The organism is Caulobacter sp. AVps16, assembly GCF_058681455.1.
In genome coordinates this window covers 3622998-3676285 of record NZ_CM178739.1, presented here as the reverse complement: position 1 = coordinate 3676285, position 53288 = coordinate 3622998, and the positions used below count along the sequence as shown (strand labels likewise).

The 53288-nt window shown below is 67.1% G+C and carries 60 protein-coding genes and 1 pseudogene (2 of these 61 cut by a window edge); 30 read left to right on the top strand and 31 right to left on the bottom strand.

Translation table 11 applies throughout. From position 1 onward, the window contains the following. Window positions 1–308: the start of a cisplatin damage response ATP-dependent DNA ligase gene (locus ACW17U_RS17705; protein ID WP_492054166.1), read on the bottom strand. The gene continues 1303 nt to the left of window position 1, outside the view; the window shows 308 of its 1611 coding nt (coding positions 1–308); it begins with the start codon at window positions 306–308; its stop codon lies beyond the left edge, outside the window. Window positions 309–336: 28 nt separating this feature from the next. Then, window positions 337–1059, bottom strand: a complete 723-nt coding sequence (locus ACW17U_RS17700; protein ID WP_492054164.1) for a hypothetical protein — start codon at window positions 1057–1059, stop codon at window positions 337–339. A gap of 93 nt (window positions 1060–1152) precedes the next feature. Between ACW17U_RS17700 and ACW17U_RS17695 the strand changes: the two genes are divergently transcribed. Next, window positions 1153–1575, top strand: coding sequence for a PaaI family thioesterase (locus tag ACW17U_RS17695; RefSeq protein WP_492054162.1), 423 nt, complete (start codon window positions 1153–1155; stop codon window positions 1573–1575). 176 nt (window positions 1576–1751) lie between these two features. Here the strand turns inward: ACW17U_RS17695 and ACW17U_RS17690 are convergent. Beyond that, window positions 1752–2779: pseudogene (locus ACW17U_RS17690) on the bottom strand (ligase-associated DNA damage response exonuclease). A gap of 25 nt (window positions 2780–2804) precedes the next feature. Here ACW17U_RS17690 and ACW17U_RS17685 point away from each other — a divergent pair. The 3 genes from ACW17U_RS17685 to ACW17U_RS17675 are packed head-to-tail and all read left to right on the top strand — an operon-like array spanning window position 2805 to window position 3929. Then, window positions 2805–3314, top strand: a complete 510-nt coding sequence (locus tag ACW17U_RS17685; protein ID WP_492054160.1) for a PaaI family thioesterase — start codon at window positions 2805–2807, stop codon at window positions 3312–3314. Continuing rightward, window positions 3311–3730, top strand: a complete 420-nt coding sequence (locus ACW17U_RS17680) for a PaaI family thioesterase (RefSeq protein WP_062150690.1) — start codon at window positions 3311–3313, stop codon at window positions 3728–3730. The genes ACW17U_RS17685 and ACW17U_RS17680 overlap by 4 nt, the downstream gene beginning before the upstream one ends. Beyond that, complete coding sequence (locus ACW17U_RS17675; protein WP_378109227.1) at window positions 3642–3929, top strand: DUF2256 domain-containing protein; 288 nt, start codon at window positions 3642–3644, stop codon at window positions 3927–3929. Before ACW17U_RS17680 ends, ACW17U_RS17675 begins: the two co-directional genes overlap by 89 nt. Window positions 3930–4172: 243 nt before the next feature. Here the strand turns inward: ACW17U_RS17675 and ACW17U_RS17670 are convergent, their stop codons facing one another. After that, complete coding sequence (locus ACW17U_RS17670; RefSeq protein ID WP_492054157.1) at window positions 4173–5105, bottom strand: histone deacetylase family protein; 933 nt, start codon at window positions 5103–5105, stop codon at window positions 4173–4175. Window positions 5106–5184: 79 nt separating this feature from the next. On the opposite strand from ACW17U_RS17670, the gene ACW17U_RS17665 reads away from it, so the two are divergent. After that, window positions 5185–6039: an acyl-CoA thioesterase gene (locus ACW17U_RS17665; RefSeq protein WP_062150696.1), complete on the top strand. Its 855-nt coding sequence runs from the start codon at window positions 5185–5187 to the stop codon at window positions 6037–6039. Between the two features lie 5 nt (window positions 6040–6044). Here ACW17U_RS17665 and ACW17U_RS17660 read toward each other — a convergent pair whose 3' ends face one another. From ACW17U_RS17660 to ffh, 5 genes are all read right to left on the bottom strand, one after another. Further along, complete coding sequence (locus tag ACW17U_RS17660) at window positions 6045–6809, bottom strand: ORF6N domain-containing protein (protein ID WP_492054155.1); 765 nt, start codon at window positions 6807–6809, stop codon at window positions 6045–6047. Between the two features lie 115 nt (window positions 6810–6924). Continuing rightward, window positions 6925–7506, bottom strand: a complete 582-nt coding sequence (locus ACW17U_RS17655) for an NUDIX hydrolase (RefSeq protein ID WP_492054153.1) — start codon at window positions 7504–7506, stop codon at window positions 6925–6927. A gap of 29 nt (window positions 7507–7535) precedes the next feature. Then, window positions 7536–8114 (bottom strand): ribosome maturation factor RimM, encoded by a 579-nt coding sequence (rimM, locus tag ACW17U_RS17650; protein ID WP_492054151.1) that lies wholly within the window; start codon window positions 8112–8114, stop codon window positions 7536–7538. Window positions 8115–8168: 54 nt separating this feature from the next. Further along, window positions 8169–8687 (bottom strand): 30S ribosomal protein S16, encoded by a 519-nt coding sequence (gene rpsP, locus ACW17U_RS17645; protein ID WP_062150708.1) that lies wholly within the window; start codon window positions 8685–8687, stop codon window positions 8169–8171. Between the two features lie 24 nt (window positions 8688–8711). After that, a complete protein-coding gene (gene ffh / locus ACW17U_RS17640) occupies window positions 8712–10229 on the bottom strand; it encodes a signal recognition particle protein (protein ID WP_492054149.1) in 1518 nt (505 codons plus the stop codon). A 275-nt stretch (window positions 10230–10504) separates the two neighbouring features. Here ffh and ACW17U_RS17635 point away from each other — a divergent pair, with 275 nt between their 5' ends. Then, window positions 10505–11272, top strand: a complete 768-nt coding sequence (locus ACW17U_RS17635) for a class I SAM-dependent methyltransferase (RefSeq protein WP_492054148.1) — start codon at window positions 10505–10507, stop codon at window positions 11270–11272. On the opposite strand, the gene ACW17U_RS17630 is transcribed toward ACW17U_RS17635, so the two are convergent. Next, window positions 11269–11775, bottom strand: coding sequence for a DUF1993 domain-containing protein (locus ACW17U_RS17630; RefSeq protein ID WP_492054146.1), 507 nt, complete (start codon window positions 11773–11775; stop codon window positions 11269–11271). The two genes, ACW17U_RS17635 and ACW17U_RS17630, sit on opposite strands and share 4 nt — an antisense overlap. Before the next feature lie 120 nt (window positions 11776–11895). Between ACW17U_RS17630 and ACW17U_RS17625 the strand changes: the two genes are divergently transcribed. After that, window positions 11896–12327 carry a CBS domain-containing protein gene (locus ACW17U_RS17625; RefSeq protein WP_492054145.1) on the top strand — a complete coding sequence of 144 codons (432 nt, stop codon included), beginning with the start codon at window positions 11896–11898 and terminating at the stop codon, window positions 12325–12327. Between the two features lie 68 nt (window positions 12328–12395). Here ACW17U_RS17625 and mdh read toward each other — a convergent pair whose 3' ends face one another. Beyond that, window positions 12396–13358: a malate dehydrogenase gene (mdh, locus tag ACW17U_RS17620; RefSeq protein WP_062150722.1), complete on the bottom strand. Its 963-nt coding sequence runs from the start codon at window positions 13356–13358 to the stop codon at window positions 12396–12398. A gap of 132 nt (window positions 13359–13490) precedes the next feature. Here mdh and ACW17U_RS17615 point away from each other — a divergent pair, with 132 nt between their 5' ends. Both ACW17U_RS17615 and ACW17U_RS17610 read left to right on the top strand, forming a co-directional pair. Next, window positions 13491–14540 (top strand): MaoC family dehydratase, encoded by a 1050-nt coding sequence (locus ACW17U_RS17615; RefSeq protein ID WP_062150725.1) that lies wholly within the window; start codon window positions 13491–13493, stop codon window positions 14538–14540. After that, entirely contained in the window at window positions 14533–14964 is a 432-nt protein-coding gene (locus ACW17U_RS17610) for an HIT domain-containing protein (protein WP_492054142.1), read from the top strand. The genes ACW17U_RS17615 and ACW17U_RS17610 overlap by 8 nt, the downstream gene beginning before the upstream one ends. 28 nt (window positions 14965–14992) lie before the next feature. Here ACW17U_RS17610 and ACW17U_RS17605 read toward each other — a convergent pair whose 3' ends face one another. Together ACW17U_RS17605 and ACW17U_RS17600 are read right to left on the bottom strand one after the other, a co-directional pair. Next, complete coding sequence (locus ACW17U_RS17605; protein ID WP_492054140.1) at window positions 14993–16003, bottom strand: hypothetical protein; 1011 nt, start codon at window positions 16001–16003, stop codon at window positions 14993–14995. 9 nt (window positions 16004–16012) lie between these two features. After that, on the bottom strand, window positions 16013–16888 hold the full coding sequence (locus ACW17U_RS17600) for an HpcH/HpaI aldolase/citrate lyase family protein (RefSeq protein WP_492054139.1): 876 nt from the start codon (window positions 16886–16888) through the stop codon (window positions 16013–16015). 159 nt (window positions 16889–17047) lie between these two features. Here ACW17U_RS17600 and ACW17U_RS17595 point away from each other — a divergent pair, with 159 nt between their 5' ends. Further along, window positions 17048–17428 (top strand): DUF2237 family protein, encoded by a 381-nt coding sequence (locus ACW17U_RS17595; protein WP_492054137.1) that lies wholly within the window; start codon window positions 17048–17050, stop codon window positions 17426–17428. Between the two features lie 144 nt (window positions 17429–17572). Here ACW17U_RS17595 and thpR read toward each other — a convergent pair whose 3' ends face one another. Continuing rightward, window positions 17573–18109, bottom strand: a complete 537-nt coding sequence (gene thpR / locus ACW17U_RS17590; RefSeq protein WP_492054135.1) for an RNA 2',3'-cyclic phosphodiesterase — start codon at window positions 18107–18109, stop codon at window positions 17573–17575. A gap of 4 nt (window positions 18110–18113) precedes the next feature. After that, a complete protein-coding gene (locus ACW17U_RS17585) occupies window positions 18114–19181 on the bottom strand; it encodes an aldo/keto reductase (protein ID WP_062150742.1) in 1068 nt (355 codons plus the stop codon). Window positions 19182–19329: 148 nt separating this feature from the next. Between ACW17U_RS17585 and ACW17U_RS17580 the strand changes: the two genes are divergently transcribed. Then, window positions 19330–20079: a Bax inhibitor-1/YccA family protein gene (locus ACW17U_RS17580; RefSeq protein ID WP_062151827.1), complete on the top strand. Its 750-nt coding sequence runs from the start codon at window positions 19330–19332 to the stop codon at window positions 20077–20079. Between the two features lie 74 nt (window positions 20080–20153). On the opposite strand, the gene ACW17U_RS17575 is transcribed toward ACW17U_RS17580, so the two are convergent. The 3 genes from ACW17U_RS17575 to acnA form a co-directional block, all read right to left on the bottom strand. Further along, on the bottom strand, window positions 20154–20495 hold the full coding sequence (locus tag ACW17U_RS17575) for a DUF2794 domain-containing protein (RefSeq protein ID WP_492054132.1): 342 nt from the start codon (window positions 20493–20495) through the stop codon (window positions 20154–20156). Window positions 20496–21091: 596 nt separating this feature from the next. Then, window positions 21092–21802 (bottom strand): DUF1223 domain-containing protein, encoded by a 711-nt coding sequence (locus tag ACW17U_RS17570; RefSeq protein WP_492054131.1) that lies wholly within the window; start codon window positions 21800–21802, stop codon window positions 21092–21094. 144 nt (window positions 21803–21946) lie between these two features. Continuing rightward, window positions 21947–24634 carry an aconitate hydratase AcnA gene (gene acnA / locus ACW17U_RS17565; protein ID WP_062150749.1) on the bottom strand — a complete coding sequence of 896 codons (2688 nt, stop codon included), beginning with the start codon at window positions 24632–24634 and terminating at the stop codon, window positions 21947–21949. Window positions 24635–24814: 180 nt separating this feature from the next. On the opposite strand from acnA, the gene ccmA reads away from it, so the two are divergent. The 7 genes from ccmA to ACW17U_RS17530 all read left to right on the top strand — a co-directional run bounded on the left by ccmA (window position 24815) and on the right by ACW17U_RS17530 (window position 28766). Further along, entirely contained in the window at window positions 24815–25417 is a 603-nt protein-coding gene (ccmA, locus tag ACW17U_RS17560) for a heme ABC exporter ATP-binding protein CcmA (RefSeq protein WP_492054128.1), read from the top strand. Then, entirely contained in the window at window positions 25414–26079 is a 666-nt protein-coding gene (ccmB, locus tag ACW17U_RS17555; RefSeq protein WP_492054127.1) for a heme exporter protein CcmB, read from the top strand. Before ccmA ends, ccmB begins: the two co-directional genes overlap by 4 nt. A gap of 156 nt (window positions 26080–26235) precedes the next feature. Then, window positions 26236–26859, top strand: a complete 624-nt coding sequence (locus ACW17U_RS17550) for a Spy/CpxP family protein refolding chaperone (protein WP_492054125.1) — start codon at window positions 26236–26238, stop codon at window positions 26857–26859. Between the two features lie 52 nt (window positions 26860–26911). Continuing rightward, window positions 26912–27649, top strand: a complete 738-nt coding sequence (gene ccmC, locus ACW17U_RS17545; protein WP_062150760.1) for a heme ABC transporter permease CcmC — start codon at window positions 26912–26914, stop codon at window positions 27647–27649. A gap of 15 nt (window positions 27650–27664) precedes the next feature. Beyond that, window positions 27665–27838, top strand: coding sequence for a heme exporter protein CcmD (gene ccmD / locus ACW17U_RS17540; RefSeq protein WP_492054123.1), 174 nt, complete (start codon window positions 27665–27667; stop codon window positions 27836–27838). Next, window positions 27835–28350 (top strand): DsbE family thiol:disulfide interchange protein, encoded by a 516-nt coding sequence (locus ACW17U_RS17535; RefSeq protein ID WP_492054121.1) that lies wholly within the window; start codon window positions 27835–27837, stop codon window positions 28348–28350. Before ccmD ends, ACW17U_RS17535 begins: the two co-directional genes overlap by 4 nt. A gap of 140 nt (window positions 28351–28490) precedes the next feature. Continuing rightward, window positions 28491–28766, top strand: a complete 276-nt coding sequence (locus tag ACW17U_RS17530; protein WP_062150768.1) for a hypothetical protein — start codon at window positions 28491–28493, stop codon at window positions 28764–28766. Window positions 28767–28773: 7 nt separating this feature from the next. Here the strand turns inward: ACW17U_RS17530 and ACW17U_RS17525 are convergent, their stop codons facing one another. The 3 genes from ACW17U_RS17525 to ftsY form a co-directional block, all read right to left on the bottom strand. Beyond that, entirely contained in the window at window positions 28774–29325 is a 552-nt protein-coding gene (locus ACW17U_RS17525) for a MarR family winged helix-turn-helix transcriptional regulator (protein ID WP_492054119.1), read from the bottom strand. A gap of 103 nt (window positions 29326–29428) precedes the next feature. Then, entirely contained in the window at window positions 29429–30025 is a 597-nt protein-coding gene (locus ACW17U_RS17520) for an inner membrane-spanning protein YciB (protein ID WP_062150773.1), read from the bottom strand. Between the two features lie 3 nt (window positions 30026–30028). Next, a complete protein-coding gene (gene ftsY / locus ACW17U_RS17515) occupies window positions 30029–30970 on the bottom strand; it encodes a signal recognition particle-docking protein FtsY (RefSeq protein ID WP_062150776.1) in 942 nt (313 codons plus the stop codon). A gap of 91 nt (window positions 30971–31061) precedes the next feature. On the opposite strand from ftsY, the gene ACW17U_RS17510 reads away from it, so the two are divergent. From ACW17U_RS17510 to ACW17U_RS17495, 4 genes are all read left to right on the top strand, one after another. Further along, window positions 31062–31778, top strand: coding sequence for a trimeric intracellular cation channel family protein (locus ACW17U_RS17510; protein ID WP_492054116.1), 717 nt, complete (start codon window positions 31062–31064; stop codon window positions 31776–31778). Window positions 31779–32003: 225 nt separating this feature from the next. Then, entirely contained in the window at window positions 32004–32462 is a 459-nt protein-coding gene (locus tag ACW17U_RS17505; protein ID WP_084746145.1) for a tellurite resistance TerB family protein, read from the top strand. Next, window positions 32459–32644 carry a hypothetical protein gene (locus tag ACW17U_RS17500; protein WP_062150782.1) on the top strand — a complete coding sequence of 62 codons (186 nt, stop codon included), beginning with the start codon at window positions 32459–32461 and terminating at the stop codon, window positions 32642–32644. Before ACW17U_RS17505 ends, ACW17U_RS17500 begins: the two co-directional genes overlap by 4 nt. A 165-nt stretch (window positions 32645–32809) precedes the next feature. Next, window positions 32810–33808 (top strand): TerC family protein, encoded by a 999-nt coding sequence (locus ACW17U_RS17495; protein ID WP_492054113.1) that lies wholly within the window; start codon window positions 32810–32812, stop codon window positions 33806–33808. A 177-nt stretch (window positions 33809–33985) separates the two neighbouring features. Here ACW17U_RS17495 and ACW17U_RS17490 read toward each other — a convergent pair whose 3' ends face one another. From ACW17U_RS17490 to dapF, 4 genes are read right to left on the bottom strand one after another with little or no spacing between them, the layout of a single operon-like run. Then, window positions 33986–34417 (bottom strand): GFA family protein, encoded by a 432-nt coding sequence (locus tag ACW17U_RS17490; protein ID WP_492054111.1) that lies wholly within the window; start codon window positions 34415–34417, stop codon window positions 33986–33988. Next, complete coding sequence (mtaB, locus tag ACW17U_RS17485) at window positions 34414–35745, bottom strand: tRNA (N(6)-L-threonylcarbamoyladenosine(37)-C(2))-methylthiotransferase MtaB (RefSeq protein WP_492054109.1); 1332 nt, start codon at window positions 35743–35745, stop codon at window positions 34414–34416. Before mtaB ends, ACW17U_RS17490 begins: the two co-directional genes overlap by 4 nt. Continuing rightward, the gene (locus tag ACW17U_RS17480) at window positions 35742–36653 is read right to left on the bottom strand and encodes an SDR family NAD(P)-dependent oxidoreductase (RefSeq protein WP_492054107.1); all 912 of its coding nucleotides are present in this window, start codon (window positions 36651–36653) and stop codon (window positions 35742–35744) included. The genes mtaB and ACW17U_RS17480 overlap by 4 nt, the downstream gene beginning before the upstream one ends. Next, window positions 36566–37420 (bottom strand): diaminopimelate epimerase, encoded by an 855-nt coding sequence (gene dapF, locus ACW17U_RS17475; RefSeq protein ID WP_492054105.1) that lies wholly within the window; start codon window positions 37418–37420, stop codon window positions 36566–36568. The genes ACW17U_RS17480 and dapF overlap by 88 nt, the downstream gene beginning before the upstream one ends. Window positions 37421–37515: 95 nt before the next feature. Between dapF and ACW17U_RS17470 the strand changes: the two genes are divergently transcribed. The 4 genes from ACW17U_RS17470 (at window position 37516) to ACW17U_RS17455 (ending at window position 43780) form a co-directional block, all read left to right on the top strand. Then, window positions 37516–38304 (top strand): potassium channel family protein, encoded by a 789-nt coding sequence (locus ACW17U_RS17470; RefSeq protein WP_062150794.1) that lies wholly within the window; start codon window positions 37516–37518, stop codon window positions 38302–38304. Between the two features lie 53 nt (window positions 38305–38357). After that, window positions 38358–40430: a prolyl oligopeptidase family serine peptidase gene (locus ACW17U_RS17465; RefSeq protein ID WP_492054103.1), complete on the top strand. Its 2073-nt coding sequence runs from the start codon at window positions 38358–38360 to the stop codon at window positions 40428–40430. A 4-nt stretch (window positions 40431–40434) separates the two neighbouring features. Continuing rightward, on the top strand, window positions 40435–42573 hold the full coding sequence (locus ACW17U_RS17460; protein ID WP_492054102.1) for a prolyl oligopeptidase family serine peptidase: 2139 nt from the start codon (window positions 40435–40437) through the stop codon (window positions 42571–42573). Between the two features lie 112 nt (window positions 42574–42685). Then, on the top strand, window positions 42686–43780 hold the full coding sequence (locus ACW17U_RS17455) for a GNAT family N-acetyltransferase (RefSeq protein ID WP_492054100.1): 1095 nt from the start codon (window positions 42686–42688) through the stop codon (window positions 43778–43780). 46 nt (window positions 43781–43826) lie between these two features. Here ACW17U_RS17455 and ACW17U_RS17450 read toward each other — a convergent pair whose 3' ends face one another. The 4 genes from ACW17U_RS17450 to ACW17U_RS17435 form a co-directional block, all read right to left on the bottom strand. Beyond that, window positions 43827–44270 (bottom strand): hypothetical protein, encoded by a 444-nt coding sequence (locus tag ACW17U_RS17450; RefSeq protein ID WP_492054098.1) that lies wholly within the window; start codon window positions 44268–44270, stop codon window positions 43827–43829. A 62-nt stretch (window positions 44271–44332) separates the two neighbouring features. Further along, window positions 44333–44683 (bottom strand): DUF2218 domain-containing protein, encoded by a 351-nt coding sequence (locus ACW17U_RS17445; RefSeq protein ID WP_492054096.1) that lies wholly within the window; start codon window positions 44681–44683, stop codon window positions 44333–44335. Further along, window positions 44683–45258 (bottom strand): PadR family transcriptional regulator, encoded by a 576-nt coding sequence (locus ACW17U_RS17440; RefSeq protein ID WP_492054094.1) that lies wholly within the window; start codon window positions 45256–45258, stop codon window positions 44683–44685. The genes ACW17U_RS17445 and ACW17U_RS17440 overlap by 1 nt, the downstream gene beginning before the upstream one ends. Before the next feature lie 104 nt (window positions 45259–45362). Next, window positions 45363–46259 (bottom strand): hydrogen peroxide-inducible genes activator, encoded by an 897-nt coding sequence (locus ACW17U_RS17435; RefSeq protein WP_492054092.1) that lies wholly within the window; start codon window positions 46257–46259, stop codon window positions 45363–45365. A 125-nt stretch (window positions 46260–46384) separates the two neighbouring features. Between ACW17U_RS17435 and ahpC the strand changes: the two genes are divergently transcribed. The 3 genes from ahpC to creS all read left to right on the top strand — a co-directional run bounded on the left by ahpC (window position 46385) and on the right by creS (window position 50279). After that, a complete protein-coding gene (ahpC, locus tag ACW17U_RS17430; RefSeq protein ID WP_062150809.1) occupies window positions 46385–46948 on the top strand; it encodes an alkyl hydroperoxide reductase subunit C in 564 nt (187 codons plus the stop codon). A gap of 160 nt (window positions 46949–47108) precedes the next feature. Further along, window positions 47109–48692 (top strand): alkyl hydroperoxide reductase subunit F, encoded by a 1584-nt coding sequence (gene ahpF / locus ACW17U_RS17425; protein ID WP_492054090.1) that lies wholly within the window; start codon window positions 47109–47111, stop codon window positions 48690–48692. Window positions 48693–48902: 210 nt separating this feature from the next. Then, complete coding sequence (gene creS / locus ACW17U_RS17420) at window positions 48903–50279, top strand: crescentin (protein ID WP_062150821.1); 1377 nt, start codon at window positions 48903–48905, stop codon at window positions 50277–50279. A 75-nt stretch (window positions 50280–50354) separates the two neighbouring features. Here the strand turns inward: creS and ACW17U_RS17415 are convergent, their stop codons facing one another. Continuing rightward, a complete protein-coding gene (locus tag ACW17U_RS17415; protein ID WP_062150823.1) occupies window positions 50355–50882 on the bottom strand; it encodes an SRPBCC family protein in 528 nt (175 codons plus the stop codon). Window positions 50883–51140: 258 nt separating this feature from the next. On the opposite strand from ACW17U_RS17415, the gene ACW17U_RS17410 reads away from it, so the two are divergent. Next, complete coding sequence (locus ACW17U_RS17410; protein ID WP_492054088.1) at window positions 51141–52361, top strand: aminotransferase-like domain-containing protein; 1221 nt, start codon at window positions 51141–51143, stop codon at window positions 52359–52361. On the opposite strand, the gene ACW17U_RS17405 is transcribed toward ACW17U_RS17410, so the two are convergent. Continuing rightward, window positions 52358–53288: the 3' portion of a TraB/GumN family protein gene (locus ACW17U_RS17405; protein ID WP_492054086.1), read on the bottom strand. It continues 44 nt past the right edge of the window; the window shows 931 of its 975 coding nt (coding positions 45–975); its start codon lies beyond the right edge, outside the window; its stop codon occupies window positions 52358–52360. The two genes, ACW17U_RS17410 and ACW17U_RS17405, sit on opposite strands and share 4 nt — an antisense overlap.

The following is a 53288-nucleotide window of genomic DNA, read 5'->3' as shown; positions in this document are numbered from 1 at the left end:
GCGAGTCCCGGCTCGTGATTGGCCCCGGGCCGTGACGGCCAGACCAGGGCCACGGTCTCGGCCAGATCCCCGACAAAATCATAGGACCAGGCGAACAGCTGTGGATCCATCCGCGCCTCGACGGCCTTGCGGATCACGGCGGGCTTGGCGGCCGAGAACGACAGGGCCCCGGTCAGGGCCGCCAGGGCATAGCCCCGGTCGGGATCCGGCTGGGTGCGGAGGAAGTCCTCGATCAGGGTCAGCTTGGCGTTGCGCGCACTGGTCAGGGACAGGCGGTCGAGCAGGTGGGCAAAGGCGCGCATCGACATCGCAGGTCTTGCCCCGGGGCGGTTGAGGTCAGGCGGTGCCGGCTTCGTCCAGCTGGCCCAGGATCATGATCTTCTGCCAGATCTTGCGACCGAGGTCCGAGGTCAAGGTCTCGATGTCGTTGACCGCAGCGACAATGACCGGGTCGTCGCTCTCGCCCGCATAGAGGGCCGCCAGCTTGGCGGTCAGGGCCAGCATCTCGGCGCAATAGTCGAGGTAACGGGCCAGCTGGAAGCGGTTCATCTCGCGCACCGGCGAGGAGGCCGTCCGGGGCCCCAGCACGATGGTCGGGTCCTTGGTCAGCTGGTGCATGTCGATGACGTGGGCGAAGGAACGCAGTTCGTGCAGGGCCTTCTGGACCCGCCCCCGCTTCCAGCGCGCCTCAAGGGACAGCAGGAACCAGGCTGCCGCCCCCGACAGCAGGACAAGGTTGATGGCCGATTCCAGGCCCGAGGCCAGGGTAAGGGCCTCGGCCCGGCCCAGGCTGCCGGCCCAGTCCAGGCGGGTGATCAGACCCACTTCCAGGGTGATGGCCGCCAGGACCACCACCAGCACCAGAAAGCGCAGGCCGAGATAGGGCCGCGACAGGCGCCGGGCCCGGCGGGCGGTGGTCCGCGCCGTCGCGGTCAGCTGGCTGCAGACCTCGGCCAGGCCGGAATTGGGAAACCGCTCTCCGACCCGGACACGCAGGTGGTCGAGGGTATCGACGACCTTGGCCGCATCCAGTTTCCGCGCGTCGTCAATCCTGGCCATCAGCGTCCCCCGTCCGGCCTGGAGGCTAGCATGGCCGCAAGGCTTGCCGTCAATTCAAACACATGTTTGAACTATCTGTCCCGGAGCGCGATCATGACCTTCCAGCCGCCTGAGCCCTTCACCCTGCATCCGCGCAAAAGCCCCCTGACCACGCCCTGGGAGCCGATCTATGCCGACATCCGCGATGATCGCTGGGTGCTGGGCATCGAGATCCGCGAGCCCCACACCAATTCCCGCGGCGGTCTGCACGGCGGCCTGATCGCCGCCCTGGCCGACAATGCCATGGGCCTGTCCTGCGGGGTGGTGCTGGCGGCGCTGCAGATCCCGTCCCGTGGCCTGGTCACGGTCTCCCTGAGCCTCGACTATCTGGGGGCGGCAAACCTTGGCCAATGGCTGACCTTCGACACCGACTTCATCAAGCCGGGCAAGAGCCTCTGTTTCGCCGGGGCCACGGTCCGCGCCGACGACAAGCCCGTGGCCCGGGCCCACGCGACCTTCAAGGTGGCGGGGGTCTAGCGGGGGCGGTGTTACCACCGGCCAGCGCCGCAGGCCCCCGCCTGACCGCTGTCGCGGTCGTCCCCCCCCTGCGGCGGGAAGATGAAGCTTGCCGACCCCCATCTTCCCCCTCCGGGGGAGGACGACCTGCGAAGCCGGTCAGGAGGGGGCGAGTGGTCGTAAAGACCACCAAACGCCTACTCCCCCGCCTCCTCGTCATAGCCCACCAGCCGCAGGGCCCGGGCCAGGAGGCCCTCGAGCTCGCACCAGCGCAGCAGGGCCTCTTCGCGGCCGTGGGTGATCCACACCTCGCCCGGACGAAGTTCCGAGAGGGTCGCAGTCAGCTCGTCCCAGTCGGCATGGTCGGACAGGATCAGCGGCAGCTCGACGCCGCGCTGGCGGGCCCGGGCCCGCACCCGCATCCAGCCCGAGGCAAAACAGTCCACCGGATCGGCAAAGCGCCGCGACCAGCGGTCGGCCAGGGCTGAGGGCGGGGCGATGACGATCTGGCCGGCAAAGGCCGCCTTTGACTGGTCGGTGGTGGCGGGAAGCAGTGGCCCCAGATCAATGCCGTGGTCCTCGTAGAGGGCATTGAGCCGTTCCAGCGCGCCATGCACATAGATCGGCTGATCCCAGCCGCCCTCGCGCAACAGCCGGATCAGCCGCTGGGCCTTGCCCAGGGCATAGGCCCCGACCAGATGGGTGCGCTCGGGAAACTGACCGACACTGGCCAGCAGCCGGGCGATCTCGCCGGCATCGTCGGGATGGCGAAAGACCGGCAGGCCGAAGGTGGCCTCGGTAATGAACACGTCGCAGGGGACGGGCTCGAACCGCGCGCAGGTCGGATCGCGGCGACGCTTGTAGTCGCCCGAGACCACCATGGTCAGGCCCTTCCAGCGGACCACCGCCTGGGCCGAACCCAGGACATGGCCGGCCGGGACCAGGGACACCGAAACGCCGTTGTGGCTGAAGCTGCCGCCATAGGGGATGGCCTCGCGGCGACCGGCGAAGGCCTCGCCATAACGCACCGCCATGATCGCCAGGGTCTCGGGCGTGGCCGCCACCACGCCGTGGCCCGCCCGGGCATGGTCGGCATGGCCATGGGTGATCACCGCCCGGTCCACGGGGCGGACCGGATCGATATAGAAGTCCCCCGGCGGGCAATAGAGGCCGTCCGGTCGGGGACAGAGAAGGTCTTCAGGTCTGATCACGGTGGATATGACAATGCGCGGGCTGCTAATCATAGCCGCATGAGCGAAGACAACGAACAAACCCGGATGATCGCCACGGCGATGAACGAGGGCAGCCCGCAGGCGCGAGCCCTGGGCTTTACCACATTGAAGATCGGCGACGCGGTGGCGATCCTGAAGGTGCCCTATCGTCCCGAGATCGTCGGCGACCCCGAGACCGGCGTCATCGCCGGCGGGGTGATGACCACCCTGCTGGACCATGCCAGCGGCCAGGCCGTGCATGCGGCCTTGGAGACCTGGACCTCGATCGCCACCCTCGACCTGCGCATCGACTATATGCGCCCGGCCGAACCGGGTCGTGACGTGATGGCCCGGGCCCACTGCTACAAGGTGACCCGCTCGGTCGCCTTCGTCCGCGCCGTCGCCTATGAAGACGACCCCGAGGATCCGGTGGCCACCGCCCAGGCGACCTTCATGCTCGACAGCAGCGCCGGCAAGAAGGCCGGGGCCAATCTGAAGCCTTCCCGTTCGCGTCCGCCTGCCGCCAAGCCGAAGGGAGATGCCGCATGACCGATGCCGACAACCGTCTGGTCGCCGTCCTCGGCTCCATACCCTACGCCAAGTTCCTGGGCATCACCGCCGAACTGGCCGGCGACGAGATGACCGCCATCCTGCCGTTCGCCGACCACATCGTCGGCAATCCGATGCTGCCGGCCATCCATGGCGGGGTGCTGGGCGCCTTCATGGAGATGACGGCCCTGGCCCAGCTGTCCGTGGCCGCGCCCCTGAAGCGCCAGCCGCGCACGGTCGATGTCTCGATCGAGTATCTGCGCTCGGGCCGGCCGGTGACCACCTATGCCCGGGCGACGATCAAGAAGCTGGGTCGCCGGGTCGCCAATGTCCATGTCGAGGCCTGGCAGGAAACCCGCGCCGCGCCGATCGCCACCCTGCGCGGCATTTTCCTCGTCGCACCCTCGGAAGAGTGAGACCCGCGCCATGGCCCGGGGCAAGGCGTCGCGTGCCGGACGGGACGGGGGCAAGGCCGTTCGCAAGGGCGACCTGCCCTCGAAACCCTGTCTGGCCTGCGGACGCCCCTTCACCTGGCGCAAGAAGTGGGAGTCGGTCTGGGAAGAAGTGAAATTTTGCTCTGACCGGTGCCGTTCACATAAAATTACACCGCTGTAATGCGAATTGATGGCTGGAAGTTTCTTAAAAAGCCTTCATGACGCAAAGGTAACGGGTGTTTACCATCAGCCTCGCCTATATCCCTTTTCACCGGACGCGAACAACCGCGCCGGACCACAAAGGGATCAAGACCATGACCATCACCACCAACGCTTTCTCCGGCTTCGCCACCCTGGTTCTCGCGGTTCTGCCGCTCGCCGTGATCGTCGGTTCGCTCGCCACGAGCTTCTAAGTGACCGCCGTCTAACCCCACCGGGTTCGCTGCCCCCAGGCCAGACAGGCCTGCTGGGCCGCCCGGTGGAGAATGGCGTGACGCTGCGCCAGCCGATCGAGATCGGGGTCGTAGCCGCCACCGATCACCCCGGCCAGGGGGATGCGTCTGGCCAGACAACAGTCCAGAACATAGGCCTCGCGTCGCGCGAGCCCCTCATCACTCAGAGACAGACGCCCGAGCTTGTCATCCGCGTGCGGATCGACCCCGGCATTGAAAAACACCAGATCGGGCCGCTCCCGATCCAGCAGGGCCGGCAGGATGTCCGCCAGCTTCGCCAGATAGGCCGCATCGCCGGTACCGTCGGCCAGTTCGACATCCAGATCACTGACGGCCTTGCGGGCCGGAAAGTTCTTCTCGGCATGCATCGAGAAGGTGAAGACGGCAGGATCGCCCGCAAAGATGCGGGCTGTGCCGTCGCCCTGGTGAACATCGAGGTCCACGACCAGCGCCTTGCCGATGGCCCCCTCGTGCAGCAGCCGCCGGGCCGCCACCGCCACATCGTTGAAAACGCAGAACCCGGCCCCGCTGTCGGCCGCCGCGTGATGGCTGCCGCCGGCCGTATTGCAGGCCAGGCCGTGCTCCAGGGCCAGGCGGGCCGTCAGCAGGGTGCCGCCGGTCGCGGCCCGCGCCCGGGTGGCCACGGATTCGCTGTTGGGCAGGCCGATCCGTCGAACAATGTCCGCCGGCAGGGTCAGGTCCAGCACGCCGTGCACATAGGCCTCGTCATGAACCAGCAGCAGGCTTTCGAGGTCGATCAGGTCGGGACGGTGAAATCCTTCCGGTCCCGTCAGGGCCTCGGCGACCAGGACGGCGGCCAGACGCGAGAACTTGTCCATCGGAAAGCGATGGCCCTCCGGCATCTCGGCCCGGAAGGCGGGGTGGTGGACTATGGGCGGTGACATGCAAAAACGATGGCGATCGGGACGAGATGACGCAAGGTCGCGTCTTGCTCCTTCGGCGCAGGGGGAATAACCCAGCGCCATGCAGACGCCCGAAAACCTCGCCGACATCCTCGACCTCGAAGCTATCGAGGTGAACCTGTTCCGCGGCATCAGCCCCAATGACGGATTTCCGCGGATTTTCGGCGGGCTGGTCATCGCCCAGGCCCTGATGGCGGCCTACAGAACCGTTCCGGAACGGATCTGCCATTCCCTGCACGCCTATTTCATCCGGCCGGGCGATGTGAACGCTCCGGTCCTCTACGAGGTCGAACGGGCCCGGGACGGCGGCACCTTCACCACCCGGCGGGTGGCGGCCATCCAGCACGGCGAACAGATCTTCAACCTCGCCTGCTCCTTCCAGACGCCGGAAGACGGTTTCGAGCACCAGGCTCCGATGCCGGCCGCGCCCGCGCCCGATGACGTCCGGACGGAGGGCGAGTTCCTGCGCAGCCTGGGCGACCAGATCCATCCCAAGATGCTGGCCTTCCTCGACAAGCCGCGCCCGATCGACATCCGCTGGGTCGATCCCCAGAACCCGGTCAGGCCCGAGAAGAAGTCCGGCACCAAGGAGGTCTGGCTGCGCGCCCGCGCGCCGATCGGCGACGATGTGAAGATGCAGCAGGCGGCCCTGGCCTATGCCTCGGACATGGCCTTCATGGAAAGCGCCCTGCGTCCGCACGGTCTGATCTGGACGACGCCGGGCCTGCAGTCGGCCAGCCTGGACCATGCCATGTGGTTCCACCGCCCGTTCAATTTCAATGACTGGACCCTGTTTGCCCAGGACAGCCCCAGTGCCTCCCAGGGACGCGGCATGGTCCGCGGCCAGATGTTCAGCCAGGATGGAACCCTGGTCGCCTCGGTGGCCCAGGAATGCCTGATGCGGATCAAGAAGTAGGACCTTTAACCGCCCAGCCGTTCCAGGACACCGACGAACCGGTCGATATCTCCCCCGGTCATGGCGCGCTCGGCTTCGATCACCAGCTGGAGCTTGCGCGCCAGCACACGCAATTCGATTTCGCCGGCTTCGGCCTGGGTCTTGGCGGCGGTCGCCCTGCTGGCCTCGGCTTCCGCCAGAAGCTTGGTCGCCCGGGCTGCGAGTTCCTCATTTTCCAGGCCAGCGCGCGACAGCCGATCCTTCAGATGGGCGATGGAGCGGTCCAGCAGGTCCTGGGCCTCCTCGCGGACGGAGGTTCCCTGATGTTGGTTCACCACTGAGTCCAGCACCGCCGCCATCGCCTGGGTCAGTCTGGGGATCAGGCCGTTTCCAACACTCGCGCCGTGGGTGACCTGCCCTGATGCATCCTGTCTTCGACGCGCACTGACGAAGACCTCGACGACCATCTTCATCGCGGCAATGGCGGAATCGGACTTGAGAACGGTCGCGGCCATGACCACACCGTGTTCCGTGAAGGCCCATGGATGCTTGCGCCGGCCGCCCCAGGAACTTGATGTCGCATTTTGCGATATCAAGTTGGCGATCTCCCCCGCCGTCAGCTGGAAGGCATAGCCCTCGAACCTTGAGGCATTGCGGCGGACCTGTTCGTTGAGGCGCCGGGTCTCGACACCGAAAAGAGCAGCGATCGCGCCGTCGAGAACGACACTTTGACCCCGGATCTGATGGATAGGGGCAAACGCCCTGTCAGCGGCGGGGAGATCGACGGGCATGGGGCCAGAATCGCCTTGGGGGAACCTTCCGAACCACTCTCCCCTAGATTGATTTCGGGATCAATTCTCTTGCGTCGGCCCTTCGGTACAGATGGTCCAGGAATCCTGATGCGGATCAGGATGTAGGCGCGTGCACCAGGCCGATTGACGCCACGCCGGCCTGGACCAGGCCGCGCAGCAGCGAGCCGACCTGCATGCCGACGGTCAATTCGCCGGCCAGGGCCATGCGCAGCACCTCGGCGGCCGGAACCCAGAGCCTTTCGATCCGCTCGGTCGGATCGTCCCTGGGCTCGGCGACCTGGGTCACCTGACGGGCCAGGACGATGTGCGTGCGGTTGGAATGGGTGCCGGCGTTCGGACGGGTTTCACCGACAAGGGTCAGAACCCCGACGCATCCGGTCTCTTCAAGCAGTTCCCGCCTGGCGGTGTTAAGCGGATCGGTATCGGTCGGCTCCATGCCGCCGGCGGGCAGTTCGAGCGACATTCCGCCCAGGCCATGCCGGTACTGCCTGACCAGCAAAACATTGTCAGCGGCGTCGAGCGCGATGACCTCGACCCAGTCCGGATAGTCCAGAACGTAATAGGGGGCGATCACCACGCCCTCGTCAGTGACGCAGTCGTCAGCGCGAAGGCTGATCCAGCGATCCCTGTGAACATAGCGCGAGGCGGTGACCCGCCATGTGCCGTCGCTCGCCATGGTCCGGGACCTCCTGCAATGGGCGGCTGTCAGTCGTAGTGACGCTCGGCGCCGTCGTCTTCAGCCTCAGCCGCCGGTCCCTCGGGCTCACCCACCAGGGCGGGGGGATCGGCAAGGATCAGACGCTCGGCGAGCTTCACCTCGGGCACGGCGGCGCGGGTGAAGGGCAGGAACCAGGTCTGGCCGCCCAGGGCGGGCTGGATCTCGAGCAGGTCGCCGGCCCCGAAATTCTGCACGCTCTTGACCGAACCCAGCAGGGCGTTGTCGGAAACATGGCGCACGGGCAGGCCGACCAGATCGGTCAGATAGAACTCGTCCTCGTCGGGTTCGGGCAGGGCCGAGCGGGGGACATAGAGCCTCAGACCGCGCAGGGCGTCAGCGGCTTCCTTGGTCTCGATCCCCGGGCAGCGGGCCACAAGGCCTTCCTTGGCGACGCGGGCTGACGTGATCGTCAGGGCGTGGGAGCCATCCTGGCGCAGCAGGGCCTTGAAGCCGGCGAGGCTTTTCGGATCTTCGGTATAGGTCGTGATCTTGACGTCGCCACGCACGCCGAAGCCGCCGGCAACGCGGCCGACCAGGATCAGGCTGACAGGAGGTTGCGGGCTCATGGGCAGGGGCATGGCCGTCCCGGTGCGGACACCGGGACGGCGACCTCAAAGGCCTTAGCCTTCGGTGGTTTCTTCAGCGGCCGGAGCGGCTTCGGCCGGAGCCTCTTCCGCAGCCGGAGCAGCAGCCGCTTCAGCGGCGGCAGCGGCTTCAGCTTCAGCAGCAGCCTTGGCGTCTTCCTTGGCCTGGGCAGCGGCGGCGGCGGCGTCTTCAGCAGCCTTCACTTCAGCGGCCTTGCGGTCTTCTTCGCGCTGGGCGCGCTCGGTGATGCGCTCCTGGGCCTTCTTGCCCGGGGCACCCTTTTCCGGGTTGTTGCCGTGGGTCCACGAGCCGATGCCCTGGGCGGCGAGGAAGCGCGCCACGCGCTCGGTCGGCTGGGCGCCCTTGGCGATCCAGGCCTGGATCGACTCGATCTTCAGGGTGACGCGAGCGGCATCGTCCTTCTTGAGGAGCGGGTTGTAGGTGCCGACCTTTTCGATGAAACGGCCATCGCGCGGCGAGTGGCTGTCAGCAACGACGATCGAGTAGTACGGGCGCTTCTTGGCGCCGCCACGGGCGAGACGGATCTTCAGCATTTGGGCAGTCCTTGAGTTCGAGTTCTATTTCTTGAACGGGTTGAAACCGGGTGGCAGGCCGCCACCCAGGCCGGAAAGGAGGTTCGGCTTGGCGTCACCGCCGCCGAGACCGGGAAGACCCGGCAGGCCTCCCGCGGAATTCTGTTCGGACTGGGCGACCTTGCCGCCGCCCATGGCCTTGAGACGGGACATGTCGCCGCCGCCCATCATGCCGGCCATGCGGGCCAGGCCCTTGCCGCCGTCCTTGGACATGGCCTTGAACATGTCGGCCATCTGGCGGTGCTGCTTGAGCAGGCGGTTGACCTCGGCGACGTCCACCCCGGCACCGGCCGCGATACGGCGCTTGCGCGAGGCGGCCAGGATGTCGGGCTTCTTGCGCTCCAGCTTGGTCATCGAGCTGATGATCGCCTGCTGGCGGCGGAACACCCGGTCGTCGATGCCGCTTTCGGCGATCTGCTTCTTGACCTTCTGGACCCCCGGCAGGAGGCCCATAATGCCTTCCATGCCGCCCATCTTCTGCATCTGGGCCAGCTGCGACGACAGGTCGTTCAGGTCGAACTGGCCCTTGGCCAGCTTCTTGGCCATGCGCTCGGCTTCGGCCTGGTCGAGGTCCTGGGCGGCGCGCTCGACCAGGGCGACGACGTCACCCTGACCGAGGATCCGGCCCGCAACCCGGCGGGCGTCGAACACGTCGAGGGCATCGATCTTCTCGCCGGCCCCGAGGAACTTGATCGGCAGGCCGGTGACATGGCGCATCGACAGCGCCGCGCCGCCGCGACCGTCGCCGTCGGCGCGGGTCAGGATCAGGCCGGTCAGCGGCAGGCGCTCGTGGAAGGCCTTGGCGGTGCGGACAGCGTCCTGACCGGTCAGGCTGTCGGCGACCAGCAGGGTCTCGGTCGGGGTGGCGATGCGGGCGATTTCCGCCGCCTCGCTCATCATCGCCTCGTCCAGAGTCGTGCGGCCGGCGGTGTCGAGGATCAGGACGTCAAAACCGCCCAGGCGCGCAGCGCTCATGGCGCGCTTGGCGATATCGACGGCGCTCTGGCCGGCGACGATCGGCAGGCTCTCGACCTCGACCTGTTTGGCCAGCAGGGCCAGCTGTTCCATGGCCGCCGGGCGGCGGGTATCGAGCGAGGCGACCAGCACCTTCTTGCGCTCGTTCTTGGAGAGACGCAGGGCCAGCTTGCCCGTGGTGGTCGTCTTGCCCGAGCCCTGCAGGCCGGTCATCAGAATCACCGACGGCGGGTTCAGGGCCAGGTTCAGGCCGGTCGGAACCTCGCCACCCAGCATGTCGACCAGGCCGTCATAGACGATCTTGACCACCTGGTCGGCCGGCTTGACCGAACGGATGACGGACTCGCCCGAGGCCAGCTCCTTGGCCTTGCTGATGAAGTCCTTGACCACCGGCAGGGCGACATCGGCTTCCAGCAGGGCGACGCGGACCTCGCGCAGCGCCTCGTCGATGTCCTTTTCGGACAGCACGCCGCGACCGCCGAGGCGGTCGAATACGCCGGAGAGCCGCTCTGTAAGGCCGTCGAACATGTCGAACCCTGGTTAAGACTACAGACCAAACGCAATCAGCCCCCATGGACGATCACGTCGATGGGGGTCCTCGCCGTCCTCGTCCGGATGGATCCTGCGCTAACAGGCCGGGGTCGTGACGGTAGAGGCGCTGCTGATGAAGCGCCGGAAGGCGCGCCTTATGCACAGAAAAGGCGAGAGAGTCAAAGCGTGACCTCGGGCCATGGGTCTGGACAAGCCGGCGGACCGTCGTTCAGGGTCACGCTACAAGCCCGATCACCGCACAAGGAGCCTGAATGGCCCCGACCACCCGGCCCTACTATTCCAGCAAGGGCCTCTCGGCGGTTCACTATGATCTGCTGACGGCTGCCGACAAGAAGCTGTCGGGTGATCTTGAGGTCTATGCCGGGCTCGCCAGCGGCCCCAGCCAGATTCTCGAGCTCGGGGCCGGAACGGGCCGGATCGCCCTGGACCTCGCCGGGCGCGGCCATTCCGTGCTCGGTCTCGACATTGCGCCTGCCATGCTCGACCAGGCCGAAACCAAGCGAAAAGCCCTGGACCCGGAAACAGCCTCCCGCCTTCGGTTCAAGCTGGGCGACATGGCCTCTTTGGCGCTCGGCGAGACTTTTGATCTCGTGCTCTGCACCTATTTCACCCTGGCCCATGTGCCGGCCGGCGCGGCCTGGAAGAATACCTTCAAGGGTGTGGCCAAGCACCTGAAGCCGGGTGGACTGGCGGCCTTTCACCTGCCGGTGGAAGAGCGGATGCGGGAACCGCCGCCGCCGTCCGACAAACCGGTTTTCCTGCATGCCCTCGAGGGCGGCGGTCACGTCGCGCTCTACATCCTGGAGCATGGCTACAATCCCAGGCTCGGGCGGATGGATCTGGTGCTCGACTTCGTGACCAGAGCCGCCTCCGGGGCTGTGGCGACGCACAGCCACGAGCGGCTAACCTATTATCTGGCCGACCCTGTTCCCTTCGCGGCAGCGGCGGGACTGCAGGTCGCGATGGCCCCGATCGATATCAACGGCGTCGGGGCCATCCACGTCTTTTGTAAGCTCTAGACGGTGCCCAGATAGTCGCGCTTGCCGACCTCGACACCATTGTGGCGCAGGATCGCGTAGGCGGTGGTCAGGTGGAAGAAGAAGTTGGGCTGCGCCTGGCCCTGGAAATAGGCCAGGCCCTTGACCACGCTGGTCTCGCCGCGACGGGTCAGGGTGATGTCGCGATCCTCAGCACCGGCAAAGGCGGCCGGATCCAGACCCTCGACATAGGCCATGGCGCGGTCGATGCGGGCGATCAGTTCGGCAAAGCTGGTCTCCACGTCATCCCAGGCCGGAACCTCCTCACCCGCCAGCCGCGCGCTGCAGCCCTTGGCGAAGTCCGTGGCGATCTGCACCTGGCGCAGCAGCGGGAACATGTCGGGATAGAGCCGGGCCTTCAGCAGGGCTTCGGGATCCCAGCCCCTGGCCTCGACCTGGGCAGCGGTCTTGGTCAGGACGCCCTTCAGACCCTTCAGGCCCTGGATGAAGACGGGAACGCTGGCCTGATGGATGGATATCGACATGGAAACTCCGCTTGAACGTGTGGCGCAGAGATAGGGCGGGCGATGCCCGAGGGGAAGCGGGGAACGCGCGACGGTCACCGGGGGTTTAGGGAGCTCCAGTTCACGCCATGAGGTCTCCCCATGAAAGTCAGCGATGCCATGACCAGCCAGGTCTCGACCGCAGCCCCGACCGACTCCATCCGCCACGTGGCCCAGGTGATGGCTCATATCGACAGCGGCGTGGTGCCCGTGGTCGAGGGCGGCAAGGTGATCGGCTTGGTCACGGACCGCGACATCGTCCTGCGGGTGGTCGCCGAGGGGCGAAGCCTCGACTCGCCGATCTCGGAGGCCATGTCAGTCGGCGAAGTGCTGAGCGTCAGGGAAGACGACGTCCTGGCCGACGCCACCGCCAAGATGTCCAGCCACCAGGTCCGCCGACTGGTGGTGCTGAACGACGCCGGGGCCCTGACCGGTATCCTGTCGCTGGGCGACGTGGCCAAGGACTACGGCGCCAAGCAGGTTGGCAAGACGCTGGAAGACATCTCGGCCGAGACGGGCACCGCGCCACACTGAGGTATGCCGCCAGAAAAAAGGGCGGCCCCTCGCGGAGCCGCCCTTCAATGCTCGGATTGTCGTAACGACTAGACCAGCGACGGGTCGATGGTCTTGCAGACGTCCATCAGGCCCTGAACCGAGGCGACGGAAGCGGCGAACATCGCCTTTTCCGCGTCATTGGTTTCGAACTCGATGACGCGTTCCGCGCCGCCGGCACCGATCACGACCGGCACGCCGACATAGAGATCCTTCAGGCCATACTGGCCGGTCAGGAAGGTGGCGCAGGGCAGGACGCGCTTCTTGTCCTTCAGATAGCTGGTGGCCATGGCGATGGCCGATTCAGCCGGGGCATAGAAGGCCGAGCCGGTCTTCAGCAGGGCGACGATCTCGCCGCCGCCCTTGCGGGTGCGCTCGACGATGGCGTCCAGCTTTTCCTGGGTCAGCCAGCCCTGCTTGACCAGTTCCGGCAGCGGCAGGCCGCCCACGGTCGAGTGACGGACCATCGGGACCATGTCGTCGCCGTGGCCGCCCAGGGTCCAGGCGTGGATGTCTTCGACCGACACGCCGGTGGCTTCAGCCAGGAAGTAGGCGAAGCGGGCCGAGTCGAGGACGCCGGCCATGCCGATGACCTTTTCCTTGGGCAGGCCCGAGAACTGCTGCAGGGCCCAGACCATGGCGTCGAGCGGGTTGGTGATGCAGATGACGAAGGCGTTGGGGGCGTGGGCCTTGATGCCCTCGCCGACGGCCTTCATGACCTTCAGATTGATGCCAAGCAGGTCGTCGCGGCTCATGCCCGGCTTGCGCGGCACACCGGCGGTGACGATGCAGACGTCGGCACCGGCGATGTCGGCATAGTCATTGGCGCCCTTCAGGGCGACGTCCTTGCCGAACACGGCCGAGGCTTCGGCGATGTCGAGGGCCTTGCCCTGGGGCGTGCCTTCGCTGATGTCGAACAGGACGATGTCGCCCAGCTCTTCGCGAGCCGCGATGTGAGCCAGGGTGCCGCCGATCATGCCGGCGCCGATAAGGGCGATCTTCGCGCGAGCCATAGGGTCTCCGTCAGGACTGTGGATGAAAATTCTCGCGGCGGTCTAGACCCATGACGCCCAAGCCTCAAGCCCCCTTCCCCGTTTCGCTGCACTGCGGCAAGACTGTCTGAACGAAGACAAGGACGCGCAGGGATGAGCAAGACCGATCCAGGCCACTATTTCGAGGACTTCCGGCTGGGTCAGGTGCTGGTGCACGCCACGCCGCGGACCGTCACGGCCGGCGATGTGGCGCTCTACACCGCCTTTTACGGCCCGCGCTTTTCGCTGTTCTCGTCAGACGAGGTCGCCCGGGCCAGCGGCCTGCCTGCAGCGCCGGTCGATCCGCTGATCGCCTTCCACATCGTGTTCGGCAAGACCGTACCGGACATCAGCCTCAATGCCGTGGCCAATCTGGGCTATGCCGAAGGCCTGTTCCTGGCCCCCGTCTATCCGGGCGATACCCTGATGGCCGAGTCCGAGGTGATCGGACTGAAGGAAAACTCCAACCGCAAGACCGGCGTCGTCTATGTGCGCACCACCGGCACCAACCAGCGGGGCGAGGCCGTGCTGCGCTATGTGCGCTGGGTGATGGTGCGCAAGCGCTCGGCCGAGGCGGAGGTGGCCGAGCAGGCAACGCCGAAACTGGCCGAGGCCGTAGCCGCCAGCGATCTGATCATCCCCGCGACCCTCGACTTCTCCAAATACGACTACGCCCTGGGCGGCGCGCCTCATGCCTACGAGGACTATGAGATCGGCGAGAAGATCGACCATGTCGACGGCATGGCCATCGAGGAGGCCGAGCACGCCATGGCCACGCGGCTGTGGCAGAACACCGCCAAGGTCCATTTCAACCAGTTCGAACGCGCCAAGGACCCGTCGGGCCGACGCCTCGTCTATGGCGGGGTGGTGATCTCGACCGCCAAGGCCCTGTCGTTCAACGGCCTGCAGAACGCCGGCCTGATCCTGGCGATCAATGGCGGCCGCCATGTCAGCCCCTATTTCGCCGGGGCCACGGTGTTCGCCTGGAGCGAGGTTCTGGACAAGGCCGACCTCGGCGGCGGCGTCGGGGCGCTGCGCCTGCGGCTGGTGGCGACCAAGGACCGGCCCTGCGACGACTTCCCCGGCAAGGACGAGGCCGGTACCTACAACGAGCAGGTCATCCTCGACTTCGACTATTGGGCGGCGGTGCCGAAACGTGGCTGAGTTCCGGCTCGACCCTGCCTTTGTCGCGACGGCCGCCGCGCTCGGCGACCTACCCCTGTGCCATGCGCGGCTGCAGCTGGACGCGCGGTATCCGTGGATTGTGCTGGTCCCGCGGGTGGCTGACGCCAGCGAGCTGCATCACCTGAGCGCCGCCGAGCGGGTCCAGCTGATGGAGGAGATCGTCTGGGCCAGCGCGGCCGTCCGGACCATCGGCGGCGCGGTCGACGTCCCGGTCGACAAGCTCAATGTCGGGGCCCTGGGCAATATCACCCGGCAATTGCACGTCCATGTCGTCGGACGCAGCCCTGGCGATCCGGCCTGGCCGGGGCCGGTCTGGGGTCACAGCCCCGCCGAAGCCTACCAGCCCGATGCCCTCGAAGCGGCGATCGCTGCGGCGCGTGAGAGTCTGAAGATCCAGCCCTGATCGCCTGACAGGCGGGTTGGCCGACCGGTCAGCGCAGATTCGGGGCCTTGCGGGCGGTCGACTTCTTCTTGCCGGCCGTCGCCTTGCCCTTGCGGGCCGCGGTCGCCTTGGCCTTAGAGCCCTTCTTGCCCTTGGCCACGGCCTTGCCCTTGCCAGCCTTCTTGGCGGCGGCGGCGCACTTGGCCTTGGCGGCCTTGAGCGCCTTGCCGGTCTTGCCCTTGGTGGAACAGGCCGGAGCCTTCGCAGGGGCCGCACGGCTCGCTGTGGCGCGGGGCGCGCCCCAGATCACCGGCCCGCGGCCCTGGATGACATAGCCCGGCGGCAGGCTGGGCGGGGCCTCGCGATCGGCCAGGACCGTCCGGTTGGCCTCTCCATCATAGAGGTTGCCGCTCCAGCGGGACGTGCCGGCCGGGCTGAGGGTCAGGACCGCCGTCTGGTCCAAACGCGGGCTGAACCGGACGACCAGGCTCTCGCCGGCCCGCTCAACCGATTCGATCAGGCCGGTCGAGCCCACGGCCCCGGCCCGGCGAATGTCGCGCCAGGCCCCTTCCACCGGACGAGAGTCTCCGGCCGGATCGACGAGCTGCAGGGCATAGAGGGGCAATCCATCAGCGCCATAGACCTTCCAGCCGCCGTCCAGCGGGCCCTGCAGTCCCTGGGCGGCGACGATCGAACCCTTGACCCGCATCTCATAGAGCTGCTCGGCCGGCACATAGGTGCCCTGCGGCACCAGATGTTCGCCCGCCGCGACCGTGGGGGCCGGCGATTCCGGGGCCGGGATCGGCAAGAGAGTCGGCTTGTGGTTCGGCGGCGGCGAGGAAGGGGCCGCAATCTCTTCCTCGTCGGTGGTCTGGGGTCCGCTCTGCGAGATCAGGTCGCCGAGGGGATCGATGGCTGCCGGAACATAGGGTTCGGGCGGGGCGGGCGAGACAGCGGCGGGACGCACGGCAGCCGGCTGCGCCGGCGCCGTCGCCACAGGGGCTTCCTGGGCCAGGGCCGGCGCGGTGATCAGCGCGAAAAGAACTGCCAGGGCCCGCATCAGACTGTCCTAACCCACCTTGGCCGCAATGGAAGCCGCTACCTGCACCAGGCGCTCGGCCTGGGCCAGATGCAGCCGCTCGGCCATCTTGCCGTCGACCCGAAGCGCGCCCTTGCCGGCATTTTCCGGCGCTTTGAAGGCCGCGATCACCGCTTCGCTCCAGGCGATCTCGTCAGGGCTGGGCGAGAACACCCGATTGCAGATTTCCAGATGCTTGGGATGGATCAGGGTCTTGCCGTCAAACCCGAAATCGACGCCCTGCAGGCAGACGGCCTCGAGCGCCGCCAGATCCTCGATGTCATTGTGCACGCCGTCCAGAATCGTCAGGCCGTGGGCCCGGGCGGCGGCGACCGACAGGGTCAGCAGGGGCAGGAACGGTGCGCGGTCAGGCGTCTGGCGGGCCCGCATCTCCTTGGCGAAGTCATTGACCCCCATCACCCAGGCCGACAGGCGGCTCGACGAGCTGGCGGCGGCGATCTCCCACAGGTGGAAGGCGGCCTTGCCGGTCTCGATCATCGTCCAGAGCCGGGTATGGGCCGGGGCGGCGGCCAGGGCGGCGTCATAGGCGCGGACATCTGCCGCATCATTGACCTTGGGGACCAGGACCGCATCGGGTCCAGCCTCGGCGGCGGCCGCAAGGTCGTCCGCGCCCCAGGGGGTGTCGAGGCCATTGGTGCGGATGACGATCTCGCGCGGCCCGAAGCCGCCGGCCTTCACCGCCGCAACCGCCGCCTCGCGGGCCGCGACCTTCATTTCCGGGGCGACGGCGTCTTCCAGGTCCAGAATGATCACGTCGGCGTCCAGGCTGCGCGCCTTCTCGACCGCCCTGGCATTGGAAGCCGGCATGTAGAGAGCGCTGCGGCGCGGCCTGGCGATGTCGGACATGCAAATTCCCTGCGGTCTCGTCTGTATCGGACCTTCTTTAGCATCGCCGCGCGCCGGCAAAAGGCCCGGTCGTGCCTCAGGCGAGCCCGGACCGCCAAAAGCGACAGACGGCAGGCTAAACAGGGTCCCGAATGACGCGAACCGGGTTAGGATCGGGGCATGACCACGCGCTATGACGAGTCTGCCCGCAATGTTCTGGGCGGGGAGCTGGCTCCCTGTTCGCTGGATCCGGTGACGGGGTTCTATCGCAATGGCTGTTGCGAGACCGGTCCGCATGACCTGGGCCTGCACACGGTCTGCGCCGTGATGACCGACGCCTTCCTGGCCTTCTCCCGGGCGGCCGGCAATGACCTGTCGACCCCGCGCCCCGAATTTGCCTTTCGCGGCCTGAAGGCCGGCGACCGTTGGTGCCTCTGTGCCGGTCGCTGGAAAGAGGCCCTCGACGCCGGCGTCGCCCCGCCCGTGGTACTGGAAGCCTCGCATGAAGAGATGCTGGCCATCGTGCCCCTCGGGGTGCTGAAGGATCACGCGGCGGTCTAGGCGTCGCCACTTGCCCCCTACGGGCTGCTACGCAGCCGTCTTCCCCCGGAGGGGGAAGATAAAGCGAGGCGATCTCATCTTCCCCCGCAGGGGGGAGGACGACCTGCGCAGCAGGTCAGGAGGGGGCCTGCGGCACCACCCGCCTCAGCCCAGCGCATACTCCCGCTCCAGCCGATAGACCGAGCCCTCGCCGCCCAGCCAGCTGGAATAGAGACCGAACGACTCGACCCGGAACGGCGGGGACTGCAGCAGGCTATTGGCCTGGATCCAGGCGCCGACCTCGGGGACTGCGGGGCGCTTCAGATAGGCCAGGGTGACATGCGGGGTGTAGAGCCGCGCCTCGGGTTTCAGGCCGACCTCGCGCGCAGCCCGCTCATTGGCCTTGGCCAGGCGGCGCAGGTCGGCATTTTCGCCGACCCCGGCCCAGACCGCGTGGATCTCGACGCCTTCGCCGAAATGGCCGACGCCGGCCAGTTCCAGATCAAAGGCCGGGGCCTCGATCGCCGCCAGGGCTTCGTCCAGCTCGGCGGCGACCGGTTCCTGCACATCCCCGATGAACTTCAGGGTGATGTGAAAGGCCTCCTGCGGCCGCCATCGCGCGTGCTCGATGCCGTACTGACGGGTCAGCAGGCCCTGGCCGATCTCCGGCGGGACGGCGATGGCGGTGAACAGGCGCAGCATGGGCTCAGGGGCAGGGATTGGGCTGGGTCGCGTGAATGGCGTTGACGGCCTTTTCCAGCTCGTCGGTCCAGGTCAGGTCGAAGGCGTCGATGGCGATCTTCAGCTGCGCCATCGAGGTGGCGCCGATGATGGTCGAGGTCACGAACTGGCGGGCGTCGCAGAACTTCAGGGCCAGGGTCGCCGGATCGATCCCGAACTTGGCGGCCAGGTCGACATAGGCGCGGATGGCCGCCTCGGCCCCGGGACCCTCATAGCGCTGCATGCGGTTATAGAGCGCCTTGCGCGAACCTTCAGGCAGGCCGCCGTCCAGATACTTGCCGGTCAGGGCGCCCTGGGCCAGCGGCGAATAGGCCAGCAGCCCCACCTGTTCCCGCATGGCGATCTCGGCCAGGCCATATTCGAAGGTGCGGTTGGCCAGGTGATAGGCGTTCTGGATCGAGGCGATGCGGGGCAGGCCCCCTCCCCCATGTCTTGAGCCCTCGCTCTCGGCCAGGAAGCGCATCACGCCCCAGGGAAACTCGTTGGAGACCCCGATCGCCCGCAGGGTGCCCTTTTTCACATGGGCGTCGAGGGCCTCGAGAATGTCGCCGAAGGTCTCGTAGTCCTGCTCGTAGTCCTTGAAGGTCTGGCCGCCAAATACCCGGATCGGGCGGTCGGGCCAGTGCAGCTGGTAAAGGTCCAGATAGTCGGTGTTCAGGCGCTTGAGTGAGCCTTCGACGGCCGCGTCGATCTGGGCCCGGGTGTGACGGGTGGGGGCGCCGTCGGCCCGCATCCAGGTCAGGCCGCCAAAGGCGCTGCCGCGACCGGCCACCTTGGAGGCCAGGACGATCTGGTCACGCTTGCCGGTCTTCTGCAGCCAGGAGCCGATGTGGCGTTCGGTATTGCCCTGGGTCTTCGGATCGGGCGGGCTGGAATACATCTCGGCCGTGTCCCAGAAATTGACCCCGCGCTCGAGCGCGTAGTCCATCTGGGCATGGGCCTCTTCTTCGCTGTTCTGCGAGCCCCAGGTCATGGTGCCCAGGCAGCAGCGCGAGACCCTCACGCCGGTTCGTCCCAGTTCCGAATATTCCATCCGCGCGTCCGTCCCGTTCTGCTTGATCGGGCCTATGTAAGCGGTCTGGTGCGGCCTGCAACAGCCGTCCCTTGCGCGAAGCGACTCCAGTACCAATATTGGTATGGCGTCCATTTCGGGCGCGATCAATCAGAAGGGTTTTCCCTCGATGAACGACCTCAACCGCGGCTATGCGCGCTCGATCCCGGTGGATCGCGCCGACATGTCGGTTGACGCCGGCCTGCGCAGCTTCATGCTCGGCGTCTATAACAAGGTGGCGCTGGGCCTCGTCCTGTCAGGCGCTCTCGCCTACATCACGTCTTCCGTTCCGGCCGTTCGCGACCTCATGTTCGTGGTCCAGGGCGGTCGCCTGGTTGGCGTGACGCCCATCTACATGATCGTGGCGTTCGCGCCGCTGGTCCTGCTGCTGGTCGCTGGCTTCGCCCTGCGCAACCCCAAGCCCCAGACTGCCGGGGCGCTGTACTGGACCATCGTCACGCTGATCGGCGCGTCGCTGGGCTCGGTGTTCCTGCGTTATACCGGCGAGTCGGTCGCCTCGACCTTCTTCGTCACGGCGGCGGCCTTCGGCGGCCTCAGCCTGTTTGGTTACAGCACCAAGAAGGACCTGACCGGTTTCGGCAGCTTCCTGATCATGGGCGTCTTCGGCCTGGTCATCGCCTCGATCGTCAGCATCTTCTTCAAGAGCCCGGCCCTGGTCTTTGCGATCAACGTCCTGGGCGTGCTGATCTTCTCGGGCCTGATCGCCTATGACACCCAGCGCCTGAAGATGACCTATTACGAACTGGGCGGCGACACCGCAGCCCAGAGCGTGGCCACCAATTTCGGCGCGCTGAGCCTGTACATCAACTTCGTCAACCTCTTCCAGTTCCTGCTGTCGCTGTTTGGCAACCGCAACTAGGCTTGAATGACGTCTGAAACGACGAAGCCCCGGCGGGACACCGCCGGGGCTTTTTGTTTGGCAGGGCTTCGCCCTTAATCCACGACAGAGAACTTGCCCTTCTCGAACACCTTCAGCACCTGGGCCAGTTCGTGGCCGCGCTTGAGGATCATGCCGCCCTGGCCGATCACCGCCCAGGCCCCCTGTTTGCGGGCCAGGGCCGGACGCTTTTCGACGCGATAGAGCGGGGCCTCGGCGGCGTGGCGAAAGATCGAGAACACCGCGCAGTCGGACAGGCCGGCTATGCCGTAGTCGCGCCATTCGCCGGCGGCGACCATTCGGCCATAGAGCCGCATGAGCTGATCCAGCTCGCGCCGCTCGAAAAAGGTCACGCCACCGGGCGACGGGGCGGACGGAAACTGCGGATCCAACGCCATCGGACGAATCCTAACCCCACTCCGCCCCGTTTGGCGAGCGTGGCCTGACAGTCACGCGGGCAACAATTGCGGCCAAACCGACACACGGCGCCGCGAAAGGACCTTAATTTGGACCTTCGGCCGCCTGCATGGGCCGTCAGATTGTCGGTGTCGGCTGATCGGACATCTCGTCGTCCAGGACCCTGAACAGCCCCCCCAGCCCCCCTTGATCGCGGGCCGGTCAGCCGACAGACCTAAACCCCTCCCCTACCGAGCCCGCGCGGTCTTCCCCCCCCCAACCGCGCGGGCTTTCTGCTGTCTGGCGGCTGGCTGGCAAGTCGGGCCGTCGCCTTGAAACGACCTTGGTTTGGACGTGGTCGCGCCTGTTTGCGGGGCGATAGAACAAGGGTCAGCCGACCAGCTTCGGGTCCGGGGCCCTGAACAGCCCCCCCAGCCCACTCCGGATCAGAGCCGGTCTGCTGACCAACAGCCCCTCTCCAAAAGAGCTCGCGCGATCGCCCCCCCTCGGTCGCGCGGGTTTTTTGGCATCTGGGGGTATGGAAAGTCGGCGGCCCGGAACGTCACCTGACCGAATGGCGCTCAGGCCTTCGGAGCCGTCAGGGCGCGACGGCCTGGCGCACGCCGATGATGCGGCCACCTTTGGCGGCCTGGACCAGAATGACGGTCTGGAGTTCGGGATCGGTGACCGGCGGCAGGCGGTAGAGCTTGGGCCGCCCGGACCAGCTGCCCAGCCGGACCAGTTCGCGGACCACATTGCGATGGACCAGGGTCTGGCCCTTGTTGTCGCCACGCTTGACGGCAATGTCCTGCTCGCGCGGATCATACCGCACCAGCCAGACCTCGCCGCCGCCCCGGGGTGCGGGACCGGATCCGACCGCCGCCCGGGTCTTGCCGACGAAGGCGATATCCGGCGGATTCGAGGGAGCCCTGGCCGCCGTCCGGATCAGGTCCTCGACAGCCTCGGCCTTGGCCCCGGACGCCTGGACGCGGCCCCCGACCACCATCTGGGGCGTGGGCACGTCGCGCAGGGCGAACTTCTTGACATAGGCCCGCTGGCGATCGGCGAAGACCGGCTTGGCGAAGGTGTCCTTCCAGCCGAGATAGTCCCAGTAGTCGACCGAATAGGTCAGGGCCAGGACCCCGTCACGCTGGGCGAGATCGGCGGCCAGCTGGTTGGCCTTGCCGCAGGAAGAGCAGCCCTGGGCCGTGAACAGCTCGACGACCACCGGGGGCTTGGCGGCCCAGGCGGAGGTGGCGGCAAGGCCCGAGAGAGCCAGACAGAACAGGGAGAGGGCGGCCTTACGCATTGCGGGCCACTTAAGCCAAGATCACGGGTCTAGGCCGTTCACGAGGCCGTGAAGGCCGAGTTCTTTTGCCAAACTTCGCGCAGGAAACGAAAACGGCCCGCCGGATCGCTCCGACGGGCCGTCTTTTCGCGATTCTGCCTCTGGCTAGTCAGCCTTGGCCAGGTTGCGCAGCACGTAGTTCAGCACGCCGCCGTTCTTGAAATATTCAAGCTCGGTCGGGGTGTCGATGCGGCAGCGGACCGGGAAGCGGGCGATGCGGCCATCGGTCGGGCGATAGAGCTCGACGATCAGCTGCTTGCGCGGGGCCAGGTCGGTGAGGCCGCGGATCGAGACGATCTCCTCGCCGGTCAGTTCCAGCTTCTGCCAGCCGTCCTGGATGAACTGCAGCGGCAGAACGCCCATGCCGACCAGGTTCGAACGGTGGATGCGCTCGAAGCTTTCGGTGATCACCGCCCGGACGCCCAGCAGCTTGGTGCCCTTGGCAGCCCAGTCACGCGACGAGCCGGTGCCGTATTCCTTGCCGGCGAAGACCACCGAGGGGCGACCCTCTTCCTGGTACTTCATGGCCGCATCATAGATCGACATCACCTGGCCCGACGGGAAGTGCTTGGTGACGCCCCCTTCGATGTCCGGGGTGATGCGGTTGCGGATGCGGATATTGGCGAAGGTGCCGCGCATCATGACCTGGTGGTTGCCGCGACGCGCGCCGTAACCGTTGAAGTCGATGGGCTCGACGCCGTTGTCGATCAGGTACTGACCGGCCGGGCTGGAGGCCTTGATCGAACCGGCCGGGCTGATGTGGTCGGTGGTGATCGAGTCGCCGAACACGGCCAGGACGCGGGCTTCCACGATGTCGGTGACCGGAGTCGGGGTCATGGACATGTTGGGGAAGTAGGGCGGGTTCTGAACGTAGGTCGAGTCCCCTTCCCAGGCGTAGGTCTGGCCGCCGGTGATCTTGATCCCCTGCCAGTTCTTGTCGCCCTTGAAGACGTCGCCGTAACGGCTGGCGAACATCTTTTCGGTGACCGACTTGCGCTGCAGGACGGCAATGTCTTCGTTCGAAGGCCAGATGTCCTTCAGGAAGACGTCATTGCCCTTCTTGTCCTGGCCGATCGGCTGGGTGGCCAGGTCGATCTTCATTGAGCCGGCCAGGGCATAGGCCACCACCAGGGGTGGCGAGGCCAGGTAGTTGGCGCGAACGTCGGGATTCACCCGGCCTTCGAAGTTGCGGTTGCCCGACAGCACAGAGCAGGCGACCAGATCGTTGTCGCTGATCGTCTTGCTGATCGCTTCCGGCAGCGGGCCGGAATTGCCGATACAGGTGGTGCAGCCGTAACCCACCAGGTTGAAGCCGAGGGCGTCGAGGTGCTTGGTCAGGCCGGCCTTGAGCAGATAGTCGGTGACCACCTGCGAGCCGGGGGCCAGGGAGGTCTTCACCCACGGCTTGACCTTCAGACCCTTGGCGACCGCGTTCTTGGCCAGCAGGCCGGCGGCGATCAGCACCGAGGGGTTGGAGGTGTTGGTGCAGGAGGTAATGGCCGCGATGACCACGTCGCCGTGACCGACGTCGAAGTTTTCGCCTTCGACCGGAGCACGCAGCTCGGGGTTTTCGGCCTTGCCGAATTCACCGGCCAGCGACTCGGCGAACTTGGACGCGGCGTCGGTCAGCAGAACCCGGTCTTGCGGGCGCTTGGGACCGGCCAGCGAGGGCAGGACGACCGAGAGGTCCAGTTCCAGGGTGTCGGTGAAGGTCGGCTCGGCGACGCCGGGCTCCCACCACAGACCCTGTTCCTTGGCATAGGCCTCGACCAGGGCGACGCGGGCCGCATCGCGGCCGGTGCCCTTCAGATAGGCGATGGTCGCGGCCGAGATCGGGAAGAAGCCGCAGGTTGCGCCATATTCCGGAGCCATGTTGGCGATGGTCGCCTGGTCTTCCAGGGTCAGGTTGGCCAGGGCGTCGCCGTAGAATTCGACGAACTTGCCGACCACGCCCTTCTTGCGCAGCATCTGGGTGACGGTCAGCACCAGGTCGGTGGCCGTCGCGCCTTCCGGCATGGCGCCGGTCAGCTTGAAGCCGATGACTTCCGGGATCAGCATCGGGATCGGCTGGCCGAGCATGGCCGCTTCCGCCTCGATGCCGCCCACGCCCCAGCCCAGAACCGCCAGGCCATTGACCATGGTGGTGTGGCTGTCGGTGCCGACGACGGTGTCGGGATAGGCGGTGGTTTCGCCGTCGACATCATTGGTCCAGACGGTCTGGGCCAGATATTCCAGGTTCACCTGGTGGCAGATGCCGGTGCCGGGGGGCACGACGCGGAAATTGTTGAAGGCCGACGAACCCCAGCGCAGGAAGCGATAGCGCTCAATATTGCGCTCGTACTCGCGCTTGACGTTGTCGTCATAGGCCTTGGCATTGCCGAAATTGTCGACCATCACCGAGTGGTCGATGACCAGGTCAACCGGGTTCAGCGGATTGATCTTGGCCGGATCGGCGCCGAGGGCGACCATGGCGTCGCGCATGGCGGCCAGGTCGACCACGGCGGGAACGCCGGTGAAGTCCTGCATCAGCACCCGCGCCGGGCGGAAGCTGATTTCGTGCTCGACGGCACCCTTGTTCTGCAGCCAGGCCGCGACGGCCTTCAGGTCGGGTTCGTCAACCGAAACACCGTCCTCATTGCGCAGCAGATTCTCGAGAAGCACCTTCATCGAGACCGGCAATGAAGAAACACCGGTCAGACCGGCTTCCTCAGCGGCGCGAAGGCTGTAATAGACGTAGGTCTTGCCGCCGACGACAAGTTCGCGGCGGGCTTTAAGGCTGTCCACAGACGCCATTCGGGAGATCCCTTCTCTGTCCACGGCCGCCCGAAAACCACTCCCGGGATCGCGCGATCGAGGCGGACCCACAGCGTCCATCCCCGCGCCGCGTACGCCCCTGACTCTATGGAGGGTGACGGCCGAGGGCTTCTTAGCGCTGCTGATGGATAACGTCCATGCGCGGGACAAGGTCTCGGCATGTTGAGAGCTGTTCGCATCAAGGATCTGGCCGTGTCGCGCGGCGAGCGACGGCTGTTCACCGGCCTCAATCTGCAGGTCAATGCCGGTGAGGCGGTGGAGCTGACCGGCCGCAACGGGGCCGGCAAGACCAGCCTGCTGCGGGCCGTGGCCGGACTGCTGCGACCCGAGGCCGGAGAGATTGTCTTTGCCGACCTGGAGCCCGAAACCGCCCGCGCCGAACACCTGCACATGGTCGGCCACCAGGATGGCCTGAAATCCACCCGCACGGCCTGGGAGGAGCTGCGCTTCCAGACCCTGTGGTGCGGCGGATCCCCGACCACGGCCCGTCAGGCGGCAGAGCGATTCGATCTGGTCCGCCTGCTGGATCTGGAGGTTCGCCGCCTGTCGGCCGGCCAGCGCCGCCGGCTCGCCCTCGCCCGGCTGGTGGCCAGTCCCCGCACCCTGTGGCTGCTCGACGAGCCCATGGCTCCGCTCGACGCCGGCCACCGCCTGGCCTTCGGGGCCCTGATGGCCGAGCACCTGGTCGGAGGCGGCATGATCCTGGCGGCGGTCCATGACCCCTTGCCCGTCGCCGCCCGGGTGGTCGAGGTGGGGGCATGACCGCCTTCCTAATCCTGCTGCGTCGCGAACTGGCCCTGGCCTGGGGCAAGGGCGGCGGGCCGCTTCTGGCCCTGGCCTTCTATGCCGGCGTCGTCACCCTGCTTCCAATGGCCGCAGGCCGGGCCCCGGAAAAACTGGCCGCCGTGGCCCCCGGCATCGCCTGGCTCGCCCTGGCCCTGTCGGCCCTGCTGTCCCTGGAGCGCCTGTTCGAGCGCGACTTCGAGGACGGCGCCCTGGATCTGCTCTCGCTCGGCCCGGCCTCGCTGGAAGCCGTGGCCGTCGCCAAGTGCCTGGCCCAGTGGCTGGCCTCGGGCGCGCCCCTGGCCCTGGCCGCACCGATCGCCGCCTTGGCCCTGGGGGCCTCTCCGAAGATCATTCCCCTGCTGATGATCTGCGGCCTGTTCGGCGGCCTGGCCTTCGCCTTTCTCGGCGGACTCGGGGCCAGCCTTGCGCTGGGCAGCCGCCGCGGTGGCCTGCTGGTGGCGGTGATCGTCCTGCCCCTCTATGTGCCGCCGGTGATCTTCGGAGCCGGAGCCCTGGATGCCCTGGCCGGCGGCCTGCCCTGGACCGGCGGCCTGTTCCTGATGCTGGCCTATTGCCTGGCGGCCGTAGGCCTGAGCCCCCTGGCCATGGCCGCAGCCTGCCGGAATGCCCTGGACTAGGGTCCGGCGGAACGGGTCGGCCCGACGCGTCTCGGAGCGAGACATCAGGTCTCGCTGCGCGACAAACCTGTAACATCCTTCATGTTTTATGACATTTTCGCGCCATATGCGGGTGCTCAAACTCTCGCCAGACTTGGTTCTGAGGGAGACACCAACATGCACAGTTCCACGCGCCGCCTGGCCCTGGCGGCCAGCGCCGTTCTGGCCATCGTCGCCGGTGGCGGGGCCGCCCTGGCCCAGATGCCGCCACCGCCACCGCCGCCGCCCGCACCGCCGCCTCCACCCCTGCCGCCCCTGCCCCCCATGGAAGCCATGATGATGGGCGGCGAAGGCATGATGATGATGCACCACCGCATGCCGGGCGATCCGGAGCAGCACGCCAAGCATCTGCGCGACGTCCTGCAACTGCGCCCCGACCAGGACGCCGCCCTGAAGACCTATCTCGACGCCACCGCGCCGCAGAAAATGGCCGAGGCCATGAAGGCGGGGCGCCCGGATGGCGACGAGGACGATGACAAGGGCCTGACCACGCCGGAACGTCTGGACCGTCAGGCGGCCCACATGGCCAGGATGGCCGAAACCTTCCAGAAGCGCGCCACAGCGACCAAGGCCTTCTATGCCGCCCTGTCACCCAGCCAGCAGAAGGCCTTCGACGCTCTGGGCCCACGCGGTGGTGGTCCGCGCATGATCGTCCGGCACCTTGAAACCCGCCATGGCGGTCCGCCGATGGGCGAACACAAGGAAGAGCGCCGGATCATCATCAAACCCAAGGCCGGGTGATAAGGGTCGATACGCATTGCGGGCGTCCATGCAGAGCTTTAATCAGCACTCCATGGACGCTCGACACCCGTTTGATTTCCTGACCAACCCTGAGCGGTTCATGGCCTTCTCACGGTGGGCCGCGCCGATGTTCGGGGGCATTGCCGCCGGACTGGCCGTCATCGGCCTGGCCCTGACCTTTGCCGCGCCGGAGGATTACCAGCAGGGCGACACGGTGCGGATGATGTTCATCCACGTGCCCGCCGCCGTCATGAGCATGCTGATCTACCTGTTCCTGGGCGGTGCCAGCCTGCTGTCCCTGGTCTTCCGCCACGCCCTGGCCGACGCTGCCGCCCGGGCCTGCGCGCCCCTGGGGGCCGTCTTCACCGCCCTGGCCCTAATCACCGGCTCCCTGTGGGGCAAGCCGATGTGGGGCACCTGGTGGCAATGGGACGCCCGCATGACCTCGGTGCTGGTGCTGTTCCTGTTCTATCTCGGCTATCTGGCCCTGCGCGGCGCGCTGGAGGACGAGCAGAAGGCGGCCCGCGCCGCCGCCATCCTGGCCCTGGTCGGCCTGATCAACCTGCCGGTGGTCAAGTTCTCGGTCGACTGGTGGAACACCCTGCACCAGGGCTCCTCGACCCTGTTCGCCCGGCCGGAAAACCGGCTGCCGGCCGTCTATCTCTGGCCCTGGGCCCTGATGAGCCTGGCCTATCTGTCGGCCTTCGGCTCGCTGTGGCTGGTGCGCATCCGGGCCCTGGTCTGGCGGCGCAAGGCCCGCGCCCTGGCCCTGCGCCGGGCAGAATCCTGATCATGGGGCGCTGAGATGCACTTCGATTTCGATGCCGGGAAATACGCCGTCTATGTCTGGCCCGCCTTTGCGGTCAGTGCGGCGGCCTTTGGCTGGATGATCTTTGACAGCCTCAGCCTGGCCCGGCGCTGGAAACAGGAGGCCGAGCGGCTGCAGGCCGAACTGGCGGCCGGAACCGACGCCCCATGAAGCGCTGGCTGGCCTTCGCGCCCCTGGCAGTCCTGGCGGCCCTGGCCCTGCTGTTCGCCGGCTATGCCCTCAAGCGCGACCCCAAGATCCAGCCCCACGCCCTGGTCGGCAAGCCGATGCCGGCCCTGACCCTGCCCGACCTGTCCACGGGCCAGCCGGTCGCCCTGACGGACATCACCCGCGGCGGGCCGGTACTGGTCAATTTCTTCGCCTCCTGGTGCGCGCCCTGCGAGATCGAGCACCCGCAGCTGATGGCCCTGAACGCCCAGGGCGTGAAGGTGATCGGCATCGCCTACAAGGACGCCCCGCCCAATACCCAGGCCTTCCTGTCCCGGCTCGGCGACCCCTTTGCCGCCCGGCTCGTGGATCGCAAGGGCGAGGCGGGCCTGGAATTTGGCGTCACCGGTGTGCCGGAGACCTATCTGATCGGCTCGGACGGCATGATCCTGGCCAAGCATACCGGCCCCCTGACGCCGGACGCGGCCGAGGATCTGCTGGCCAAGGCCCGCTAGAAACGGTCGTCCCGGATCTCCACTCCGCTGCGGCGTGGATGACAGGGTTCAAGGTGCGCTGACAGGTCGCGGCGCTTCCGCGTTAACCCAACATTGACCATGCTCGCAGACTTTCAGTTAACCATGTTACACTTCGAGTCATGAGCACCGTCCGTCCCGCCGGCTGGCCTTCGGCCCCCGCCAGACCCGCCTCGACCCCTGCGTCGGGCGGCGCGGCGACGCGTTCGGCCTTTTTCCAGGCCGCCATGGGCGACGCCGCCCCGGCCCGGCCGGCTCCGGCCGCCGCAGCGGTCCAGATGCAGGCCCAGACCCAGGCCCAGCCGCAACGCCAGCCCCCGGCCCGGCCCTTCGTGCAGCCGGAAACCCAGCCGCAGAAGATCCTGCGCCCGGGCTCGCTGCTGAATATCGTGATTTAGGAGGGCCTTAGGCCGCCTTCTTGGCGGCCTTGTCCTTCTTGGGCTTCTTGTCTTTCTTCGGCTTGTCGGCCTTGGCCTTCTTGGCCTTGGGCTCGGCCTCGACTACCGGATGCAGGTCGGCGCCGGCCATGTCGGCCAGCAGGCTCAGAAAGCCGTCGCGCTTGCCGGGCTTGAGCAGGGCCAGGATCCGGGCATCGGCCATGGCCACCATCGGCGCGACCTCTTCCAGAATGGCCCGGCCCGAGTCTGACAATCGCACGCTGTTGGCGCGGGCGTCCTGGTCGGAGCGCTGGCGTTCCAGATGGCCCTTGGTGATCATCCGGGCGACCATGTCGGCCAGGGTCGAGCGATCAATGCCCGTGGCCTTGACCAGGGCCGTCTGGGTGACGCCCTCGTTCTGGGCCACGGCCGAAAGCACTGCGAACTGGCGCTGGGTGATGCCCGCCGCTCCGCACTCCTCAGCATAGATATCCAGCGCCAGTTGCAGCACCCGGTGCAACAGATGGCTCGGGGACCGCTCCAGCAGGCCTCCGCTCTTCTCAACCTTGGTCTTGGCCATGACTTCGCCTTCGTCCGATCCGCCGACGGACTACCCCTATCATTGTAACACGTCGATTTGACGACGGTGATCCGTGAACGGCGGAACGACCGCCCCCAGGGGCCTAAAAGCCGGCGTCAGGGGGCTCGGGTGCGGCCGGCTCCTCGCCCTTGGCCATGTGCTTCATCATGAAGGGCACCTGGGTCAGGGAGAAGATGATCGCCAGGGGCAGCAGGGCGATGCGGAACTTGACCCAGTTGGGCGTGTCCTGGGTCAGGCGGACAATTTCGTTCAGGATGGCCACGAGGGCGAAATAGCCGCCATAGCGCAGGGTCAGGGTCCGCCAGGCCGCGTCGGGCAGATGCATGGCCTCGCCCATCAGGGCCTTCAGGGGCGCGCGGTTCATCAGGGCCCCGCCGATCATGAAGGCCGCCAGGGCACCGTTGACCACCGTGACCTTGATCTTCACGAACACGTCGCTGTGGAAGATCAGGCCCAGGGTCCCGAAGATCAGGGCCATGACGCCCGAGAACAGCGGCAGCAGGGCGACGCGGCGTTCGACGGCATAGCCGACGGCAAGGGCCACGGCCGAGGCGGCGACCAGCACCCAGGTGGCGGTCTCGAAGTTCTTGGTGGTGAAATAGGCGACGGCGAAGGCGATAGGCGCGCCGTAGTCGACGGCGGTCCGAACCCAGGCGGCCTTGTTTTTCGGTTCGCTCAAGACCTAGTCCTCCAGCCCGACCAGCGAGCGCGAGAAAGCGCGGGCATTGAACGGTTGCAGGTCCTCGACGCCCTCGCCCACCCCGATCAGCTTGATCGGACTGTCGCTGGCCCGGGCCACCGGCACCAGAACACCGCCACGGGCCGTGCCGTCCAGCTTGGTCATGACAATGCCGGAGACGCCGACCTGGTTGCCGAAGATCTTTTCCTGGGCCAGGGCGTTGCGGCCGACCGTGGCGTCCAGCACCAGAAGGGTCTCGTGCGGATAGTCGGGATCGACCTTCTTCACCACCCGGATGACCTTCAGGAGCTCGTCCATCAGGCCCTGCTTGTTCTGCAGGCGGCCGGCGGTATCGATCAGCACGACGTCATAATGCTCGGCCTTGGCCCGCTCGACGGCCTCATAGGCCAGGGCGGCGGCATCAGAGCCGGTAGGCTTGGACATGAAGTCGGCCCCGGCCCGGTCGGCCCAGACCTTCAGCTGCTCGACGGCCGCGGCGCGGAAGGTGTCGCCGGCGGCGATCAGGACACGGGCCCCCTTCTCGGTCAGGTCCGACGCGATCTTGCCCAGGGTAGTGGTCTTGCCCGAGCCATTGACGCCGATGAACAGCACCACATAGGGACGCGGGCCTGACAGGGGATCAAAGCGGCCTTCGCGGTCAGCCAGTTCGGCGGCGACCAGCTCGGCCAGGGCTTCCTTGACCTCGTTCTCCGTCGAGGAGCGGCCAAACCGCGCCTTGCCGAAGGCCTCGGTGATGCGCGCGGCAATCTGAGGGCCCAGATCGGCCTCGATCAGCATCTCTTCCAGGGCGTCCAGCTGTTCCTGATCGAGGGGCTTCTTGGTGAAGACGCCCGCGACCTGCTCGGTCATGGCCTGGGACGACCGGGTCAGGCCCGATGTCAGGCGCTGGAACCAGCCTTGTTTCTGCTCGGGCTTATCGCTCATCAGCGCTCCTTTAGGGGAACGGGCGAAAGTGTAAATCAGATATTACCGCCACATGGTTTCCGCCGCCGGCCCGCCCGTGGCATGAACGGTCATGGACCCGCTCCTCGACCCGACCGCTGACCCCCTGGCGACGGCCCTGTTCTGGCTGGACTATGCTGCCGCTGCCGTGTTCGGGGCCACCGGCGCCCTGGCCGCCGCGCGGCGCAAACACGACATCATCACCTTCGGCTTCTTCGCGGCGATCACCGGCGTCGGGGGCGGAACCCTGCGCGACCTGCTGATCGGAGCCCCGGTCTTCTGGATCCAGAGGCCGGGCTATATCCTGGCCTGCCTGGCGGCGGCGGCAGTGATCTGGTCCCTGGGCAAGCGCGGCTGGCGGTTCCGGGCCCTGCTGTGGCTCGACGCCCTGGGCATGGCCGCCTATGCGGTGGTCGGCACGGCCAAGGCCCTGAGCCTCGGCGTCCACCCGATCACCGCCGTGGTGATGGGCGTCCTGACCACGGCCTTTGGCGGCGTGATCCGCGACGTGCTGGCCGAGGAGCCCAACCTGCTGCTGCGACGCGAGATCTATATCACGGCCGCCCTGCTGGGGGCCTCGGTATTCGCCGTATTGCAACTGCTGGGCGCGCCGTTCTGGCCGGCCGGCATCGCCGGCTTCGTCGCCGCGTTCGGCCTGCGGGCGGCGGCGATCAAGCTCGGCTGGAGCCTTCCGGGGTTCGCCGGCGGCGAAGTGATGGCGGCGGTCGAGGACGAATCGCAAGGCCGGCGCCCTAGGATCCAGAGCCATGATGATGAAATTTCATCATGACCATTCTCAAGATCAATAATCCTGCCCCTTGCCTTCGCCGTCAGAACGCACAATCTGACTGTAGCGGGCCGGGCCCCTCTGACGTACCACGCAGCTGAAGGGCGCGGTCGTGATGTCGGACCGCATCGGGTGCGCTCGATGCCGGGTCCAGTGGGTCGTCCCCCCCCCTCAAGAACCCAGCAACCCCGGCGTCGGGCGCACCCTCCCAACAGAGGAGAGCCCAAGATGTCAATCAGCACCCTTCAAGCCGCGCGAACGCGCATCGTCGAGACCTGGACCCCGGCCCAACTCGATCAACTCGACGCCCTGGTGGCCGCCTGCGCCCTGGTCGCCCAGGCCGATGGCTGGGTAACGCCGGATGAGCGGGGCCGGATGCTGGACCGCATGCGCGGTCTGCCGGCCCTGGCCCTGTTCGGAATCGATGATGCTCTGGAGGCCTTCGAGGCCCTCGACCAGCGCTTTGAGCAGGATCCTGAGACCGCCCGCTTCGAGGCCGAAATGGCCATTCGCCGCCTGCGCGGCCGGGACGATGTGGCCCGTCTGGTGGTCAATTCGGCCTGCGCCGTGGCGGCGGCCGATGGCGGACTGGATGCCGAGGAACGCGACGTCCTGTTGAGGATCTGCGATCTGCTGGCCCTGCATCCGATCCAGTTCGATCTGATCACGGCGGCGGGACGGCGATGAGAGTCGGCGGCTACGCACCCCCCACCGCCTGGGTCTCACCGCAACTGGCCCAGCAAGCCCTGGTCCAGGCGGCATCCCATGCCAGCCAGCCGACCGCCAAGCCCGTGACCGAACCTGACAGGGTCGATCGCAATCCGGCGCCGCGCCCCCTGAACCGGGGCTTTCTGGATATCCGCGTCTAGACCCTCCGGAGTCTGCTGGATCGTGACACTGCCCCTACAGGATTGACCTGTGGGGGCAGCCGTCATGCCGCGATGCCTCCGCCGTCAAGGCCTGCCTCAAGACCCATCCGCCGCGAACGACCTGAGCCTTTCAGGTCCGGCGGACCCTAGGACCTGAACAAAACCATGGAATTTCTGAACCTGCCGGTGATCGGCAAGCCGCTCTGGATGTGGGCGGGCTTCATGCTGGCGGTAGTCACCCTGCTGGCCTTTGACCTGGGCATACTGAACCGCAAGACCCGCGAGATCGGCGTCCGCCAGAGCCTGATGATGTCACTCGTCTATATCAGCCTGGGACTGGGCTTCGGCGGCCTGGTCTGGATGCAGCTGGGCGCGACCGCCGGGGTCGAATACCTGACCGGCTTCGTGATCGAGAAAAGCCTGGCGATCGACAATGTCTTCGTCATTGCCCTGATCTTCGGCTTCTTCGCCATTCCGCCGGCCCTGCAGCACCGGGTGCTGTTCTGGGGCATTCTCGGCGTGATCGTGCTGCGGGCCATCATGATCGGTGTCGGCGCCGCCCTGGTCAGCGAGTTCGGCTGGGTGCTGTACATCTTCGCCGCCTTCCTGATCCTGACCGGCGTGAAGATGCTGTTTGCCGGCGACAAGCCCATGGACCTGGCCAATAACCCCGCCCTGAAATGGCTGCGCCGCGTGCTGCCGATCAGCGACACGCTGCACGGTGACCGCTTCTTCGTTCAGGGCATCGACTCGCGTACCGGCAAGGCCGCCAGACTGGCCACCCCGCTGTTCCTGGCCCTGGTGCTGGTCGAGCTGGCCGATCTGGTGTTCGCCGTCGACTCGGTGCCGGCGATCTTCGCCATCACCACCGATCCCTATATCGTCTACACCTCCAACATCATGGCGATCCTGGGCCTGCGGGCCCTGTACTTCGCCCTGGCGGCCGTGTTGCACCGCTTCGCCTATCTCAAGCAGGCCCTGGCCGTGCTGCTGGTGTTCATCGGCGGCAAGATCTTCATCGCCGACGCCCTGGGCTGGGAGAAGTTCCCCGCCGCCCTGTCGCTGTCGATCACCTTCGCCATCCTGGCCGCCGGCGTCGGCTGGTCGCTGTGGAAGACCCGCAAGGCCCCCGCCCTTCCGGGGGCTCCCGGCGCAAGCGCCTAAGCGCTCGCCCGGTCCTCCGGGCGATCTGAAGAGGAACCGGGTCGGACCCTGTCCGGCCCGGTTTTTTCATGGCTGTGACGGGGGAAGTGACCCCTGCAGAAGGCCTGCGGGAATCCCTTTGTTCTGAGGTTGAAGATCGCGACGATGACTGCCGCAGTCGGGAACAAGCTGTGGCCGCTAGGTGTCGTGGTCCGGGTGCTGGCGCGACGCCACCGAGCCGCCCGGCCCGATCGGCGGCCGCACCGGCATCTGCGCCAGATGATCCATCCAGGCCGGCCGACCCTCGACAGCCAGCTGAACCCCGGGCTCAACCACCGACGGGTCATCGAAGGCGAAGACCGCCAGATCGATCTTGCTGTCGCTCCACGCGAAGGTCAGGGGCGTACCGCAGGCGGCGCAGAAGCCGCGCTGGATCTGATCCGAACTCTGGAAATGGGCCGGGGTGCCGCGCGTCCAGGTCAGGCCCGCGATCTCCACCGTCACCAGCGCCCCGAACGGGCCAGCGAAGGCCTTCTGGCACATGCGGCAATGGCAGATCGAAGCGCGGCCGGGGTCTCCCTCGACGCGAAAGCGGACGGCGCCGCACTGGCAGCCGCCGCTCAGGCTCATGCGTCCAGCTCGGCGATCACCCGTGATCCGTCGTGGCCGGTAACCCGGAAGGCCAGGATCTGACCCGAAGCCGCTTCGCCCGCAAAGGCGATCTCGGTGAAGTCCTCAGCCCGGGCGACGCCGTCGCGCTCGACCAGGCCCGACAGCACGCGGCCGACCTGGCGCTGAAGGTGGCGTTCGAGCCCCGCTTGCCCCGCTTCACGCAGGCGACGGGCGCGGTCCTTGATCACAGGGCCCTTGACCGGCGGCATGCGCGCGGCGGGTGTGCCGGGGCGGGCGCTGTAGGGGAAGACGTGCAGGAAGGCGAGGCCGGCTTCTTCCACCAGCTTCAGGGTGTTTTCGAAGGCCTCTTCCGTCTCGGTCGGGAAGCCGGCGATCAGGTCGGCGCCGAAGGCGGTGTCCGGACGCACGCGGCGCACCTCGGAGACCAGCTTGAGTGCATCCTCGCGGTTATGGCGACGCTTCATCCGCTTGAGGATCATATTGTCCCCGGCCTGCAGCGACAGGTGCAGATAGGGCATCAGGCGCGGCTCGGTCTCGAGCAGCCTGAACAGATCCGGATCGATCTCGGCCGCGTCGATCGACGACAGGCGCAGGCGCGGAAGGTCGGGCACCAGCTTGAGGATCCGGCCCACTAGCTGGCCAAGCGTCGGCTGGCCCGGCAGGTCGGTGCCCCAAGAGGTGACATCGACGCCGGTCAGCACGACCTCATTATAGCCCTCGGCGGCCAGACGGCGGATCTGTTCGACCACCTCACCGGCCGGGGCCGAGCGCGAATTGCCGCGTCCGAACGGGATGATGCAGAAGGTGCAGCGGTGGTCGCAGCCGTTCTGGACCTCGACATAGGCCCGGGCGCGGTCCTTGAGGCCGGCGATCAGGTGACCGGCGGTCTCCTTGATCGACATGATGTCATTGACCCGCACGCGGGTGGAGGTGTCGAGCAGGGCGCCGGGCGCGGCCTTTTCGGCATTGCCCAGCACAAGGTCGACTTCCGGCATGGCGGCGAAGGCGGCGGGGTCGATCTGGGCGGCGCAGCCGGTGACGATCAGCCGGGCGTCGGGCCGCTCGCGCCGCGCCTTGCGGATCGCCTGCCGGGCCTGACGCACGGCCTCATTGGTGACGGCACAGGTATTGAACACTACCGCGTCCGACAGGCCGTCGGCGCTGGCCCGGGCCCGGATGGCCTCAGACTCATAGGCGTTCAGCCGGCAGCCGAAGGTGACGACATCAACGCCGTCGGGGCCGGACGAGACCACCGCCGGTCCGCCCTCTTCGCCGGCTTTCGGCTTGGGCTTCGGCGTGGCCTTGATGACGGTATAGGTGGTCACGGCTTTGCGACGAACGCCGCGAAGGCGTCCTTCCAGTCAGGATGCCAGCGCGACAGGGCCGGGCGGTTTTCGATGATGTCGCCCATGGCCCAGGCCATGCGCTTTTCATCGACCGCGCGGGTGACGTCGTTGTCGGGGCACAGGATGTAGAAGTCACCGGCCTCGATGCGGGCCAGCATGAAGTGGACGACCTGCTCGGGCGTCCAGGCCGCGTCGGGCTTGCCGCCCGGACCGCGCTTGGTCATGCCGGTGAAGGTGTAGCCGGGGATCAGCAGGTGGGCAGTGACCTGGCAGTCTTCGGTCTGGCGCAGGGTGTGGGCCAGGCCCTCGGTCAGGGCCTTCACCGCCGACTTGCTGACATTATAGGCCGTGTCGCCCGGCGGCTGGGTGATGCCCTGCTTGGAGCCGGTATTGATGATCAGGCCGGGACGACCCGACAGGGCCATCTCCTCGCCGAACACCTGCACGCCGTTGATCACGCCCCACAGATTGACGTCGAGGATGCGCGACCAGGCGTCGTCGCCGGCGAAGGCGTCGCCACCGCCGCCGACCCCGGCGTTGTTCATCAGCACGTCGACCGCGCCGAACTTTTCGATCGCGACAGCCTTCAGGGCCTCAACGGCCGCGCGGTCGGCGACGTCGGTGGGCACGGCGATCGCGCCAATGGCCTCGGCTTCCTGTTTCAGCTTGCGACCGGTGACGTCGGCCATGACGACGTTGAGGCCCAGCTCGCGGAAGATCTTGGCGGCGGCCAGGCCGATGCCGTCGGCGGCGCCGGTAATGACCGCCGTCTTGCCGGCCTCAAGGGCGGGATGAAGGCTCATGCGACGACCTTCTCCGGCAGCTTGCCGGTGTATTCCAGGGTGATCGGGCCGGTCATGATCACGTGGCCGTCGGCCTCGCGCCATTCGATGACCAGGCTGCCGCTCTCGAATGCGACGGTGGCGGTGCGGTCGGTCAGGCCCCGGCGCACGGCGGCCACCTGGGCGGCGCAGGCGCCGGTGCCGCAGGCCAGGGTCAGGCCCGCGCCGCGTTCCCAGACTTTCAGCTTGATGTGATCGCGGGCGGCGATGTGGGCGAAGCCGACGTTCACACCCTGCGGGAACAGCGGGTGATGCTCGACCAGCGAGCCGGTGCCGGTGGCGAAGGCGTCGGTGACGGGCGCGTCGACGAAGAACACCACATGCGGATTGCCCATTGAGACGCAGACCGGGGTGTGGACCAGCGGCGCGTCGATCGGACCGACCTGCAGCTCGACCCGCTCGGTGTTCATCTCTTCCGACAGCGGGATCTGGGTCCAGTCCAGGCCGGGCCGGCCCATATCGACCGTGACCCGCTTGTCGCCGGCCATCAGGCCCGACAGGCGGCCGGCCACGGTATCAAAGGCCACGCTGTCCTTGCCGGCCGACTGCATCAGCAGCCAGGCCACGCAGCGCGTGCCGTTGCCGCAGGCCCCGGCCACCTCGCCGTCTGCATTCCAGAACCGGACATAGGCCGATGCGCCCGCGCTGCGCGGCGGGTCGATGGCGATGACCTGGTCACAGCCGATGCCACCATCGCCGCGTTTGGCGATGGCGCGGATCGCCTCCGGCGTCGGCTCGAAGGGCTGGCTGGCGGTCTCGATCACGACGAAGTCGTTGCCGAGGCCGTTCATCTTGAGGAAGGTGCGGCTCATGGTGGGGGCTATATAGTGGAAAACCGTCGCCAAGTCAGAGCCGGGTGTGTGCCGCGCTCATTTGACCCCCAGTCCGCGACCAGGAAGGACGCCTTTTGAGCAACAGGGACCAACAGGGCCTCCGCCTGCGCGCCCGTCTGCGCGCCCTCTATCACGGGGCCTCGCCGACCGCCGTGCGGTTCCGCTATGCGGTGATCGGCGTCGACCTGCTCGTCATCGCCTTTTTCATCGCCGCCCCGACGATCCGCAATCACGGCCTGGCCTTCTATCTCGCGGACTATGCGGCCGCGACCTTCCTGGCCCTGGACATGTCTGCCCGTGCCATCGCCCATGGCGACATCCGGGCCTGGCTGAAAAAGCCCATTGTCTGGGTGGATCTGTTCGTTCTGGCCACCCTGTTGTTCCCGACCTGGCTGCTGAACCTGGGGTTCCTGCGGGTGGTGCGACTGTGGACCCTGATCCACAGCGAGTTCTTCTGGCACACCGTGGGCCGGCGTTACGACAACACCCGCGTCGAGGAGATCGCCAAGGCCGCCTCGTCCTTGCTGACCTTCGTCTTCGTGATCACAGGCTTTGTCTATTCCAGCTTCGCAGGGCGGCATGACGGCGTGACCGGCTATGTCGACGCCCTCTATTTCACGGTCACCAGCCTGACCACCACAGGCTATGGCGACATCACCCTGCCGGGGGTTTGGGGCAAGCTGCTGTCGATCGCGACCATGCTGGGCGGGGTGTCGCTGTTCATAAGCCTGATCCAGTCGATCCTGCGGCCTCACAAGGTGACCTATCAGTGCCACGATTGCGGCCTTCGTCGGCACGATCCCGACGCCGTCCACTGCAAGGCCTGCGGCAAAATGCTGAACATTCCCGACGACGGGGTCTAATCCTCCGACAGTAGCTCTGGCGCGGGTCAGATTTTTCGATACCGTCCCGCGCCATGACCCTGCTTCGCACCTGTTCCGCCGGGGCCCTGGCCCTGACCCTGCTCTCCCACGGCGCCGCCCTGGCCCAGGACAGCGACCCGCATCTGGCCCTGGAGGCGGTGGAAAGCCCTGACTCCCTGGCCTGGGTGAACCGGGAAAACGACAAGACCCTGCCGATCCTGTCGGGCGATCCGCGCTTTGCCGGCCTGCAGGCTGAGGCCCTGACCATCCTGTCGGCGAGGGACCGCATCGCCGCGCCCAACTTCATCGGGACCAGCGTCTTCAATTTCTGGCAGGACGCGACCCATGTGCGCGGCATCTGGCGGCGCACGAGCCTGGCTTCCTACAAGACCGTTTCGCCGGTCTGGGAGACGGTGCTGGATCTGGACGCCCTGGCCAAGGTCGAGGGCAAGAACTGGATCTGGAAGGGAGCCGACTGCCGTCCAAAGACCCACGATCGCTGCCTGATCAACCTGTCCAACGGCGGCAAGGACGCGGTTGAGGTCCGCGAGTTCGACCTGACGACCAGGACCTTCGTGGAAGGGGGCTTCCGGTTGCCCGAAGGCAAGCAGAACGTCGAGTGGCTGGATGCCGACACCCTGATCCTGACCCGCGACTGGGGCCCCGGCACCACCACCGACAGCGGCTACGGCATGGTCATCAAGACCCTCAAGCGCGGTCAGGCCCTGAGCGACGCCGTCGAGGTGTTCCGCGGCCAGAAGGGCGACGTCTCGGCCCGGCCCAATGTGCTGCGCGACGCGGCTGGCAACCGGGTGGTTCTGATCGACCGGGCCACCGACTTCTTCCACACCGAACGCAATGTCTGGACAGACGGCAAGGTCGTGCCCCTGGCCATCCCGCAGAGGGCCGGTATCGCCGGCCTGCTGAACGGCCGGCTGATCGTCGAACTCAATGAGGACGGTCTGGGCGCCAAGGCCGGTTCGATCATTGCCGTGACACCGGACGCGGGCCTGGCCACCAGCCTGATCTTTGCCCCTTCGAGCGTGCAGGCGGTGGACCAGGTGACCGTCACGGATCGCACGGTGGTGGCCGCGATCTATGACAATGTGCGCGGCGGGGTCTTCACCTTCAAACCGGCAGGCGCGACCTGGACCAAGTCCACCCTGCCCGGCCTGCCCAATGCCTCGGTCTCGCTCGGCTCGCATTCCGACGAGGGCGACCAGATCTTCTACAGCGTCGAGGGCTTCACGACCCCGACCCAGCTTAAACTGGCCGATGCGGTCAGCGGCGCCTCCGAAACCGTCAAGGCCCTGCCGGCCCAGTTCGAGGGCGGCAATCTCGAGGTCGAGCAGAAGGTGGCGACCAGCAAGGACGGGACCAAGGTCCCCTATTTCCTGATCCATCCCAAGGGCCACAAGCACAACGGCTCCAACCCGACCCTGCTGCACGCCTATGGCGGCTTCAACCTGTCGAAACTGCCAGTCTATGACCCGCTGATCGGCAAGCTGTGGCTGGAAAAGGGCGGCAGCTATGCAGTCGCCAATATCCGCGGCGGCGGCGAGTTCGGGCCCGCCTGGCACGACGCGGCCCTGAAGGCCAACCGCCAGCGCGCCTTCGATGACTATTACGCCGTGGCCGAGGACATGATCGCCAAAAAGATCACCTCGCCGCGCCATCTGGGGGCCTATGGCCGCTCGAACGGCGGCCTGCTGATGGGCGTGGCCCTGACCCAGAGACCGGATCTGTGGAATGCCGTGGTGGTCGAAAGCCCGCTGCTGGACATGATCCGCTACACCGTGCTGCCGGCCGGCGCCTCGTGGATTGGCGAATATGGCGACCCGGCCATCCCGGCCGAACGGACCTGGATCGAGGCCTATTCGCCCTATCAGAACCTCAAGCCCGGGGTGAAATACCCGCTGGCCTATATCACCACCTCGACCAAGGACGACCGCGTCCATCCCGGCCACGCCCGCAAGTTCGCCGCGAGGCTGGACGACCTGAAGGTCGACCACCTCTATTTCGAAAACACCGACGGCGGCCACGCCAATGGCGCGGACCCCAAGTCCAATGCCCGCCGCTGGGCCCTTCACTATACCTACCTGTCGCGTCAGCTGATGGACCACTAGTTCTATGCGCAGCCTTGTCCTTGCCCTCCTCGCCTCCACGAGCCTGATGACCGCCTCCCACGCTGCCGAACCCGCTCCGGCCAAGGCCGAGATCCGCACGCCCCTGTCGGAGCTGGGCAAGGATGATCCCTATCTGTGGATGGAGGAGATCGAGGGAACCCGGGCGATGGACTGGGCCAAGGCCCGGAACGGCAAGACCCTGCCGGTCCTGCAGGGCGATGCCCGCTATGCGACGCTGGAGTCCCAGGCCCTGGCCATCCTCAATGCCAAGGACCGCGTCCCCGGTGTCTCGTTCGGCGGCGACGGCTCTCTGCGCAATTTCTGGCAGGACGCCAGCCACGTGCGCGGCCTGTGGCGTCAGACGACCCTCGAGAGCTACCGCACCGCCGAACCCGTCTGGGAGACCATCCTCGACATCGACGCCCTGTCGAAGTCCGAGAACGCCAACTGGGTCTATAAGGGCGCGAGCTGCCTGCCGCCGGAAGAGACCCGCTGCCTGATCACCCTGTCGAACGGCGGCAAGGACGCGGTCACGGTTCGCGAGTTCGATACCGCGACCCGGAGCTTCGTGGCCGGCGGTTTCGACCTGCCCGAGGGCAAGCAGAACTATAGCTGGCTGGATAAGGACACCCTGCTGGTCGCCCGCGAGTGGGAACCGGGCCAGGTCACCAAGTCGGGCTATGCCTATGTGCTGAAGACCGTGAAGCGCGGCCAGCCGCTGTCGGCGGCCCAGGAGGTCTATCGCGGCACCGAGACCGACGTGTCGGTCAGCCCCTTCGTTCTGCGCGACGCCGACGGTGTCACCCAGGCGGTGATCGCCTATCGCGGCGTGACCTTCTTCGAGAGCGAAAAGCACCTGTTGACCGACAAGGGTTCGGTCAAGCTGGACCTGCCCCTGAAAAGCTCGATCCAGGCCTTCGTCGCCGGACAGATGGTCGTACTGCTGGAGCAGGACTGGGCCGAAAAGGGCTTCAGGACCGGCGACCTGATCAGTTTCGACCTCGCCGCCCTGAAAGCTGCCCCGGCCACCACCAAGGCCATGCTGGTGCTGCGCCCGACCGCCCGCCAGTCGGTGGAGCAGGTCACCACCACCCGCACCAAACTGGTCGTGGCCCTGCTGGACAATGTCCGGGGCGTGGCCCAGGTCCTGACCCACGGGGCCAGGGGCTGGAGCGCGCAGAACCTCGCCCTGCCGGCCAATGCCTCGATCGGCCTGGGGTCCAGCGCCGAAAAGGACGAGCGCCTGTTCGTCACCGTCACCGGCTACCTGACGCCCTCGACCTTCTGGCTGGCCGATGCCGGAAGCCTGAAACTGGAACAGGTCAAGGCCTCGCCGGCGCGCTTTGACGCCTCAAGCCATGTGGTCGAGCAGTTCGAGGCCACCAGCACGGACGGGACCAAGATCCCCTATTTCGTCGTGCGCCCCCGGGCCGCCAAGGCTGACGGCACCAGCCCGACCCTGCTCTATGCCTATGGCGGCTTCCAGGCCTCGATGACCCCGGCCTATTCGGGCGTGATGGGCAAGCTGTGGCTGGAGCGCGGCGGCACCTATGTGGTGGCCAATATCCGTGGCGGCGGCGAGTTCGGCCCGGCCTGGCATGCGGCCGGGCTGAAGGAAAACCGCCAGAAGGTCTATGACGACTTCTTCGCGGTCAGCCAGGACCTGATCACCCGCAAGATTACCTCGCCCCGGCGGCTGGGAATCATGGGCGGCAGCAATGGTGGCCTGCTGATGGGCGTAGCCCTGACCCAGCGCCCCGAGCTCTACAATGCCATCGTCGTGCAGGTGCCGCTGTTCGACATGATCCGCTACAGCCAGATCGGGGCCGGGGCCTCGTGGGTAGGCGAGTATGGCGATCCGGCCATACCGTCCGAGCGGGCGGTCATCGCCAAGTATGACCCCTATTCCAACCTCAGGGCCGGCCAGAAATATCCCGAGGTCTTCATCGAGACCTCGACCAAGGACGACCGCGTCCATCCCGCCCACGCCCGCAAGGCGGCGGCGCGTCTCGAAGAGCTCGGCTATCCGGTCCTCTATTACGAGAATATCGACGGTGGTCACGCGGCCAGCGCCAACCTGGCCGAGACCGCCCGGCGCCAGGCCCTCGAATATGTCTATCTGTCGCGCAAGCTCATGGATTGATTGGATAAAGTCGATTTACCCGAAACGGGGTTTCGTCAACACTAGGGAAATCTATCTGGGCCAGACTTGCGGCTGACCACACCGGTCGCAAGTCACCCCGAGCCCCTAGGCCTTGAAGATCGACGTCGTCTCCGCCCTTGATCTGAGCCCCGCAGACATCGCCCGCTGGTCGAGCCTGCAGGTGGGGCCCCTGCGCCTGGACTCGCCCTTCCTGTCTCCGCGCTGGACCCAGGCCGTGGCCCGGGCGCTCGATGCGACCGGCAAGAAGGCCAGTGACGTCAAGGTCGCCATCCTGCGCGACGACACGGGTCAGGCAATCGGCTTCCTGCCGTCCCGGGTCCGGTCCGATGTCGGCATGCCGGTCGGCGCGCCGATGTGCGACTATCAGGCCCTGGTCGCGGCCCCGGGTGTCGCGATCGACCCCCGCCAATTGCTGGCCGCCCTGCATGTCCACCGCCTCGACTTCTGTCACATGCAGGCCGATGACGAGACCCTGGCCCGCCACGGGCGCGGTCAGGCCGATTCCTGGATCGTCGAGGCGCCGGACGGCTATGCCGCCTATGAGGCCGGCCGACGCGCTGCGGGCTCGGGCGTACTCAAGGACATCGACAAGAAGCGCCGCAAGGCCGAGCGCGAGGTCGGACCGGCGGTCTTTACGGCCCTGTCGAACAACCGCGCCGATTTCGAGCAGTTGATCGCCTGGAAGCGGGCTCAACTGGTCGCCACCGGCCAGACCGACTATTTCCGCACGCCCTGGGTCGTGGCCCTGGTCGACGCGCTGTTTTCGACCCGCGATCCGGACTTCGGGGGCGGTCTCTACAGCCTGCACCTCGGCGGCGAACTGGCCGCCGTCCATCTGCACCTGCGCGGCAGCCACACCATTCACGGCTGGCTGATCGCCCACAATGCCGCCTTCGAGCGCTATTCACCCGGCCTGATGCTGTTCCAGGACATCCTGAAGAGCATGGACGGCGGGCCCTATGTCCGGCTCGACCTCGGGGCCGGCGACTACCGGTTCAAGCGCGAACTGTCCAATGCCCGCCAGACCGTGGTGTTCGGCTTCTATGGCTCGCCCTCCCCGGCCGCCTTTGTGCGCAGCGCCGCCTATGGCGTGCGCCAGATGGCCGAGGCCCTGCCCCTGGGCCGGATGTCGCAACTGCCCGGCAAGGCCATGCGCCGGCTGGACCTGTTGCGCGGGCTGCACTAGCGCCCTTTTGTCCGACCCTGATGAAGCCATCAGGTCGGAAAAGGCTCTAGCCGGCAAAGAAGGTCCGGCAGATCGCATCGCCGGTGGCTTCGGACAGCACCCGTTCGGGATCCAGCTCCATCAGCCGCCCGCCATTGTCTTCGGCTTCCACCTTGATCTTCTGCTGCTCGACCAGGGTCTTGCTCCTGGCCTCGCGGATCTTGACGCGGACGACCAGCCGATTGATCGGGTTCAGGCTGGGCGCTTCCGGTCGCCGCAGCTGCAACCGCTCGACCTTGAGATCCAGCCGCAGGTCCTTACCCACCGCACACTCGGCCAGATGGTCGTTGACGGCGTCGGTCAGGGTGGTCGCAAAGTCGTTGGATGGCCCCGAACCCCATTGGAAACCAGAGTCGACCGTGACGGTCCGGACGGAGGCCTGTGGCGCGGCCACGGCCGGCGCGCCGACAAGGGAAAGGCTCGCGACCAGGGCGGCGATCAGGGTTTTCATGGCGGTCTCCACAAGGTTTCCGCCCTTAAAGCCAAGGTGAGATGAACCTTAGATGAGCGGTCTCAGCCCTGGCCCTGCCCCAGCCGCACGCGCTGCGGATCGATCCGCCCGGCCTCCCGCGCACGGGTCCAGCCCAGGGTTTCGACATCTTCGCGGAAGGCGAAACGCAGCAGATGATCGGCGACCACCTCCTCCAGTCGCGCCAGGCCTTCGCGCCCCGAGGTCTCGACCGTGATGTCGCGCCCGGTCTCGTCCGCCACCATCCGGCAGTCGCCGGACGGCAGGGGAATGCGGGCGGTGGTCTCGTCAAAGGTGACCACGGACCTGTGGCCCCAGTGCCTGGCCAGCTGGGTCATGTAGCGGGCCGCCTTGTCGGTGGTCAGGCGGGCATGGCTCTGCAGGAGGGTCTCCATCAGACGCGCTCGATGACGCCGGCCGCCTCGTCCAGGGCCCGGGCGATCTGCTGAACCTGCTCGGCCGACAGTTGGCCTGCGGTCAGTTTCAAGCGCAGGGCCGTCTTGAGGTTTTCCCGGGCCCGCAAGATCTGCGGCGAGAAGGCGGCGCTGCGGGCCGCGGCCTCGGCCATCCGCTCGAACAGGCTTTTGACCGGCTGGGCATTGGCCTGAAGGAAGGCTTCGCCCTCCGGGGTGATGGTGTGCAGCTTCTTGCCGCCCCCGGCCTCGCTGACCGTGATGTAGCCCAGCTCTTCCAGCAGGGTCAGGGTCGGATAGACCACGCCCGGACTGGGGCTATAGGCACCGCCGGCGGCGCTTTCGATGGCCTTGATCAGTTCGTAGCCGTGGCTAGGCTTCTCGGCGATCAGCTTGAGGATCACGAAGCGCAGGTCGCCGTGGTCAAAGAACCGGCCCATGCGGCCGCCGCCGCGATGACCGCGCCCGTGCTCATGACCGTGAAAGCCGAAAGGGTGACGGCTGTGATGGCCGTCGCAGGGACCGCCAAAGCGGCGATGATGGTGTCGTCCAAACATAGGGTTTTCGATCCTGTTTCGTTATATCGAAATTATAGATATATCGAAATTGTCGGACCGCAAGAGCCTGTTTAGATATATCTGAAATGATCGCTACAGGCGCGTCAGGCCGCCTGCAGGGTTTCAGCCAGCAAGCGCCCCTCGGCCGCCCGGGTGGAGCCCGCCCGCCAGGCCACGACGATCTCGCGGCTGGAATGGGCATGGTCCAGGGGGCGGACGGTGACGGCGGCCTTGTCGGTCAGGCCGGCCTGGACCGCCATGGCCGGCAGGAACGAGATGCCCAGCCCCGAGCCGATCATCTGCACAAGAGTCGGCAGGGAGGTGGCGGCAAAACTCTCCTCATCACCAAACCCCTTGGGGGCCTCCAGGCCGCAGGCGGCCAGGGCGTGGTCGCGCAGGCAGTGGCCGTCCTCCAGCAGGATTAGGTCGTCACCGGCCAGGCTGTCGGGATTAACCCGCACCGAGGCGGCCATCGGGTGATTGGCCGGGGCGGCGGCCAGCAGTTCGTCATCCTCGACATGGGCCCAGTCCAGGCCGGTCATGTCGTAGGGCAGGGCGATCAGGGCCGCATCCAGGGCCCCCGCCTTCAGGCTGGCGATCAGGCGCTGGGTCAGGTCCTCGCGCAGGAACAGCCGCAGCTTGGGGAAGCGGTCGCGGAGCAGCGGCAGGGCGCGGGGCAGGAGATAGGGGGCTACGGTCGGGATCACGCCGAGACGGAACCGGCCGGCCAGGGGCAGGCCGGCCCCGCGCGCCGCCTGAACCAGGTCCTCCGTGCGGGTCAGGATATCCTGGGCACGCCGTACAGCCTCCTGGCCTGCCGCCGTCAGGATCACGCCCGACCGGGCCCGGTCGACCACCGCCGCCCCGAGGATCTTTTCGAGTTCCTGGATGCCGGCCGACAGGGTCGGCTGGGTGACATGGGCGCTCTCGGCGGCGCGGCTGAACGAGCCATGTTCCGACAGGAGCTTGAGATATTGCAGTTGGCGCAAGGTGGGGAGCATGCCGCGACTATAGGCCTATCAGGCGCTTTCGCATAGAGCAGGCCTATCCACAGAAATGATTTAATCGATTGGACCTATCGAACGCCGCCCGGTACACAGGCCTCACCTTTTTTCGGGAGCACTCCATGTCCTTGATCAACACCACCATCAAACCCTTCACCGCCGAGGCCTTCAAGGCCGGCAAGTTCGTCACCGTCAGCGACGCCGACCTGAAGGGCAAGTGGTCGGTCGTGTTCTTCTATCCGGCCGACTTCACCTTCGTCTGCCCGACCGAACTTGAGGACCTGGCCGACAACTACGGCGAGTTCCAGAAGCTCGGCGTGGAGATCTATTCGGTCTCGACCGACACCCACTTCGCCCACAAGGCCTGGCATGACTCGTCGGAAGCCGTCGGCAAGATCGCCTACACCATGGTCGGCGACCCGACCGGCACGATCACCCGCAATTTCGACGTCATGATCGAGGAAGTCGGCCTGGCGGATCGCGGCACCTTCGTCGTCGACCCGGACGGCAAGATCCAGATCGTCGAGATCACTGCCGGCGGCATCGGCCGTGACGCCTCCGAGCTGCTGCGCAAGGTCAAGGCCGCCCAGTACGTCGCCGCACACCCGGGCGAAGTCTGCCCGGCCAAGTGGGAAGAAGGCGAAAAGACCCTGAAGCCCTCGCTCGACCTGGTCGGCAAGATCTAGACCTCAAGACTGCCCCCGCGCGGATCGCCCCCCGGTCCGCGCCCCTGGCACCGTCGCCCGCTGCGGCTCTCCACGCAGCCGGCGGCGGTGCCTCCCCCCCCCTGAAAATGCCATGCGATCCTCCCGACGGGAGAATTGCGCCCTGAAGTCGGAGCCCGCCATGTTGGACGACAGCCTGAAGACCCAGCTGACCGCCTATCTGCAGAACCTGCGTCAACCGATCACGCTCGTCGCCTCGCTGGACGACAGCCAGGGTTCCAGAGACATGAAGGCCCTGCTCGAGGATGTGGCCTCCACCTCCGACAAGGTGAGCCTGAACCTGACGGGTGACGACGCCCGCAGGCCGTCCTTCGCCATCACCCGCGCGGCCGGAGATGCCTCGGTGCGTTTCGCGGGCCTGCCGCTGGGCCATGAGTTCACCTCGCTGGTGCTGGCCCTGCTGCACGTCGGCGGTCACCCGCCCCGGTTCGAGGCCGAGCTCCTCGACCAGGTCAGGGCCCTGGACGGCGACTATCACTTCGAGACCTATTTCTCGCAGTCCTGCCAGAACTGCCCGGACGTGGTTCAGGCCCTCAACACCATGAGCGCCCTGAACCCCCGCATCAGCCATGTCGCCATCGACGGGGCCCTGTTCCAGGCCGAGGTCGAGGCGCGCCAGATCATGGCCGTGCCGACCATCCTGCTGAACGGCCAGCCCTTCGGCCAGGGCCGCATGGATCTCGAACAGATCCTGACCAAGCTGGACACCGGGGCGGCCGACCGGGCGGCGGAAAAGATCAGGTCCAAGGACGCCTTCGATGTTCTGGTGATCGGTGGCGGCCCGGCCGGTGCCGCAGCGGCGATCTATGCGGCCCGCAAGGGCATCCGCACGGGCGTGGCGACCGAGCGCTTCGGCGGTCAGGTGCTGGACACCATGGCCATCGAGAATTTCATCTCGGTCTCGCACACCGAGGGTCCCAAGCTGGTCTCGGACCTGGAGCAGCACGTCAAGGACTATGAGGTCGACATCATGAACCTGCAGAAGGCTGTGGGTCTGGTGCCGGCCCGCACCCCGGGCGGCCTGGTCGAGGTCAAGCTAGAGAACGGGGCCAGCCTGATGTCGCGCAGCGTGATCCTCTCGACCGGTGCCCGCTGGCGCAATGTCAATGTGCCCGGCGAGGCCGAGTACAAGAACCGCGGCGTGGCCTATTGCCCCCACTGCGACGGCCCCCTCTACAAGGGCAAGCGCGTGGCGGTGATCGGCGGCGGCAACAGTGGCGTCGAGGCTGCCATCGACCTGGCCGGCATCGTCGCCCATGTGACCCTGATCGAGTTCGACAACCAGCTTCGTGCCGATGCGGTCCTGCAGCGCAAACTGGCCAGCCTGCCCAATGTCGCCATTGTCACCTCGGCCATGACCAGCGAGATCCACGGCGACGGCAGCAAGGTCATCGGTCTCAGCTACAAGGACCGGGTCAGCGAGGCGGTGCATCGCCTCGATCTCGACGGAGTTTTCGTCCAGATCGGCCTCGTCCCCAATACCGAATGGCTGAAGGACAGCGGCGTGGCCCTGACCCCGCGCGGCGAGATCGAGGTGGATCAACGCGGTGAGACCTCGATCCCCGGGGTATTCGGGGCCGGGGACGCGACCACCACGCCTTACAAGCAGATCATCATCGCCATGGGCGAGGGGGCCAAGGCCTCGCTCTCGGCCTTTGACTACCTGATCCGCCTGCCGACGGCCGAGACCCAGGCCGCCGCCTGACGCTCCAGGCCTGGCGGGACCGCAAGCCGTCGCCCCGGCCCTGGTGTCCGGGGCGACGGTTTTCGCGTTTCAGACGAATCACAGGTCCAGGTGCGACGTCTGCGCCCTCGACAGACAACTTGACCTTCGACTACTTTGTTAACCTCTGAGCAAGGGATTCGGGGTCGGGCCGGCTATCACGCCGCAACCCCTTGGGACAAGGTGGGCGACATGAGGCTGCTGTCGAAAAACGTGCGGGACACGAAGACGGTGAAGCCGGCAATGCTGGTGGAAGACGCCGGCCGTCCGGAGTTCTCCGAGCGGCTTATCGAATCCACCCAGGCTATCGGCGTCCGTTATGAAACCATCCATGGCGGGCTCGACAGCATCAGCCGCGTCGTCGAGCACCTGAGGGCCATTGAGCCCCTGCTCGCCGAGATCCGTCAGCCGGTCGCCGAAGAGTTCGAAGCCCGTCGCGCCGAGCATGCCGAACTGATCGCCCTGCGTGCGAATTATGAACAGGCCCTGCGTCAGGTCGCCCAGGCCCAGACCGAAGAACGCGAACTGACCGCCCGGCTGGCCACGGCCCAGACAGCCCTCGGCGAATCCGACGCCCGCATCCAGGCCCAGGACTCGGCCCTGGAGGACAATGCCCTCGAGATCGACCGCCTGCGCAACAGCCTGCTGCAGTCGGACCTGAAGGTCGGCAACCTCGATGCCTCCCTGCGCGACGCCACCGGCCGCATCGAGCACCTGGTCCAGGACGTCGACACCCTGCGCACCCAGAGCCAGGATATCGACGCGCGCCGCGGTGAGGCCGAGGCCTCCCTGGCCCGCGCCAGCCAGGAAAACGCCCTGCTGGTCGAGGAAGTCGCGACCCTCAAGAAGCGCATCGACCAGTCCGGCATCGACATCGCCCGCCTGTCGCGCATCGAGACCGATCTGGAGGCCCAGATCGCCGCCGAGCGCGCCCGCTTGCAGGCCGCCGAAAACGCCCTCGCCGTCCACCAGTCGGACTCGGGCCGCACCATTCGCGGCCTGGAGAGCCAGGTCGAGGCCGGTCGCGCCGAGATCTCCGCCCTGCAGACCCGTCTGGAGACCGCTACCGGCCGGGCCGACAAGCTCGAGGAAATGAACGGTCAGATCTCGCAGCGCCTGGCCGAGTCCAGCGCCCAGCAGCAGGCCGTCGAACGCCGCGCCGGCGACCTGAACGTGGCGCTCGAACGCGCCCTGGACCGGATCCGCACCCTGGAAGACGAGGGCGAGGGCCTGCGTCAGCGCCATGCCGGCGTCGACACCGCCCGGGCCGCCGCGATCGAGCGCGCCGACCAGCTGGCCAAGGCCGCCGTGGCCCACGACAAGACCCTGCAACGGGCCGAGGAGCGCGCCAACCAGCTGCGCGTCCGGCTCGAGACCATGCAGGAAGCCCAGGATACGTCGCGCCGCCAGCACGAGGACAAGCTCGCCGAGCTGCAGGCCCAGATCGAGCGCCTCACCTCCGAAGCCGCCCTGGCCGAAGGGGCGCTGGAAGCGGCTCGCCGCGATCGCTCGCGTCTGCAGATGGCCCTGCTTGGCGCCACAGAAGGCGATCTGGCTGAGGCCGGCTGAGTTTCCCCCGACCCCAAAGTCCGGAAAAGGGCGGCCCCTGTGGCCGCCCTTTTTTGTATTGGCGCGCGCTGAGGATCAGTCGGGCTTGCCGCTTTCGACCTGGCGTTTCAGCCGCGCAACCTGCTGGCCGATCACGCCATCGACCGGGGCCGCGATCCTGTCGAGCCCGCCCTTCATATAGCCGCCGACATCATAGGTGACGGTCAGACGGGTCTTGCCCTCGGCTTCGGTCAGCAGAAAGCCCAGATGCCCGCTGGCGCCACTGGACTGCAGAGGACCGAGGGCCCCGAACAGCACCAGCTTCTGGTTGGGCGCGGCATTGACGGTGCTCAGGTGCAGCACCGAGCCGCCGCCCGGCAGTTTTTCGCAGAAACAGCCGCCCGAGGCGGCCGCCAGGGACAGATTGGCCGCGGATCCCGACCAGGTGTGCCGACCATCCCACCAGCTTGCCGGCTGAACCAGGACACCCCAGACCCGGGCCGCCGGGGCGGCGATCTCGACCTCGTGGCGAACCTGGAAACCGCCGGGCGTGGCATCCGTCACCTCGGCACGGGCCGCCGTGCCGGACAGGGCCAGGGCGACAATGGCAATCCAGAGCTTCATGTGACGCTTCCCTTGTTGGTGCCGGGCAGCGTTCCCGCCCTGCGAGGTCAGCGTCAAGCTTCAGGTGTTCCCTTGGCGGAATGATCGCGCTAGGCTTTGGCCATGAACACGACCCAGAGCGGTCGTCGGGGCTTCGGGCTCCGTCGCGCCCAGGACCTTCTCCGCTCCGTATGACGCTCCTGACCTGATCGGGCGAGACGCCGCGCCTGCGGCTCAAGGACGGCAAGGCCGTCAGCGAAACCTACGGACTTCAAACCGATGACCATCACCACACCCGACTGGGCCGCGCGTTTCAGCGACCGCATGGCCCGCGTTCGCGCCAGCGAGATCCGCGAACTGCTGAAGCTGCTGGACCAGCCCGACATCCTGTCCTTTGCCGGCGGGATCCCTCATCCGGGCCTGTTCCCGACCGAGGCGATCCAGGCAAGCTATGAGGCCATCCTTGCCGACCCCGCCCAGGCGGCCCAGGCCCTGCAGTATTCGGTCAGCGAGGGCTATCGGCCGCTGCGCGACTGGATCGCCGCGCGCATGACCCGCGACGGCATGCCCTGTAACGCCGGCAACATCATGCTGACCGCCGGTTCGCAACAGGCCCTCGACCTGCTGGGCAAGCTGTTCCTGACCCGCGGCGACACGGTGATGGTGGCCCGGCCGACCTATCTGGGCGCGCTGCAGGCCTTCAATGGCTATGAGCCGAACTATCTGGATCTGCCGGAAAACGGCCTGTCCCAAGGACTCGTCGCCACGGTGCGCGAGCGGGCCATCGGGGCCATGGGCTATTTCGTCCCCGATTTTGCCAATCCGACCGGCCTGAGCCTGACCCTGGCCGAGCGCGAGACCCTGCTGACCCTGGCCGACGACCTGGGTATGGCCCTGATCGAGGACGCCGCCTATCGCGAGCTGCGGTTCAGCGGCGAGGCCTTGCCGACCCTGCTTTCCCTGGACATTGCCCGGTCCGGCGGGATCGAGCAGGTCCGCACCCTGTTCTGCGGCACCTTCTCCAAGACCCTGTCACCGGCCCTGCGTATCGGCTGGGTCTGTGGCCCGCAGGCCGTGATCGAAAAACTGGTCCTGCTGAAGCAGGGCGCGGACCTGCACGTCTCGACCATCAACCAGATGGTGGCCCATCGGGCCGTGGCCGAGGGCTATGACCAGCATCTGGGCCGGCTGCGGGCGGCCTATGGCACCAAGGCCCGCACGATCCTGACCGCCCTGGAACGGCATATGCCGGCGGGCGTCACCTGGTCGGAGCCCCAGGGCGGCATGTTCGTCTGGGTGTCGCTGCCCGAGGGGATGGACGGCAAGGTGGTGCTGGAGCGGGCCCTGGCCGAGGAGCGCGTCGCCTTCGTGCCGGGCGAGCCGTTCTTCGCCGAGGTCGCAACCGCCAATGCCCTGAGGCTCAGCTATTCCCTGCCCGACACGGACCAGATCGAGGACGGCGTGGCGCGGCTGGCCCGGCTGATCGGGCGGATGACCTAGTCCGGCGGTGAGGTCACCGTGGCCCCGGTTGCCTTCAGCTGGTCCAGCACGCCATTGGCCGGAAGCAGGACAGCCAGGTCGACCACCGCCACCGTAACGCCCGGACGGGTCAGGGCGCTCGACAAGGCACCCGCCGACTGGCCGATCTGCTGCTCCAGAAGCTTGCCGCCCCCGGGTGATCGCAGCAGGCAGCGCTGGGCGGCACTGGCCGAATAGCGGGCGCGGACGCTGGCCAGATCGCCCCGCGCCCAGTCGGAACCGATCGTGGTGGGCCGGCCGCCGTCATATTCCAGCTCGTCCAGAGCATCGCGCAGACAGGCCAGCTGGGCGTCCTTCGACAGCTTGCCGGCGGCGCTGACCACCGCGCTCATGCGGTACTGGCCCATGGCCTTGATCCGGACCTTGCGGGCCCTCGCCATCCGCTCGATCGTGCTGACCGGCTTGGCTTCGGAGAGCCCGGCAGCCTGGCGGAAGTCCGACAGCAGCAGGAAACCGGCGATGGCCGGCTGCCAGCCCTTGTACTCGCCGGCGCCTTTCTTCGCCCGGGTGCGGCCCGAAATGAAGCGGGCCTTCAGGTCAGGGGGCAAGCCATCCTCCAACCTTTCGCCCAGGCCCTGACGCAGACCGGCGCCGCCCTTCAGAACGAAGCCCGCGATCTGGCCCGGACCGACCGAGGCCTTGGGCGGGATCAGCAGCAGATCGGCCTGGTCGAGGGCCCGCTCCAGGCGCGGGCTTTTCCAGGCCAGTTGATGGGGCAGGGGCACGGCGGAGCCGACCACATAGAGCCGGGCCTCGCCCTTCTGGACCAGCCAGACGGCCGGTCCGGGTGCCCGGGCCACGACCAGAAGTTCCTCAACCACGGCGCTGCCGGGATCTTCCGGGGCGAGGCCAGGCTCAACGGTCTGGGCGTGGGCGACGGCTGAAAGT

What these genes read in the sequence shown, in the direction of transcription:
- ACW17U_RS17700 (WP_492054164.1), bottom strand. Translation starts at nt 1,059, where the DNA reads ATGGCCAGGATTGACGACGCGCGGAAACTGGATGCGGCCAAGGTCGTC.
- dapF (WP_492054105.1), bottom strand. Translation starts at nt 37,420, where the DNA reads ATGAGCCGCACCTTCCTCAAGATGAACGGCCTCGGCAACGACTTCGTC.
- ftsY (WP_062150776.1), bottom strand. Translation starts at nt 30,970, where the DNA reads ATGAGCGATAAGCCCGAGCAGAAACAAGGCTGGTTCCAGCGCCTGACA.
- rpsP (WP_062150708.1), bottom strand. Translation starts at nt 8,687, where the DNA reads ATGCTGAAGATCCGTCTCGCCCGTGGCGGCGCCAAGAAGCGCCCGTAC.
- ACW17U_RS17695 (WP_492054162.1), top strand. Translation starts at nt 1,153, where the DNA reads ATGACCTTCCAGCCGCCTGAGCCCTTCACCCTGCATCCGCGCAAAAGC.
- ACW17U_RS17635 (WP_492054148.1), top strand. Translation starts at nt 10,505, where the DNA reads ATGGCCCCGACCACCCGGCCCTACTATTCCAGCAAGGGCCTCTCGGCG.
- ACW17U_RS17465 (WP_492054103.1), top strand. Translation starts at nt 38,358, where the DNA reads ATGACCCTGCTTCGCACCTGTTCCGCCGGGGCCCTGGCCCTGACCCTG.
- ccmC (WP_062150760.1), top strand. Translation starts at nt 26,912, where the DNA reads ATGGACGCTCGACACCCGTTTGATTTCCTGACCAACCCTGAGCGGTTC.
- ACW17U_RS17675 (WP_378109227.1), top strand. Translation starts at nt 3,642, where the DNA reads ATGTCCATGTCGAGGCCTGGCAGGAAACCCGCGCCGCGCCGATCGCCA.
- ACW17U_RS17530 (WP_062150768.1), top strand. Translation starts at nt 28,491, where the DNA reads ATGAGCACCGTCCGTCCCGCCGGCTGGCCTTCGGCCCCCGCCAGACCC.
- acnA (WP_062150749.1), bottom strand. Translation starts at nt 24,634, where the DNA reads ATGGCGTCTGTGGACAGCCTTAAAGCCCGCCGCGAACTTGTCGTCGGC.
- ACW17U_RS17410 (WP_492054088.1), top strand. Translation starts at nt 51,141, where the DNA reads ATGACCATCACCACACCCGACTGGGCCGCGCGTTTCAGCGACCGCATG.
- ACW17U_RS17500 (WP_062150782.1), top strand. Translation starts at nt 32,459, where the DNA reads ATGAGAGTCGGCGGCTACGCACCCCCCACCGCCTGGGTCTCACCGCAA.
- ahpF (WP_492054090.1), top strand. Translation starts at nt 47,109, where the DNA reads ATGTTGGACGACAGCCTGAAGACCCAGCTGACCGCCTATCTGCAGAAC.
- ACW17U_RS17660 (WP_492054155.1), bottom strand. Translation starts at nt 6,809, where the DNA reads ATGCCCGTCGATCTCCCCGCCGCTGACAGGGCGTTTGCCCCTATCCAT.
- ACW17U_RS17665 (WP_062150696.1), top strand. Translation starts at nt 5,185, where the DNA reads ATGCAGACGCCCGAAAACCTCGCCGACATCCTCGACCTCGAAGCTATC.
- ACW17U_RS17460 (WP_492054102.1), top strand. Translation starts at nt 40,435, where the DNA reads ATGCGCAGCCTTGTCCTTGCCCTCCTCGCCTCCACGAGCCTGATGACC.
- ACW17U_RS17480 (WP_492054107.1), bottom strand. Translation starts at nt 36,653, where the DNA reads ATGGCGCGAGGCCGACGGCCACGTGATCATGACCGGCCCGATCACCCT.
- ACW17U_RS17605 (WP_492054140.1), bottom strand. Translation starts at nt 16,003, where the DNA reads ATGCGGGCCCTGGCAGTTCTTTTCGCGCTGATCACCGCGCCGGCCCTG.
- ccmA (WP_492054128.1), top strand. Translation starts at nt 24,815, where the DNA reads ATGTTGAGAGCTGTTCGCATCAAGGATCTGGCCGTGTCGCGCGGCGAG.
- mdh (WP_062150722.1), bottom strand. Translation starts at nt 13,358, where the DNA reads ATGGCTCGCGCGAAGATCGCCCTTATCGGCGCCGGCATGATCGGCGGC.
- ACW17U_RS17550 (WP_492054125.1), top strand. Translation starts at nt 26,236, where the DNA reads ATGCACAGTTCCACGCGCCGCCTGGCCCTGGCGGCCAGCGCCGTTCTG.
- ACW17U_RS17670 (WP_492054157.1), bottom strand. Translation starts at nt 5,105, where the DNA reads ATGTCACCGCCCATAGTCCACCACCCCGCCTTCCGGGCCGAGATGCCG.
- ACW17U_RS17595 (WP_492054137.1), top strand. Translation starts at nt 17,048, where the DNA reads ATGACCACGCGCTATGACGAGTCTGCCCGCAATGTTCTGGGCGGGGAG.
- ACW17U_RS17600 (WP_492054139.1), bottom strand. Translation starts at nt 16,888, where the DNA reads ATGTCCGACATCGCCAGGCCGCGCCGCAGCGCTCTCTACATGCCGGCT.
- ACW17U_RS17575 (WP_492054132.1), bottom strand. Translation starts at nt 20,495, where the DNA reads ATGGCGTTGGATCCGCAGTTTCCGTCCGCCCCGTCGCCCGGTGGCGTG.
- ACW17U_RS17580 (WP_062151827.1), top strand. Translation starts at nt 19,330, where the DNA reads ATGAACGACCTCAACCGCGGCTATGCGCGCTCGATCCCGGTGGATCGC.
- ACW17U_RS17445 (WP_492054096.1), bottom strand. Translation starts at nt 44,683, where the DNA reads ATGGAGACCCTCCTGCAGAGCCATGCCCGCCTGACCACCGACAAGGCG.
- ACW17U_RS17435 (WP_492054092.1), bottom strand. Translation starts at nt 46,259, where the DNA reads ATGCTCCCCACCTTGCGCCAACTGCAATATCTCAAGCTCCTGTCGGAA.
- ACW17U_RS17630 (WP_492054146.1), bottom strand. Translation starts at nt 11,775, where the DNA reads ATGTCGATATCCATCCATCAGGCCAGCGTTCCCGTCTTCATCCAGGGC.
- ACW17U_RS17510 (WP_492054116.1), top strand. Translation starts at nt 31,062, where the DNA reads ATGGACCCGCTCCTCGACCCGACCGCTGACCCCCTGGCGACGGCCCTG.
- ACW17U_RS17495 (WP_492054113.1), top strand. Translation starts at nt 32,810, where the DNA reads ATGGAATTTCTGAACCTGCCGGTGATCGGCAAGCCGCTCTGGATGTGG.
- ccmD (WP_492054123.1), top strand. Translation starts at nt 27,665, where the DNA reads ATGCACTTCGATTTCGATGCCGGGAAATACGCCGTCTATGTCTGGCCC.
- ACW17U_RS17440 (WP_492054094.1), bottom strand. Translation starts at nt 45,258, where the DNA reads ATGTTTGGACGACACCATCATCGCCGCTTTGGCGGTCCCTGCGACGGC.
- ACW17U_RS17680 (WP_062150690.1), top strand. Translation starts at nt 3,311, where the DNA reads ATGACCGATGCCGACAACCGTCTGGTCGCCGTCCTCGGCTCCATACCC.
- ccmB (WP_492054127.1), top strand. Translation starts at nt 25,414, where the DNA reads ATGACCGCCTTCCTAATCCTGCTGCGTCGCGAACTGGCCCTGGCCTGG.
- ACW17U_RS17450 (WP_492054098.1), bottom strand. Translation starts at nt 44,270, where the DNA reads ATGAAAACCCTGATCGCCGCCCTGGTCGCGAGCCTTTCCCTTGTCGGC.
- creS (WP_062150821.1), top strand. Translation starts at nt 48,903, where the DNA reads ATGAGGCTGCTGTCGAAAAACGTGCGGGACACGAAGACGGTGAAGCCG.
- ACW17U_RS17615 (WP_062150725.1), top strand. Translation starts at nt 13,491, where the DNA reads ATGAGCAAGACCGATCCAGGCCACTATTTCGAGGACTTCCGGCTGGGT.
- ffh (WP_492054149.1), bottom strand. Translation starts at nt 10,229, where the DNA reads ATGTTCGACGGCCTTACAGAGCGGCTCTCCGGCGTATTCGACCGCCTC.
- ACW17U_RS17505 (WP_084746145.1), top strand. Translation starts at nt 32,004, where the DNA reads ATGTCAATCAGCACCCTTCAAGCCGCGCGAACGCGCATCGTCGAGACC.
- ahpC (WP_062150809.1), top strand. Translation starts at nt 46,385, where the DNA reads ATGTCCTTGATCAACACCACCATCAAACCCTTCACCGCCGAGGCCTTC.
- thpR (WP_492054135.1), bottom strand. Translation starts at nt 18,109, where the DNA reads ATGCTGCGCCTGTTCACCGCCATCGCCGTCCCGCCGGAGATCGGCCAG.
- ACW17U_RS17625 (WP_492054145.1), top strand. Translation starts at nt 11,896, where the DNA reads ATGAAAGTCAGCGATGCCATGACCAGCCAGGTCTCGACCGCAGCCCCG.
- ACW17U_RS17570 (WP_492054131.1), bottom strand. Translation starts at nt 21,802, where the DNA reads ATGCGTAAGGCCGCCCTCTCCCTGTTCTGTCTGGCTCTCTCGGGCCTT.
- ACW17U_RS17415 (WP_062150823.1), bottom strand. Translation starts at nt 50,882, where the DNA reads ATGAAGCTCTGGATTGCCATTGTCGCCCTGGCCCTGTCCGGCACGGCG.
- ACW17U_RS17655 (WP_492054153.1), bottom strand. Translation starts at nt 7,506, where the DNA reads ATGGCGAGCGACGGCACATGGCGGGTCACCGCCTCGCGCTATGTTCAC.
- ACW17U_RS17535 (WP_492054121.1), top strand. Translation starts at nt 27,835, where the DNA reads ATGAAGCGCTGGCTGGCCTTCGCGCCCCTGGCAGTCCTGGCGGCCCTG.
- ACW17U_RS17685 (WP_492054160.1), top strand. Translation starts at nt 2,805, where the DNA reads ATGAGCGAAGACAACGAACAAACCCGGATGATCGCCACGGCGATGAAC.
- rimM (WP_492054151.1), bottom strand. Translation starts at nt 8,114, where the DNA reads ATGAGCCCGCAACCTCCTGTCAGCCTGATCCTGGTCGGCCGCGTTGCC.
- ACW17U_RS17490 (WP_492054111.1), bottom strand. Translation starts at nt 34,417, where the DNA reads ATGAGCCTGAGCGGCGGCTGCCAGTGCGGCGCCGTCCGCTTTCGCGTC.
- ACW17U_RS17585 (WP_062150742.1), bottom strand. Translation starts at nt 19,181, where the DNA reads ATGGAATATTCGGAACTGGGACGAACCGGCGTGAGGGTCTCGCGCTGC.
- ACW17U_RS17525 (WP_492054119.1), bottom strand. Translation starts at nt 29,325, where the DNA reads ATGGCCAAGACCAAGGTTGAGAAGAGCGGAGGCCTGCTGGAGCGGTCC.